Source organism: Streptococcus gallinaceus (genome assembly GCF_024170225.1).
GTDB lineage: Bacteria > Bacillota > Bacilli > Lactobacillales > Streptococcaceae > Streptococcus > Streptococcus gallinaceus.
On record NZ_JALJXU010000008.1, the window covers coordinates 1 to 57,671 of the forward strand.

Annotated in this window: 59 protein-coding genes, 2 tRNA genes, 1 rRNA gene and 2 pseudogenes (1 of these 64 running past the window's edge); 57 read left to right on the plus strand and 7 right to left on the minus strand. The window is 41.9% G+C overall.

Annotation, left to right across the window (positions count from 1 at the left end; translation table 11 throughout):
- From rrf to J2T50_RS08935, 3 genes are all read left to right on the plus strand, one after another.
- Positions 1–95, plus strand: a 5S ribosomal RNA gene (gene rrf, locus J2T50_RS08925); the annotation flags it as partial.
- 5 nt (positions 96–100) lie between these two features.
- Positions 101–173, plus strand: a tRNA-Asn gene (locus J2T50_RS08930).
- A gap of 6 nt (positions 174–179) precedes the next feature.
- Positions 180–251 (plus strand) — tRNA-Glu (locus tag J2T50_RS08935).
- 85 nt (positions 252–336) lie between these two features.
- Here the strand turns inward: J2T50_RS08935 and J2T50_RS08940 are convergent.
- The 3 genes from J2T50_RS08940 to recX all read right to left on the minus strand — a co-directional run bounded on the left by J2T50_RS08940 (position 337) and on the right by recX (position 2,097).
- Positions 337–654, minus strand: a complete 318-nt coding sequence (locus tag J2T50_RS08940) for a DUF960 domain-containing protein (RefSeq protein ID WP_253365851.1) — start codon at positions 652–654, stop codon at positions 337–339.
- Positions 655–717: 63 nt separating this feature from the next.
- Positions 718–1,251, minus strand: a complete 534-nt coding sequence (gene ntdP, locus J2T50_RS08945) for a nucleoside tri-diphosphate phosphatase (RefSeq protein WP_253365853.1) — start codon at positions 1,249–1,251, stop codon at positions 718–720.
- Positions 1,252–1,320: 69 nt separating this feature from the next.
- The gene (gene recX / locus J2T50_RS08950) at positions 1,321–2,097 is read right to left on the minus strand and encodes a recombination regulator RecX (RefSeq protein WP_253365855.1); all 777 of its coding nucleotides are present in this window, start codon (positions 2,095–2,097) and stop codon (positions 1,321–1,323) included.
- A 35-nt stretch (positions 2,098–2,132) separates the two neighbouring features.
- On the opposite strand from recX, the gene rlmD reads away from it, so the two are divergent.
- The 30 genes and pseudogenes from rlmD (at position 2,133) to asnA (ending at position 27,628) form a co-directional block, all read left to right on the plus strand.
- Complete coding sequence (gene rlmD / locus J2T50_RS08955; protein WP_253365857.1) at positions 2,133–3,488, plus strand: 23S rRNA (uracil(1939)-C(5))-methyltransferase RlmD; 1,356 nt, start codon at positions 2,133–2,135, stop codon at positions 3,486–3,488.
- A gap of 161 nt (positions 3,489–3,649) precedes the next feature.
- Entirely contained in the window at positions 3,650–3,835 is a 186-nt protein-coding gene (locus J2T50_RS10575; protein WP_354279924.1) for a CPBP family intramembrane glutamic endopeptidase, read from the plus strand.
- A 168-nt stretch (positions 3,836–4,003) separates the two neighbouring features.
- A complete protein-coding gene (locus J2T50_RS08960; RefSeq protein ID WP_253365859.1) occupies positions 4,004–5,008 on the plus strand; it encodes an aldose epimerase family protein in 1,005 nt (334 codons plus the stop codon).
- A 142-nt stretch (positions 5,009–5,150) separates the two neighbouring features.
- A complete protein-coding gene (locus J2T50_RS08965) occupies positions 5,151–5,375 on the plus strand; it encodes a DUF1858 domain-containing protein (protein ID WP_253366011.1) in 225 nt (74 codons plus the stop codon).
- 4 nt (positions 5,376–5,379) lie between these two features.
- Positions 5,380–6,699: a DUF438 domain-containing protein gene (locus J2T50_RS08970; protein ID WP_253365861.1), complete on the plus strand. Its 1,320-nt coding sequence runs from the start codon at positions 5,380–5,382 to the stop codon at positions 6,697–6,699.
- Positions 6,699–6,953 (plus strand): DUF1912 family protein, encoded by a 255-nt coding sequence (locus J2T50_RS08975; protein WP_253365863.1) that lies wholly within the window; start codon positions 6,699–6,701, stop codon positions 6,951–6,953. The genes J2T50_RS08970 and J2T50_RS08975 overlap by 1 nt, the downstream gene beginning before the upstream one ends.
- 41 nt (positions 6,954–6,994) lie before the next feature.
- Entirely contained in the window at positions 6,995–7,387 is a 393-nt protein-coding gene (locus J2T50_RS08980) for a helix-hairpin-helix domain-containing protein (protein ID WP_253365865.1), read from the plus strand.
- A gap of 223 nt (positions 7,388–7,610) precedes the next feature.
- Positions 7,611–8,003: a VOC family protein gene (locus tag J2T50_RS08985; protein ID WP_253365873.1), complete on the plus strand. Its 393-nt coding sequence runs from the start codon at positions 7,611–7,613 to the stop codon at positions 8,001–8,003.
- A complete protein-coding gene (locus tag J2T50_RS08990) occupies positions 8,000–8,563 on the plus strand; it encodes a GNAT family N-acetyltransferase (protein ID WP_253365875.1) in 564 nt (187 codons plus the stop codon). The genes J2T50_RS08985 and J2T50_RS08990 overlap by 4 nt, the downstream gene beginning before the upstream one ends.
- A pseudogene (locus tag J2T50_RS08995) lies at positions 8,547–9,144 on the plus strand (DUF1349 domain-containing protein). The gene J2T50_RS08990 and the pseudogene J2T50_RS08995 overlap by 17 nt, the downstream one beginning before the upstream one ends.
- Before the next feature lie 10 nt (positions 9,145–9,154).
- Positions 9,155–9,733: a flavin reductase family protein gene (locus J2T50_RS09000; RefSeq protein ID WP_253365877.1), complete on the plus strand. Its 579-nt coding sequence runs from the start codon at positions 9,155–9,157 to the stop codon at positions 9,731–9,733.
- 12 nt (positions 9,734–9,745) lie between these two features.
- On the plus strand, positions 9,746–12,394 hold the full coding sequence (locus J2T50_RS09005; RefSeq protein ID WP_253365885.1) for a valine--tRNA ligase: 2,649 nt from the start codon (positions 9,746–9,748) through the stop codon (positions 12,392–12,394).
- Between the two features lie 93 nt (positions 12,395–12,487).
- Positions 12,488–13,471 carry a hypothetical protein gene (locus J2T50_RS09010; RefSeq protein ID WP_253365887.1) on the plus strand — a complete coding sequence of 328 codons (984 nt, stop codon included), beginning with the start codon at positions 12,488–12,490 and terminating at the stop codon, positions 13,469–13,471.
- A gap of 7 nt (positions 13,472–13,478) precedes the next feature.
- Positions 13,479–14,009 carry a hypothetical protein gene (locus J2T50_RS09015; protein WP_253365889.1) on the plus strand — a complete coding sequence of 177 codons (531 nt, stop codon included), beginning with the start codon at positions 13,479–13,481 and terminating at the stop codon, positions 14,007–14,009.
- A gap of 10 nt (positions 14,010–14,019) precedes the next feature.
- Positions 14,020–14,430: pseudogene (locus J2T50_RS09020) on the plus strand (hypothetical protein); the annotation flags it as partial.
- 129 nt (positions 14,431–14,559) lie between these two features.
- Complete coding sequence (ccdA2, locus tag J2T50_RS09025) at positions 14,560–15,264, plus strand: thiol-disulfide oxidoreductase-associated membrane protein CcdA2 (RefSeq protein WP_253365892.1); 705 nt, start codon at positions 14,560–14,562, stop codon at positions 15,262–15,264.
- A 24-nt stretch (positions 15,265–15,288) separates the two neighbouring features.
- The gene (locus J2T50_RS09030) at positions 15,289–16,029 is read left to right on the plus strand and encodes a TlpA family protein disulfide reductase (protein ID WP_435533060.1); all 741 of its coding nucleotides are present in this window, start codon (positions 15,289–15,291) and stop codon (positions 16,027–16,029) included.
- Positions 16,030–16,179: 150 nt separating this feature from the next.
- Positions 16,180–17,163 (plus strand): peptide-methionine (R)-S-oxide reductase MsrB, encoded by a 984-nt coding sequence (msrB, locus tag J2T50_RS09035; protein WP_436300339.1) that lies wholly within the window; start codon positions 16,180–16,182, stop codon positions 17,161–17,163.
- A gap of 55 nt (positions 17,164–17,218) precedes the next feature.
- A complete protein-coding gene (locus tag J2T50_RS09040) occupies positions 17,219–17,950 on the plus strand; it encodes a response regulator transcription factor (RefSeq protein ID WP_253365896.1) in 732 nt (243 codons plus the stop codon).
- Positions 17,950–19,665, plus strand: coding sequence for a cache domain-containing sensor histidine kinase (locus tag J2T50_RS09045; protein ID WP_253365898.1), 1,716 nt, complete (start codon positions 17,950–17,952; stop codon positions 19,663–19,665). The genes J2T50_RS09040 and J2T50_RS09045 overlap by 1 nt, the downstream gene beginning before the upstream one ends.
- Positions 19,666–19,844: 179 nt before the next feature.
- Complete coding sequence (locus J2T50_RS09050; RefSeq protein WP_253365900.1) at positions 19,845–21,371, plus strand: LPXTG cell wall anchor domain-containing protein; 1,527 nt, start codon at positions 19,845–19,847, stop codon at positions 21,369–21,371.
- Positions 21,372–21,529: 158 nt separating this feature from the next.
- On the plus strand, positions 21,530–22,777 hold the full coding sequence (locus J2T50_RS09055; RefSeq protein ID WP_253365902.1) for a carbohydrate-binding domain-containing protein: 1,248 nt from the start codon (positions 21,530–21,532) through the stop codon (positions 22,775–22,777).
- A 38-nt stretch (positions 22,778–22,815) separates the two neighbouring features.
- Complete coding sequence (locus J2T50_RS09060; protein WP_253365904.1) at positions 22,816–23,880, plus strand: MmcQ/YjbR family DNA-binding protein; 1,065 nt, start codon at positions 22,816–22,818, stop codon at positions 23,878–23,880.
- 286 nt (positions 23,881–24,166) lie between these two features.
- Positions 24,167–24,760: a poly(ethylene terephthalate) hydrolase family protein gene (locus J2T50_RS09065; RefSeq protein ID WP_253365906.1), complete on the plus strand. Its 594-nt coding sequence runs from the start codon at positions 24,167–24,169 to the stop codon at positions 24,758–24,760.
- Complete coding sequence (locus tag J2T50_RS09070; RefSeq protein ID WP_253365908.1) at positions 24,757–24,993, plus strand: hypothetical protein; 237 nt, start codon at positions 24,757–24,759, stop codon at positions 24,991–24,993. The genes J2T50_RS09065 and J2T50_RS09070 overlap by 4 nt, the downstream gene beginning before the upstream one ends.
- A 287-nt stretch (positions 24,994–25,280) precedes the next feature.
- Entirely contained in the window at positions 25,281–25,520 is a 240-nt protein-coding gene (locus J2T50_RS09075) for a hypothetical protein (protein ID WP_253365910.1), read from the plus strand.
- Positions 25,521–25,528: 8 nt separating this feature from the next.
- Entirely contained in the window at positions 25,529–25,807 is a 279-nt protein-coding gene (locus J2T50_RS10580) for an iron-containing alcohol dehydrogenase (RefSeq protein WP_354279927.1), read from the plus strand.
- Complete coding sequence (locus J2T50_RS09080; RefSeq protein ID WP_366515785.1) at positions 25,690–26,022, plus strand: iron-containing alcohol dehydrogenase; 333 nt, start codon at positions 25,690–25,692, stop codon at positions 26,020–26,022. Before J2T50_RS10580 ends, J2T50_RS09080 begins: the two co-directional genes overlap by 118 nt.
- Before the next feature lie 13 nt (positions 26,023–26,035).
- Positions 26,036–26,458, plus strand: coding sequence for a dehydroquinate synthase/iron-containing alcohol dehydrogenase family protein (locus J2T50_RS09085; protein ID WP_253365914.1), 423 nt, complete (start codon positions 26,036–26,038; stop codon positions 26,456–26,458).
- Between the two features lie 177 nt (positions 26,459–26,635).
- Entirely contained in the window at positions 26,636–27,628 is a 993-nt protein-coding gene (asnA, locus tag J2T50_RS09090; protein WP_253365916.1) for an aspartate--ammonia ligase, read from the plus strand.
- A gap of 42 nt (positions 27,629–27,670) precedes the next feature.
- Here the strand turns inward: asnA and J2T50_RS09095 are convergent, their stop codons facing one another.
- On the minus strand, positions 27,671–28,360 hold the full coding sequence (locus J2T50_RS09095; RefSeq protein WP_253365918.1) for an excalibur calcium-binding domain-containing protein: 690 nt from the start codon (positions 28,358–28,360) through the stop codon (positions 27,671–27,673).
- 300 nt (positions 28,361–28,660) lie between these two features.
- Between J2T50_RS09095 and typA the strand changes: the two genes are divergently transcribed.
- The 19 genes from typA (at position 28,661) to J2T50_RS09190 (ending at position 49,397) form a co-directional block, all read left to right on the plus strand.
- Positions 28,661–30,511, plus strand: a complete 1,851-nt coding sequence (gene typA / locus J2T50_RS09100) for a translational GTPase TypA (protein WP_253365927.1) — start codon at positions 28,661–28,663, stop codon at positions 30,509–30,511.
- A gap of 51 nt (positions 30,512–30,562) precedes the next feature.
- The gene (locus J2T50_RS09105) at positions 30,563–30,817 is read left to right on the plus strand and encodes a DUF3165 family protein (RefSeq protein ID WP_253365929.1); all 255 of its coding nucleotides are present in this window, start codon (positions 30,563–30,565) and stop codon (positions 30,815–30,817) included.
- Positions 30,818–30,916: 99 nt separating this feature from the next.
- Positions 30,917–32,272 carry a UDP-N-acetylmuramoyl-L-alanine--D-glutamate ligase gene (gene murD, locus J2T50_RS09110; protein WP_253365932.1) on the plus strand — a complete coding sequence of 452 codons (1,356 nt, stop codon included), beginning with the start codon at positions 30,917–30,919 and terminating at the stop codon, positions 32,270–32,272.
- 1 nt (position 32,273) lies between these two features.
- Positions 32,274–33,350 carry a UDP-N-acetylglucosamine--N-acetylmuramyl-(pentapeptide) pyrophosphoryl-undecaprenol N-acetylglucosamine transferase gene (locus J2T50_RS09115; protein ID WP_253365934.1) on the plus strand — a complete coding sequence of 359 codons (1,077 nt, stop codon included), beginning with the start codon at positions 32,274–32,276 and terminating at the stop codon, positions 33,348–33,350.
- A complete protein-coding gene (locus J2T50_RS09120) occupies positions 33,347–34,351 on the plus strand; it encodes a cell division protein FtsQ/DivIB (protein ID WP_253365936.1) in 1,005 nt (334 codons plus the stop codon). The genes J2T50_RS09115 and J2T50_RS09120 overlap by 4 nt, the downstream gene beginning before the upstream one ends.
- Positions 34,352–34,488: 137 nt before the next feature.
- Positions 34,489–35,868: a cell division protein FtsA gene (gene ftsA / locus J2T50_RS09125; protein WP_253365938.1), complete on the plus strand. Its 1,380-nt coding sequence runs from the start codon at positions 34,489–34,491 to the stop codon at positions 35,866–35,868.
- Positions 35,869–35,890: 22 nt separating this feature from the next.
- The gene (gene ftsZ / locus J2T50_RS09130; protein WP_253365940.1) at positions 35,891–37,126 is read left to right on the plus strand and encodes a cell division protein FtsZ; all 1,236 of its coding nucleotides are present in this window, start codon (positions 35,891–35,893) and stop codon (positions 37,124–37,126) included.
- Position 37,127: 1 nt separating this feature from the next.
- Positions 37,128–37,796 carry a YggS family pyridoxal phosphate-dependent enzyme gene (locus J2T50_RS09135; protein ID WP_253365942.1) on the plus strand — a complete coding sequence of 223 codons (669 nt, stop codon included), beginning with the start codon at positions 37,128–37,130 and terminating at the stop codon, positions 37,794–37,796.
- Positions 37,797–37,810: 14 nt separating this feature from the next.
- Positions 37,811–38,383: a cell division protein SepF gene (locus tag J2T50_RS09140; RefSeq protein ID WP_253365944.1), complete on the plus strand. Its 573-nt coding sequence runs from the start codon at positions 37,811–37,813 to the stop codon at positions 38,381–38,383.
- Positions 38,384–38,386: 3 nt separating this feature from the next.
- Entirely contained in the window at positions 38,387–38,650 is a 264-nt protein-coding gene (locus tag J2T50_RS09145) for a YggT family protein (RefSeq protein WP_253365946.1), read from the plus strand.
- A gap of 2 nt (positions 38,651–38,652) precedes the next feature.
- Entirely contained in the window at positions 38,653–39,447 is a 795-nt protein-coding gene (locus J2T50_RS09150; RefSeq protein ID WP_253365948.1) for a YlmH family RNA-binding protein, read from the plus strand.
- A gap of 8 nt (positions 39,448–39,455) precedes the next feature.
- On the plus strand, positions 39,456–40,190 hold the full coding sequence (locus J2T50_RS09155; RefSeq protein WP_253365950.1) for a DivIVA domain-containing protein: 735 nt from the start codon (positions 39,456–39,458) through the stop codon (positions 40,188–40,190).
- A gap of 233 nt (positions 40,191–40,423) precedes the next feature.
- Complete coding sequence (locus tag J2T50_RS09160) at positions 40,424–40,861, plus strand: GNAT family N-acetyltransferase (RefSeq protein WP_253365952.1); 438 nt, start codon at positions 40,424–40,426, stop codon at positions 40,859–40,861.
- Positions 40,862–40,871: 10 nt separating this feature from the next.
- The gene (gene ileS, locus J2T50_RS09165; RefSeq protein ID WP_253365954.1) at positions 40,872–43,664 is read left to right on the plus strand and encodes an isoleucine--tRNA ligase; all 2,793 of its coding nucleotides are present in this window, start codon (positions 40,872–40,874) and stop codon (positions 43,662–43,664) included.
- Positions 43,665–43,767: 103 nt separating this feature from the next.
- Positions 43,768–44,754 (plus strand): LacI family DNA-binding transcriptional regulator, encoded by a 987-nt coding sequence (locus J2T50_RS09170; RefSeq protein WP_253365956.1) that lies wholly within the window; start codon positions 43,768–43,770, stop codon positions 44,752–44,754.
- A gap of 169 nt (positions 44,755–44,923) precedes the next feature.
- Positions 44,924–46,225, plus strand: a complete 1,302-nt coding sequence (locus J2T50_RS09175) for an ABC transporter substrate-binding protein (protein ID WP_253365964.1) — start codon at positions 44,924–44,926, stop codon at positions 46,223–46,225.
- An 84-nt stretch (positions 46,226–46,309) separates the two neighbouring features.
- Positions 46,310–47,191: a carbohydrate ABC transporter permease gene (locus J2T50_RS09180; protein WP_253365966.1), complete on the plus strand. Its 882-nt coding sequence runs from the start codon at positions 46,310–46,312 to the stop codon at positions 47,189–47,191.
- Positions 47,172–48,026 carry a carbohydrate ABC transporter permease gene (locus J2T50_RS09185; protein ID WP_436300329.1) on the plus strand — a complete coding sequence of 285 codons (855 nt, stop codon included), beginning with the start codon at positions 47,172–47,174 and terminating at the stop codon, positions 48,024–48,026. The genes J2T50_RS09180 and J2T50_RS09185 overlap by 20 nt, the downstream gene beginning before the upstream one ends.
- A gap of 3 nt (positions 48,027–48,029) precedes the next feature.
- Positions 48,030–49,397, plus strand: a complete 1,368-nt coding sequence (locus J2T50_RS09190; protein WP_253365968.1) for a glycoside hydrolase family 32 protein — start codon at positions 48,030–48,032, stop codon at positions 49,395–49,397.
- Positions 49,398–49,422: 25 nt separating this feature from the next.
- Here the strand turns inward: J2T50_RS09190 and J2T50_RS09195 are convergent, their stop codons facing one another.
- Positions 49,423–50,202, minus strand: a complete 780-nt coding sequence (locus J2T50_RS09195) for an ABC transporter ATP-binding protein (RefSeq protein WP_253365969.1) — start codon at positions 50,200–50,202, stop codon at positions 49,423–49,425.
- A gap of 126 nt (positions 50,203–50,328) precedes the next feature.
- On the opposite strand from J2T50_RS09195, the gene J2T50_RS09200 reads away from it, so the two are divergent.
- From J2T50_RS09200 to J2T50_RS09210, 3 genes are all read left to right on the plus strand, one after another.
- Complete coding sequence (locus tag J2T50_RS09200) at positions 50,329–51,669, plus strand: hemolysin family protein (protein WP_253365970.1); 1,341 nt, start codon at positions 50,329–50,331, stop codon at positions 51,667–51,669.
- Positions 51,670–51,756: 87 nt separating this feature from the next.
- Positions 51,757–52,548 (plus strand): pyruvate formate-lyase-activating protein, encoded by a 792-nt coding sequence (gene pflA / locus J2T50_RS09205; protein ID WP_253365971.1) that lies wholly within the window; start codon positions 51,757–51,759, stop codon positions 52,546–52,548.
- 98 nt (positions 52,549–52,646) lie between these two features.
- A complete protein-coding gene (locus tag J2T50_RS09210) occupies positions 52,647–53,651 on the plus strand; it encodes an NADP-dependent oxidoreductase (RefSeq protein ID WP_253365972.1) in 1,005 nt (334 codons plus the stop codon).
- A 27-nt stretch (positions 53,652–53,678) separates the two neighbouring features.
- Here the strand turns inward: J2T50_RS09210 and J2T50_RS09215 are convergent, their stop codons facing one another.
- Positions 53,679–55,376, minus strand: coding sequence for a M3 family oligoendopeptidase (locus tag J2T50_RS09215; RefSeq protein ID WP_253365974.1), 1,698 nt, complete (start codon positions 55,374–55,376; stop codon positions 53,679–53,681).
- A 130-nt stretch (positions 55,377–55,506) separates the two neighbouring features.
- Here J2T50_RS09215 and J2T50_RS09220 point away from each other — a divergent pair, with 130 nt between their 5' ends.
- A complete protein-coding gene (locus J2T50_RS09220) occupies positions 55,507–56,442 on the plus strand; it encodes a manganese-dependent inorganic pyrophosphatase (RefSeq protein ID WP_253365976.1) in 936 nt (311 codons plus the stop codon).
- Positions 56,443–56,514: 72 nt separating this feature from the next.
- Here J2T50_RS09220 and J2T50_RS09225 read toward each other — a convergent pair whose 3' ends face one another.
- Positions 56,515–57,156: a VTT domain-containing protein gene (locus J2T50_RS09225; protein ID WP_253365978.1), complete on the minus strand. Its 642-nt coding sequence runs from the start codon at positions 57,154–57,156 to the stop codon at positions 56,515–56,517.
- Positions 57,157–57,431: 275 nt separating this feature from the next.
- Between J2T50_RS09225 and J2T50_RS09230 the strand changes: the two genes are divergently transcribed.
- Positions 57,432–57,671 carry the 5' end (the start) of a DUF1803 domain-containing protein gene (locus J2T50_RS09230; protein ID WP_253365980.1) on the plus strand. 417 nt of this gene lie beyond the right edge of the window, so 240 of the gene's 657 nt are visible here — the first part of the coding sequence; the start codon lies at positions 57,432–57,434; its stop codon lies beyond the right edge, outside the window.

Here is a 57,671-nt window from a genome sequence, read left to right on the forward strand (position 1 = left end):
GATACACCTGTACCCATGCCGAACACAGCAGTTAAGCCCTAGAACGCCTGAAGTAGTTGGGGGTTGCCCCCTGTGAGATACGGTAGTCGCTTAGCTTTTATCCGCCATAGCTCAGTTGGTAGAGCGCATGACTGTTAATCATGATGTCACAGGTTCGAGCCCTGTTGGCGGAGTAACATGGTCCGTTGGTCAAGGGGTTAAGACACCGCCTTTTCACGGCGGTAACACGGGTTCGAATCCCGTACGGACTATAGTAGGAGGGTGCTCACTCTCTTTTTTTATTTTTCTTAATAAATATAAAAGACGAACAGGTAGACCTTGTTCGTCTTTTATATATTAGATGAGAGATAATTCATCTGGGAGAGTAATAGTTTCTTTTCCGTTTTTATCAATGATAAGTACTGTACGAGGATAAAATGGATCATAGGGAATATTAAGATCAACAGCTATAGAATTTTGGTAGGCTTCTTGGGAAAAGGTTACTTGAATGTTTCCTTTATTATTTTTTAGTGTGAAGCGAATAATTTTCTTGAGTGGGATAACTGTCTTTAGGTAGTTGTCAATAATATACCAGAAGCTATCAATAACGTTTCCTGGTAAAGAGGTAACGATGCCAAAACTGGCATATCGACCGCGTGTATTTGTAAAAGCCATAGCGACTCCTTTTATTTTTGTAAGAAAAAAGCCTGATATTCAGGTTTTTCTTTGTGAGCAACTTTAACGATTTCGTAGTTCTAAATAGCGCTTGTACCAAATATTAACATAGGCTTGAGAGAAGGGCCCTTTTTCTTGATTAATCCAATCAACTAGTATTTTGACATGTTCTTTTAGAATAAAATCAAGATCAGCTGAGTAGTTCATCATTTTTCGATGACGTTCATATTCATCAACATCTAAGAGTCTCTTTTCCCCGTCTGCAAATACTTTGACGTCTAAGTCGTAGTCAATGTATTTCAGTGCTTCATTATCTAATAAATAGGGACTGGCTAGGTTACAATAGTAAGAAACGCCGTTTTCGCGAATCATTGCGATGATGTTAAACCAGTATTTTTTATGAAAATAGACAATGGCAGGTTCGCGAGTAACCCAACGTCTGCCGTCATTTTCAGTGACAAGTGTGTGATTGTTGACACCGATAATGGCATTTTCTGTTGTTTTTAGTACCATGGTATCGCGCCAGGTGCGGTGCAATTCACCATTATGTTTATAACTTTGAATTGTAATAAAGTCGCCTTCTTTTGGTAATTTCACGTAGATACCAACTTTCTTAATTACAATTTATCTGAAATATTATACCATAGTTTTCTGTAAATTGGTAGACTAGAGGTAGTCTCGAAGGGCAGATTTTATGTCATCAAAGGAAAATCTTTTGCGAGCGAGCGCTTGGGTGAGTCGTTGTTTGAGCTCGTAACCTTCGTATTTTCGGGCATATTTTGGGAACTGCTTGTCTAATTCTTTGTAGATGAGTTGAGATTCTAATTCCTGGTCCTTTTCAATTTCAAGCGTTTGTAAAGCGAGTTTGGCGTCAGCGCTAGAAAATCCTTTGCTAGTTAATTGTTGAAGAACTTTTGTCTTGAGTGCTCGTAGGGGGAGCTTATTTTCGTATTTTCGGTTGATTTTTTCTGCGACTCTGCAAGCAATTTCAGTGAAATCTGCTTCGGATAAGGCAACGGCAACATGTTGTTTTTTAATTCCCTTTTGTGCTAGTTTTTGTGCAAGAACAAAAGGACCTTTATCGCCTGTGAATTGATTAGATTGGATAACGCGACGGGCGTATTCTTGGTCGTCAATCCACTTTTCTTCTTCGAGATGTCCTAGGATTTTTGGAATAGAATCAGCATCAATTTCATATTTTAGGAGATAGTCATGGACTTCTTTTCGCGTTCGTTGCTTGAAAGAAAGGTAGTAGAGAGCTAGATTTTTTCCATAGGAAAACTGGGCAAATTCTTTGATTTCTTGATAGTCTTGCTCGGAGATTTCCTTGTCCTTGCTGAGCATAAAGCGAACAGTGGTATCTTCTGTGATGTAACATATGTCAGATGAGTCGACTTCAAGGAGATAGAGCTGCTTTTTCTTTTCGATTTTAGTGATTTTCATATCTAACATTATAGCAAAAATGGTAGAATAGAGTTATGAATTTAGCAGTGAAACAACGAATTCCGTTAAAGATTAAGCGGATGGGTATCAATGGTGAAGGGATTGGCTTTTATAAAAAAACGCTGGTCTTTGTGCCTGGTGCTTTAAAAGGTGAGGAAGTTTTTTGTCAGGTAACAGCGGTAAAACGGAATTTTGTAGAGGCGCGATTGCTTTCGGTCAATAAAAAATCAAGATTTCGTGTGGAGCCGGCTTGTGCTATCTATGAAGCATGTGGTGGCTGTCAGCTCATGCATTTGCGTTATGATCAGCAGTTGGAGTACAAGGATGATGTCATTCGTCAGGCTTTGAAGAAATTTAAACCAGCGGGTTATGAGCAGTTTGAAATTCGGCATACTATGGGAATGGAGCAGCCGCAATATTATCGTGCAAAATTGCAATTTCAGACTCGTTCGTTTGGTGGTTCTGTCAAGGCTGGTTTGTTTGCAGCAGGGAGTCATCATTTGGTTGATATTCAGGATTGTTTGGTTCAAGATAGTCAGACGCAGAAAATTATCAATCGAGTTGTGAATTTGCTGGATAAGTACAAGGTTCCGATTTACAATGAGCGTAAGATTGCGGGTGTGCGGACGGTTATGGTGCGTAAGGCACAGGCAACTGAGGAAGTGCAGTTGATTTTTGTGACTAGCCGAGATTTGCGCTTAACGCCTCTTATTCAAGACTTGGTTGCTGAGTTTCCTCAGATTAAAACGGTAGCTGTCAACTACAATCGTAGTAAGTCGAGTGAGATTTATGGGGATGAGACTGAGATTTTGTGGGGAAGGGATGCCATTACTGAGGAAGTTCTAAATTACCAATTTTCACTTTCGCCACGTGCTTTTTACCAGCTCAATCCACAGCAGACTCAAGTGCTCTACAGTCAAGCGGTTGAGGCTTTGGATGTGGAAGAATCGGACCATTTGATTGATGCCTATTGTGGTGTCGGGACGATTGGATTTGCCTTTGCAGATAAGGTAGCCAGTGTGCGGGGGATGGATGTTGTTCCAGAAGCGATTGCGGACGCTAAGCGAAATGCAGCTGCTATGGGATTTGACAATACTCATTATGAGGCAGGAAAGGCAGAAGAAATCATTCCTAAGTGGTACAAGGAGGGGTATCGAGCGGATGCCTTGGTTGTGGACCCGCCACGGACGGGCTTAGACGATAAGTTGTTAGCGACGATTTTGCAATATCAACCAGCTAAAATGGTCTATGTGTCCTGTAACACGTCCACGCTTGCAAGAGACTTGGTGGCACTTGCTAAGGTCTATGATGTCAAGTACATCCAATCAGTTGACATGTTTCCACATACAGCAAGAACCGAGGCTGTCGTGAAACTACAACGGAAAAGATAGCAGGGCATTTAGAAATATGAAATGGAAAAGAAATTAAAATTAACGAGTCTGACAGGAATTATTTTTGGAATGGCATCAGTCGGGCTTTATTTCCTGTTTCTCAAAATCAACAAATCGTTGAAGATGTAGTAAGTCATGCAGATATAGCGCTTATTTCAACAATTTTGCTGGTGATTATTGCTCCTATGTACGAAGAGTTTGTATTGCGAGCCTTGATTATGGCTTGGCTGGAAAAATATCAGTCCTTGTATATGGATGTTCTTGTGTCCGCAAGTTTGTTCGCGTTACTGCATATATCGGAAAAACAAAACGAATCGGTTATCCAAATGTCTTGCATTTTCTACTGAATTTGCTTGATTGGTTTGTATTGACGTTTGTCATGAAATGATTTAATAGCCAGATAAGGAAAATTACACAGAAAAAGAAAACCCTTTCATTTTATTAAAAAATATGCTAGACTAGTCTAGACTGGAAGCTTGACTCAGGTCGGGCTTTTTGATTTCGGAGGAAATGTGATGATTACAGTTGCAGATTTTGGAAGCGAAGGGGCACAATTGTATCGTTTGACCAATAAAAATGGGATGGTGCTTACAGTCTCTAATTTTGGTGCGAGAATAGTTGATATTCTAGTTCCCCTTGATGGCGAGGGACTGCGCCCGGTCAGTTTGTCGGCGGGTTCGGTACAGGAATATCTGGAGCAGGATTTTTACGTGGGTTCCAGTGTGGTACCAGTAGCCGGTCGGATTTCAGGAGCCAAGACTTCTATCAAAGGTCAGGTTTATCATTTCACTGAAAATGAGCCGGGGCGAACCTTGCATAGCGGTGTGGATACGGCTAATCGGGATTATTGGCAGGTGCAGGTAGATGATGAAGCCAATCGGGTGATGTTTACCTATCTTCTGCCAGATGGGAAAAATGGTTTTCCGGGGAATGTGGAGGTTGAGGCCAGCTTTCAATTAACGGAAGAAAACGAAGTTACTGTTTCTTATCGTGCTCAGTCAGATAAGGACACGATTTTCAATCCGACAAGTCATGTGTATTTTAATTTATCCGGGGACTTTGAGCAAGATGTGTCTCAACATCATTTGACCATTGCTGCGGAGAAATACATTCCGCTGGCAGATAATTTGCCGACAGGAGAGATTGCAAGTGTCGAGGGGACGACTTTTGATTTCCGAAATGGAGCTTTATTGGGGCAAGGATTGTCAGGACAGTCTGAGCAAAATCGATTAGCAGGCGGTTATGACCATCCGTGGCTGTTATCGGAAACTGCCAAGGAGCCTGTGAAGGTAGTCAGTCCTGATGAGCGGGTACGTTTGACTATGAAAACCAATCAGCCGGCGGTTATTGTTTATACCTATAATCACGGTCCAACGGGGCTGTGTCGCCATCATGGTGCCTTTAGTTTGGAGTGTCAGGGCTTGCCAGATGCTTGCAATATTGAAGGATTTGGGTCTATTTTGTTAGAGAAGGGGGATAGTTTCTTGAGTGAGACTCGTTACCGCTTTGATTGGAAATAAATTTGAACCTGGGATAGCTTTCTCAGGTTCTTTCTTATTTGGGACCAAAATTGGAGAGATAGAAGTCCTCTTTTCTCATGAAGAATCCCCATTTTTAGCGGAAATATGCTATAATGTTAGAATGAAAAGCAATGCTAATGATATGAATACAATTGATTTCAGCATCCCTGTGGCCCAAGTGGTGGACAATCATCCAGAGGTTCTCGATATTTTAGTGGATCTTGGTTTTAAGCCGCTTGCAAATCCACTTATGCGTAACACGGTTGGAAAGAAAGTGTCGATCCGACAAGGTGCAGGTCTGCAAGGTATCGATCTAGAGAAAATTCGTCAGACGCTGGAATACAATGGTTATGAGGTAGTAGGTTAATAGTATGACAGACGAACGCATTCATATTTTACGAGATATTTTGCTAGAGCTGCACAATGGTGCTAGTCCTGAGTCCGTTCAAGAACGTTTCGACGCTACTTTTGCAGGAGTTTCGGCTATTGAGATTTCTCTCATGGAGCATGAATTGATGAATTCGGATGCAGGGGTTACCTTTGAGGATGTCATGGAGCTCTGCGATGTTCATGCCAATTTGTTCAAAAATGCGGTTCAGGGAGTGGAAGTGGCGGATACGGATCATTCTGGCCATCCTGTTCGTATTTTTAAGGATGAGAATCTAGCTTTGCGAGCTGCCTTAATTCGTGTCAGACGTTTGCTTGAGACCTATCAGACAGCAGATGAAGACATTCGGAATGACTTGATGAAAGGCTTGCAGCGTCAACTGGGCTTGGTTGGGCAGTTTGAGCGACATTATCAGCGGAAGGAAGAATTATTTTTCCCTATCATGGAAAGCTATGGTCACGATTCACCGCCCAAAGTCATGTGGGGAGTGGATGACCAGATTCGGGACTTGTTTACGGTTGCTTTGAAAAAGGCGGAGCAATTGCCGGATGATTCGATTGAGGAAGTGACGGCTGCTTTTGAGGCCTTTGCTGTTGAGTTTGAGAGCATGATTTTCAAGGAAGAATCGATTTTATTGATGATTCTTATGGAAGCTTTCACTCAGGATGATTGGTTGAAAATTGCTGCAGAAAGTGATGCTTTTGGCTATGCCATTATCCGTCCGTCTGAAAAATGGATTCCTAGTAGAGAGCAGTTTGAACAAGCTACCGAACCTCAGGCCGAGGAAGTGGCGGAACAAGCCAACCAGCAAATCATCGATACTCCCCAAGGGCAGTTTACCATTACCTTTACTCCAAAGGAATCAGAGGCGGTAGATCGAACAAGCCCGCAGTCTTTTGGAAATGGGTATTTGTCGGTTGAGCAGGCTAATCTCATTCTTAATCATCTGCCTATGGAAATCACTTTTGTCAATAAGGAAGATATTTTCCAGTATTACAGTGATAGTGTACCAAGCGATGAGATGATTTTCAAGCGCGTGCCGAGTCAAGTTGGGCGCAATGTAGAACTTTGTCATCCGCCAAAATTATTGCCTAAGGTCAAGAAGATTTTTGCAGCTTTGCGGTCGGGAGAAAAGGATCAGTTTGTCATGTGGTTCAAATCAGAATCGCGTGGTCAATTCGTTCACGTGACCTATGTGGCTGTACGGGACAAAGACGGGGAATTCCAAGGCGTACTTGAGTATGTTCAGGATATCGCTCCTTATCGCGAGATTGATACAGATTTTTATAGGGAGACAGATTAGTGAGTTACGAAGCAGAATTTTTAAAAGAATTTGAAGCGTGGATCAACACCCAGGTCATGATTAATGAAATGGCCATGGCTGAGAGTCGTCGTGTTTTAGAAGAGGACAAGGACGAGCGTGCAGCGGATGCTTATATCCGTTATGAAAGCAAGCTGGATGCCTATCAATTCATCCAAGGGAAATTCGAAAATTACAAGGCTGGAAAAGATTTCCATGCCCTGCCAGATGGTTTATTTGGACAAAAACATTATTAAGAAAATAGAGAAATAGTTAGGAAATAAGGAGATTTTTAAAAATGGCTAAGAAGAAAGTAGATCGTAAAAAACAATTGAAACGTGAACTTGCAGCTTTGCGTAAGGCTGGTCGTGCATTTGCAGATGCAGCAGTGGAAAAGGCTGTTGAAGTGAAAGATACAGTTGTTGAAAACGTTCAAGAAGCTGTAGAGACAGTCAAAGAGCAGGTTGCAGAAGTTGTTGAAGCTGGTAAAAAGTCAGCTGGTGACTTTGAAGAATTTGCTAAAGAGTTGGAAGGCGTAGCAGCAGCTCGTTTGGAAACTTTTTATGATGAAGGAATCCAATCCGTCAAAGATTTTTCAAAATGGACTGAAAAAGAGTTGTTGGCTCTTAAAGGTATCGGTCCTGCAACCATTAAACAGTTGAAAGAATTGGGCATTAAGTTTAAAGACTAACCTCGTTCTGGTTGCTTTGCTGGTGGAAATCTGTTAGAATAAATACATTCAGAGGTATTTTGAGCACAATCTCTCACAGAAAGCGGTGGGGCTGAGAAATCCGCAGAGGTTGCAAAAGAGTTGCTGATGGTTGATTTAGAAAATGAAGTTGCGGGTGTAAGCCCGAAATTGGGTGGTACCGCGGAGCAATTCGTCCCTATCGTTGTGATGGGGGCTTTTTTGTATGTTGCATCATGTGGAATATTACGTCTCTTCTTTGGCTAAAAGCAGGGCTTTTTATGAAACGTTTTTGCTAGAGTTGGGCTATGAGGTTTATCAAGAGTGGGAACAAGGGGTTAGCTATCGGTATGATGATTATTACCTGGTGCTGGTCCAAGTAAGAGAGAAATATGCTCAGGAACTCTATCATCGCTGTCATGTCGGTTTAAATCATCTGGCATTTCGTATAGCGACGTCTGATAAATGGGAGGAGCTACGGAACAAACTATCCAATCAAGATGTGACTTTTCTCTATGAAGACCGTTTCCCCTATGCAGCCGGTAGTGCTTATCAAGCCTACTTTGTGGAAGCCCCAGATCGGTTGAAGATAGAATTCGTTTTAGGAGGTAGTCTATGAGGGAATTTAAAAGACTAGAAACCAGACATTTGACCTTGCGTCCAGTGGTCTTATCGGATGCAGAAGCCATGTATGACTATGGGCATCGTCCTGAAGTGGCCCGCCTAGCAGGTTTTCCGGTCAATCAGTCTATCGATGAGTGCCGAGAGTTCATCCAGATGGATTTGGCTAAAAAAGGAGAGGTGACCAGACAGCGCATCTATGCCATTTGCCTCAAAGGGCAGGACCGCTTGATGGGGACTGTGAACTTTGCTAAGGAAATCAAATCTGACATTCTGGAAATTGGCTACGTCCTTCATCCTGACTTGTGGGGGCAAGGTCTGATGCCAGAGGCGGTGGCAGCCTTGGTTGACTTCGGTTTTCAAGAATTGGGCTTGCGCAAGATTGAGATTGCAGTCTATGACCATAATGCGCAGAGCCGGCGCGTGGCAGAAAAGCTGGGTTTTCAATTGGAAGCAAGCCTGCGTAAGCGTAAGAAAATTGATGATATCTATTGTGACAAATTGATTTTTGGACTCTTGAAGGAAGAATGGGAGAAAAACGATGAAAGCAAGATTTGACCTTGATCAGCTGACTTGGACACGTGAGCCAAAAGCATTCACTATCGCAGAGGACAAGATTACAATCACAACAGCTCCTCAGACGGACCTTTGGCAACGGACCTATTACCATTTTCAAAATGACAATGCGCCAGTTTTGCAGCTGACGACAGGTGAGGAATGAGGTCAAGACCAGTTTTGCTAGCCAGCACCGCTTTGACCAGTGCGGTGTGGTCATGTACTTGGATAGTGAGAATTGGCTCAAGGCGTCTATTGAATATGAAACGGAAGACTTCCAACACCTAGGCTCTGTGGCGACCAATCGCGGCTACTCTGACTGGGTAACGACTGAAATTCCAGCGGACATCAAAGAAATGTGGTATAGGCTCAGCCGTCGTGGCAAGGATTTTCGTCTTGATTGCTCCATTGACGGTGTGACCTTTAAGCAGATGCGCATCTGTCATATGGACAAGGCTGACAAGGAAATATCCTTTGGCATCTATGCTTGTAGCCCCGAAGAATCTAGTTTTGTTGCAACCTTTACGGATTTTGAACTGACCGACTGCCAGTGGCAGGCACATGATGGGCAACAGCCGGAATGAAGGAGATTAGATGAAACAAGATTTTGAAACAGCAAAATTATACTATGGTTTTCCAGTGATCGTTTTAGGTTATAAGGACGAGACGTTAGGTTATAATATTACGACCAGCTCATCTTCCTATACACTTGGAGATATGATGGTGATTGGTCTTTACACACCTAATAATACAACAGCTCAAATCAAAATATTCAAAGAGTTTACGGTTCATGTTCCACATATAGAGGTCATGGCGGAGGTTGAACAAGCTGGATTTGTCAGTCATCGAGATAAATTGAACATGACTGAATTGCCTTACCAAATAAGTCCTAGAATTGATGCGCCAATTCTAGAGAATTGCTCGCTGGTCATGGAATGCATGGTAGACTCTATTTCTGAATTTGATAACTATACCAATTTTACTGCCCGTATCGTTGGACGTCAAATCGATGAGCAGTTACTAGATGAAAAAGGTTATCTAAAACATGAAGCACTTAATCCCTTGCTTTATATGGGAGATGGTAAGGCGCGTGTTTATCGTTACCTAGATAATCAGACGACACCACTGGGACAATTTATGAAGGACAAAAAAAGAAGATCAAGAAAAATATAAAGGAGTAAACACATGAAAGAACTTTCACCAAAATACAATCCAGCCGAGGTTGAGGCTGGACATTACCAATCCTGGCTTGACCAAGATGTTTTCAAACCATCAGGCGACAAGAAGGCTAAGCCGTATTCCATCGTGATTCCACCGCCAAACGTAACTGGTAAACTTCACCTTGGCCACGCTTGGGACACGACTTTGCAGGATATTATCATCCGTCAAAAACGCATGCAGGGCTTTGATACCCTTTGGCTTCCAGGGATGGACCATGCAGGGATTGCGACACAGGCTAAGGTTGAGGAGCGTCTGCGTGAGCAAGGCATTTCTCGCTATGACCTTGGTCGTGAGAAATTCCTCGATAAGGTTTGGGAGTGGAAAGATGAGTACGCGACTACTATCAAGGAGCAGTGGGGCAAGATGGGACTTTCTCTTGACTACTCACGTGAGCGTTTCACGCTAGATGAGGGCTTGTCTAAGGCTGTTCGCAAGGTATTTGTTGACCTTTACAAAAAAGGATGGATTTACCGCGGTGAGTTTATCATCAACTGGGACCCAGCGGCTCGTACGGCTTTGTCTGATATCGAGGTTATCCACAAGGACGTGGAAGGTGCCTTTTACCATATGAATTACATGTTGGAAGATGGCTCGCGCGCTCTGGAAGTCGCTACCACTCGTCCAGAGACCATGTTTGGGGATGTGGCTGTCGCTGTCAATCCAGAAGACCCTCGCTACAAGGACTTGATTGGTCAAAACGTTATCTTGCCAATCATCAACAAGGCTATTCCAATCGTGGCTGACGAGCATGCGGATCCTGAATTTGGGACAGGTGTGGTAAAAATTACCCCAGCTCACGACCCGAATGACTTTGCCGTAGGTCAACGCCACAATCTGCCACAAGTCAATGTTATGCACGATGATGGTACCATGAATGAGCTTGCTGGTGACTTTTCAGGCATGGACCGCTTTGACGCTCGTAAGGCTGTCGTGGCTAAACTTGAAGAGTTAGGTGCATTGGTCAAAATTGAAGAACGTGTCCACTCAGTTGGTCACTCAGAGCGTACAGGTGTTGTGGTTGAGCCGCGCTTGTCAACTCAATGGTTCGTTAAGATGGACCAGTTGGCCAAGAACGCCATTGCCAACCAAGACACGGAAGACAAGGTTGAGTTCTACCCGCCACGTTTCAACGATACCTTCCTTTCATGGATGGAAAACGTACACGACTGGGTGATCTCACGTCAGCTTTGGTGGGGCCACCAAATCCCAGCTTGGTACAATGAAGCGGGCGACATGTATGTTGGCGAGGAAGCACCAGAAGGTGACGGATGGACTCAGGACGCTGACGTGCTTGACACATGGTTTAGCTCTGCCCTTTGGCCATTCTCAACCATGGGCTGGCCTGACACGGATGCTGAAGACTTTAAGCGTTACTTCCCAACATCAACTTTGGTTACGGGTTATGACATCATCTTCTTCTGGGTGTCACGCATGATCTTCCAATCCCTTGAATTTACAGGGCGCAAGCCATTTTCAAACGTTCTGATCCACGGACTCATTCGTGACGAAGAAGGTCGTAAGATGTCGAAATCCCTTGGAAACGGGATTGACCCGATGGATGTCATTGAAAAATATGGTGCAGACAGTTTGCGTTGGTTCTTGTCTAACGGCTCTGCCCCAGGACAGGATGTCCGTTTCTCATATGAAAAAATGGATGCGTCGTGGAACTTTATTAACAAAATCTGGAACATTTCTCGCTATATCCTCATGAACAATGAAGGCCTCAGCCTTGATCAAGCGACAACGACGGTTGAAGCTGTCGCGGCGGGTACTGCTGGTAATGTGACGGATAAATGGATTCTCCACAACCTCAACGAAACTATTGCCAAGGTTACTGAAAACTTTGACAAGTTCGAGTTTGGTGTGGCAGGTCATATCCTCTACAACTTCATCTGGGAAGAATTTGCCAACTGGTATGTGGAGCTGACTAAGGAAGTCCTCTACAGCGACAACGAGGAAGAAAAAGTCATCACGCGCTCTGTCCTCCTCTACACCTTGGACCAGATTCTCCGCCTTCTCCATCCGATCATGCCTTTCGTGACGGAGAAAATTTACGGCCAGTACAGCCAAGGCTCTATCGTGACAGCTGCCTATCCTATGGTTAATAAGGCTTTTGAAAATGAAGCTGCGCACCGCGGTGTGGAAAGCCTTAAAGACCTGATTCGCTCTGTCCGCAACGCCCGTGTCGAGGTTAACGTCGCACCAAGCAAGCCAATTACTATCCTCATCAAGACAGCTGACCAAGCGCTTGAAGACTTCTTCAAAGCCAACAGCAACTACATCAATCGCTTCACTAACCCAGAACACCTTGAGATTTCAAGTGACTTGGCAACACCAGAACTGGCCATGTCAAGCGTCATCACAGGAGCCGAAATCTTCTTGCCGCTGGCAGACCTCTTGAATGTCGAAGAAGAACTTGCTCGACTCAACAAAGAACTTGCTAAATGGCAGAAAGAACTGGACATGGTAGGCAAAAAACTCAGCAACGAACGCTTCGTAGCCAATGCCAAACCAGAAGTCGTTGAAAAAGAACGCGACAAACAAACCGACTACCAAATTAAGTATGAGGCTACTGTTGAGCGTATCAAAGAGATGGAGAAGTTGGGTAAGTAATAATATAAAATATTATGAAAACGTTAGCAAAAGCTAACGTTTTTTTGATATAATAACATCAAAATAATCTATTAAAAAGGGAACAATTTGATTATGTATAAACGAGAAAATTATCAATTTAAATTAAATGTTCAACCTCATATTTTAAATAAATATCGTGATAAAGTTGGAGAATTGAAATCACAAATTATTCCTAATGCTATTTTTAATGCCTACAATGACTTGTTTTCAAATCCAGTGATGGAAAAAAACAAATTAAGCCTTGTTATTTTCCAAGACTATAAAGAAATTGAGGATTCTGAAGAATATATAAAGCTTAAAAAAATCACTGATGAAATTACTGTAGAATATAAAGAAATTACTGCAGAATATAAGAAAGGCAATGGTATACATTATAGTCCAGAGTTTTTAGTGAAATTGGAGGAAGCAATAAACGATAGAAAAATACTCTTATCAAAATTTCTTGTTTTAAACCAAGCTAATTCCAGATATACTAGTAGTCAAGCTTACGAAGAAATTGAGCGATTGTATGATTTTAATATAGATTCGGAAATTGGGAAAGGATTAGATCATATAAGGAGAGTTAGAAAAATTATATTGTACCTAGAAGAGCAAATTGAAAATGGTACAGAGGAAATTAGGGTAGACTATTCATTCGAAGACGAAATACTTACTATAAAAAATGTAACAATTGATGAGGCACTAGCTTCATTTAAAAAAGTGGAAACTCAAGTAAATGATTCAAAGAGTGATTTAGGGTATATAAAAATTAATCCAGTTTATGAAAAAGTTGCACTAAATACTACCGAGAGTATGAGATCTATTGAAATAATCACAACTTATCCTAATGGAGATACTGATGATGAACTAGATTTATTACTTGAGTTACCTAGAGTTACTGACTCAAAAGAATCTAGAACAACTTTTATAGCTTCGGATTCAGTGGATAATAAAACCTTTTTAGAAAATACACAGAGACTTTCTGTTAAACCAAGTCAAAAAGGGTATTTAGTAGATATAAGAAGTAACGGAAGTACAATTATTAATTTTTCAAATTCAATTATAAAACGTGAGTGAGAGTGAAATGAATCAAATTGAAAAAAATCCAATCAAAATTATTTATCTGGCAAGGAATAAATTACTTCCATTCAGTGTATGGATTTTATATTTTGTTTTGATAATATTAATGCTGATATTAACATTTGTTGTTCCTAACAAGATACTAATGGTTAATTATCAAATTCTTGATACACACCAGTTTATTGTAGTTTCAATTTCTGCACTGGCTTTTATATTATCTATGTACATGTTTGGTAGAGAAGTGTATACTATTGAAGATTTTGCAAGATTATACGTTGGTAATCCTAATGTATACTATGGCTATTTAGCTGATTATTTGTTTCCAGCGTTACTTTGGTGCTTAGTTATAACGCTTTCTATAACCAAAATCGTTATTATAGTGTCTATTTCTCAGTGGTTACTAGAATTATTGAGGGTATGCTTTTTATCAATTGTAATTTTAGCTTTTCTATCTACTATAACATTGGTCATTCATAATATGAATAGGGTATCAAATAAAGTAGTGGTTGAAAGTAAAAAGTCAGAAATTCAATGAGTAGCAAGTTATACCAGACGCTAAGCATTTTCATGACACGCATACAGATTTCTTCGGTAAGGCCATTGATACTTTTGATGAAAAGAATAAGCGAAAATCGGCTTTGGACAAAGACAATCGAGTATTTACTTTGAAGTTCCTTGCATCCGGTGATGAGATTGAAGCGTATATTAATCAAGAAAATGGAAAAGCGATACAATCAACTCATAAATAAGGTATTTTAGGTGAGTGGCTTTTAAGAGGAGTTTTTCAACTCCGAGAAAGAAAAGCGCTAACCTATGAAAAGTTAGTTGACCTAAATACTAACGCTATTCGTTTAACCAAGTTTAAGAATTCATCAATCATTGGAATTGAATTCATCTGGATTGATATCAATAATCCTCCCAAAGACGCTATTGGTTGGATAGCTAAAGGCTCTTAACTCAGAACACACAGTCCTAACTGTGTGTTTTTTCTTATCAAATTCAAGTTTTTGCATGTGGGTGTCTATGTTTTTGTGGCGAGGGATGGCGTAAAATGGAGGTATCTTAAGAGAGGAGTTGATGAGGAGATGGATTTTGTGTTTGTTGGGTCAGTGTTTCTGGCTGGCTTGGTGTCGTTTTTCTCGCCTTGTATTTTTCCGGTCTTGCCGGTTTATCTGGGCTTGTTGTTAGATGTGGGTGAGAGGCGAGTGTTTCGGATAGGGAGGTGGACGTTTAATTGGTATGGTGTCGCAAAGACCTTGGTCTTTATTCTAGGTCTGTCGACGATATTTGTCCTCTTGGGCTATGGTGCAGGTGCGCTGGGTCAGGTTCTCTATGCAGACTGGTTTAGAATTCTGCTGGGGCTAATCGTGATTGCGCTGGGGCTTCATCAGATGGGTGTCCTAACCTTTAGGCGCTTGGAGTTGCAAAAGTCGCTAATTTATCAGCATAAGAAAGAGCGCAATGCCTTTCTCAGTGCTTACTTATTGGGCTTGACCTTTAGCTTTGGCTGGACGCCTTGTGTGGGACCGGTTCTGAGCTCGGTTCTAGCTATTGCGGCGACAGGATCAAAAGGAGCACTACAAGGTGGGCTCTTGATGCTGGTTTACACGCTAGGTTTGGGAATTCCTTTTATTCTCTTATCTCTGGCACAGGATATGGTCTTGAAGCAGTTTAATCGCTTGAAGCCACATATTGGATTATTGAAAAAAGTGGGCGGAGCCTTGATTATCGTGATGGGACTGATTTTGATGTTTGGTCAATTAAACAGTCTCGCTAGTTTATTGCATTAGGAAATGACAAATGGAGGTCTTAAAATGAAAAAAATGATTCGCTTGACAACAGGATTGGTCTGCGCAGCCATGCTTTGCGCCTGCTCAAATGGAGCTGGAAATAACATGAAAGAAGACAAGATGTCAGACAAAACGTCGATGTCATCTAGCATGTCAAAGGATAAGATGTCCGATAAGATGGACAAATCGGATAAGAAAATGTCATCTGATAAGATGAAAAAATCAGATAACATGAAGCAGTCTGATAAGATGATGAACTCATCTGACAAGATAGACTCAGATATGAAATCTTCAGATAAGATGTCAGATGACAAGATGACTAAAGAATCCGATATGATGTCTCATCAAGCCGCGCCTGATTTCACCTTGAAGGACTTGGATGGTAAAACGCACCGTTTGTCTGACTACAAGGGCAAGAAGGTTTACTTGAAATTCTGGGCATCATGGTGTTCTATCTGCTTGTCAACCTTGTCTGATACCAAGGAATTAGCTCAGCAAAAAGATACAGATTTTGTGGTATTGACCGTCGTGTCTCCAACTAAAAATGGTGAAAAAAGCGAAGCTGATTTCAAAAAATGGTTTAAGGGAACGGACTTTAAAGGTTTGCCAGTCTTGGTGGACAATAGCGGTAAATTGCTAGAAGATTATGGCGTACGCTCTTATCCAACAGCTGCCTTTATTGACAGCGAGGGCAATCTTGCCAAAACTCAGGTTGGTTTTATGGAAAAAGAGGCGATTGAGCAAACCTTGAAAGAGCTCAAGTAAGGAGGAGAAATCATGGAAGGACGCTTTAAACTAGTAGGTATCTTGCTTCTGGGTATGGTCTTGCTTGGTGGTGTCTTTTATCTAGTGGCAGGAAAAAGTGCGATGACTTCAGCCCAGCGCACTCCTAAGGAGCAGATGAGCAAGCCTTTTATGAAGGACAATGACCGGAAAATGGAGAAGAAAATGGGCAAGGTAAACAAGAAAGACATCTATCTAGCAGGCGGCTGCTTTTGGGGTGTGGAAGCTTATTTTGAGAAAGTCCCCGGTGTCTTAAATGCTGAATCCGGCTATGCCAACGGCAAGGATGAGACGACCAATTATCACTTGATTTCGCAGACGGGACACGCCGAAACGGTTCATGTGACCTACGATGCCAATCAAGTTAGCTTGAAAGAGATTTTGCTGCATTACTTTAGAATCATTGACCCTACCAGCGTCAACAAGCAGGGCAATGACCGCGGTAGTCAATACCGTACCGGCGTCTATTACACCGATGCGTCAGACAAGGAGACCATTGAGCAGGTCTTTAAGGAAAAATCCGCTGACTTTGAAAAGCCTATCGTGGTAGAAAAAGCCAAGCTTGCCAACTGGGTGTTGGCAGAAGATTACCATCAAGATTACTTGAAAAAGAATCCGAACGGCTACTGCCATATCAATCTCAGTCAGGCTACTTACCCTGTTATCGATAAGGGCAAGTACCCAAAACCGTCTCAGGAAGAGATTACAAAGATGCTTTCAGCAGATGAGTACAAGGTCACTCAAGAAAATCAAACAGAAAAAGCCTTCTCAAATCGTTACTGGGATCAATTTAAACCAGGGATTTACGTCGATGTCGTCACAGGTGAGCCGCTCTTTTCTTCCAAAGATAAATTTGAGTCGGGCTGTGGTTGGCCAAGTTTTAGTCGCCCGATTAGTCCTGATGTCGTGTCTTACAAGAAAGATACCAGCTTTAATATGGAACGAACAGAAGTCAGAAGTCGTAGCGGCAACTCTCATCTTGGGCATGTCTTTACAGATGGCTCAGCTGACAAAGGAGGCTTGCGCTACTGTATCAATAGCCTGTCTATCCGTTTCATTCCAAAGGATCAGATGGCTGAAAAAGGCTATGATTATCTCTTAAATGAAGTGGACTAAGCAGAAGTGGTGATTGTTTGCTATAATAAGAGAAGGAATCACCAAGGAGAATCGTGTGTATCGTTTACTAATCGTTGAAGACGAGTACCTTGTGAGACAAGGTATTCGTTCTTTGGTCTCTTTTGAGCAATTCGGTATTGGTCAGATTGACGAGGCTGAAAACGGCCAAGAGGCTTGGCACTTATATCAAAAAGAGGATTATGATATTGTCCTAACGGACATCAATATGCCCAAGTTAAACGGCATTCAACTGGCGCAGCTCATCAAAGAAAAAGCTCCTGCCACACGCTTGATTTTTTTGACGGGCTATGACGACTTTAACTACGCCCTGTCTGCCTTGAAATTGGGGGCAGATGACTACCTTTTGAAGCCTTTTTCCGTTGAGGATGTAGAAGGCATTCTGGCTAAGGTTAAAAAGCAGCTAGATGAGCTGAAAAAGCAAAAAAAGCTGCAAGTCTTGACACAAAACAAGGAAGTGACGGCTATTGAGGCACGGATTCAAGAAAGTCTGGGGGATCCTGGCTTGTCTTTGAAAGGCCTCGCACATGAATTTGGTTTTAGCAGCAATTATTTAAGTGTGCTCTTGAAAAAAGAATTGGGACTGCCCTTTCAAGATTATTTGATTCAGGAGCGGATGAAAAAGGCGAAGATTTTACTGTTAACGACGGATCTGAAGATTTATGAAATAGCAGAGCAGGTTGGCTTTGAAGACATGAATTACTTTTCGTCACGCTTTAAGCAGATTGTGGGGAAGACCCCGAGACAGTTTAAAAAGGAGGAGAGTTGATGAAAAAAATGCCCTTGTTGGTTCAATTGATGCTTTCCTTTAGCCTGGTTGTGCTATGCTTGGTGACGAGTTTAGGGATGGCTTATTATCAGTCGAGCGAAAAGACCATTCGGCAGCTGATTGAAGATGAGACTCGTCAGAGTATTCAGCAGAGTGCCAAGTCCATTGATCGCTACATGGAGCAGTTAAAGGTTACCAGCTCTGCCCTTTCCCAAAATCCAATAGTCCTATCCTTTGCCTCTGATAGCAAGAAGCAAGCTGACGCTGATGTCACGAAGCTACTGGAGACCGTTTTGGCTACCAATAAGGACTTGCTCCAAGCTGTACTCGTGACCAAAGATGGACGGCTCCTCAGCACCAATCCGTCGCTCAGCATGAAAACATCGTCTGATATGATGGCAGAAAGTTGGTACCAAAAAGCCATTGACCAAAAGGCCATGCCGGTCCTCACACCGGCACGCCAACTGTCCAATCAAAAAGACAAGTGGGTGGTGTCTGTAACTCAGGAAGTCGTGGACAGCAATGGGAGCAATCTAGGTGTTTTGCGCCTGGACTTGGGCTATGATACCATCACGAGTTCCCTAAATGGGGTCAAGCTAGGACAAAAAGGCTTTGCATTTATCGTCAATAATCAGCATGAATTTGTCTACCATCCCATGAGCTCAGTCTATTCTTCTAAGGAAGAAATGGCTGCGCTGACGCCTTATTTGGCACAGAAAAACGGCTATGTGGCCTCTAAAAATCGTTTTGTCTATCAAAAGCTTCTGCCAACAAGCCAGTGGACGATTGTGGGAGTGGCTTCTCTTGAGCGCTTGCATCAGTTGCAATCACAGACGTTTTGGTCACTTTTTGGCTTTGGCGCTGCGGTGACGGTCATTTGCGTGTTGGGAATTATGCTGATGTTGCGTTTGTGGATTCGGCCTATTCGTGAGTTGCAGATGGTAATAGAAGATATCAAACAAGGCAATTACCAGCTTCGTGCCCGGGAAGTGGGCTCCAAGGAACTGGTGGACTTGGCCCAGCAATTTAATGCCATGTTGGACGAGAATGACCGCTTGATGCAAGCTGTTGCGGAAAATGAACAGGCAATCGGTCGCTATCGCCTAGAAGCGCTAGCTAGTCAAATCAATCCGCATTTTCTCTACAATACCTTGGATACGATTGTCTGGATGGCGTCATTTAACGATAGCAAGCGCGTGGTGAGTTTGACCAAATCGCTAGCCCAGTATTTTAGACTGGCTCTGAATCAAGGCAATGAATGGATTTCCTTTGCGAATGAATTAGAACATGTCAGACACTATCTCTTTATCCAGAAGGAACGTTACGGCGACAAGCTCAGTTATGAGATTCAGCCCTTGGCTAGCTATCAGGACCTGTTGATTCCCAAACTTATCTTGCAGCCCCTTGTTGAGAATGCTATTTACCACGGCATCAAGGAAGTGGATAGACCTGGTAAAATCAAGGTATCTGTCTTGGAAAATGATGAGGAACTCATCCTATCTGTCTGGGATAATGGCTCAGGATATAAAGAGCAAAAGCAAAGTCAGGCGCAATTAGAACGCGGCGGTGTAGGCCTAGCCAATATCGACCAGCGTCTACAGTTGCAATACGGAGAGGCCTATCAGATGACCATTGATAGTCAAGCTGATGCCTACACGGATATTTGCTTGCATATTCGTAAAAATGCTCTAGTAGCGGCTGCTTCGGAAAACTAAACTCTAAGACACAGCAAACCACCCCTATCATAGAATAGGAGTGGTTTTATCGTGTTCTTCTCTTGACAAGTCATAGTAGGTCTGATAAGATTACAGGGTAAAATAATTAACTGGTTAACGATATAAAAAACATTTTGTTTGGTTGTATAGTTAACCAGTTAAGTAGAAAGGTATATTTTATGAATCATGTATCCTATCGCAAGCTCAGTCTCCTCACTGTAGCAACTCTTTCTGGATTAGCAGTATCTATGGCTGGTCCCAATGCTGCATTGGCGGAGGAAGCAGCACCACGCGTGGCATCGGTTGGCCAAGGGTTTAATTTTGTGGCAACCATTTTGGACAAGGATGACCATGCCTTGGCAGGTAAAGAAGTCGTCGTGAGTGATGTGACTGATGGTGTAGCAAAAGTTGTGGCCAGTGCAAAAACAGGAGCAAATGGTCAAGCAACGTTTAGCAATCTCCCTCTATCTCGTAGTCTCAGTGTCTCTGTTGATGGTGTTGTCAAAGGTTACACTGTTCGGACAGATGTAGCCGGCTCCACTCAGACAGGAAGTTTTAAGGCTGATGGTGTCGGTACAGCAGCACCGTCTTACAGCAAACAGTCTATCATTCTGACCATCCGTGACCAAGAGGGTGAAGCCTATTCAGGTCAGTCGGTTAGTCTCAAAACCAAAGAAGGCAAAGAAGTTGGAAAAGGGATTTCAGACGCTTCTGGTAAGGTTGTTTTTGCTGATAAGTTGGTGGATGGAACATTCTATGATGTATTTGTCGATGGTGTGCAGAAAGACCCTATTTTACCAGGGCAAAGCCGGTCTCTATTGATTGAAAGACCTGCTTCCGCAATTCCATCCCCAGCGCCAAAAGAAGCAGACGCCACACCTGTCAAAGGAAGTTTTAGCTTTACAGCAACGGTGTTAGACAAGGACCAACGTGTCATTCCAGGGAAAGAAGTTCGGTTGTATGACATCACTGACGGAAAGTCAGTTGAACTGGCTGTTCAAAAAACGGATGACAAGGGCCAAGCTCGTTTTGACAATTTGCCATTATCTCGCAATATCAGTGTAAATGTAGATGGCAAACCGCAGGGCTACACTGTTCGTACTGACCAAGATAAGAGTCAAAAAGCGGCTGCCTTTTATGTGGAAGGAAAAGGAACACAAAAAGTTACATTTTCAGCTGGAAAGGCCATTATCAAAGTGGTCAATGAAGAATCAGAAGCCTTGGCTGGTCAAGAAGTCGTCTTGAAAAACAAGTTAGGCCTAGAAGTGGCAAAGGGTGTGACCGATAAAACAGGTCATGTAACCTTTGAAAATAGCCTGCTTGACGGAACCATCTATACTGCAGTGGTGAATGGTGTCGAGATGACAAAACCTGTCACAACAGGCTCTTCAACTACTTTCTTCCTAGCGGGTGACCAAATTAAGAAGGAAGAACCAAAAGCGAAACAAGACAAAACTGACTCGGCTTACAAGGAAGACAAACCATCCAAAGAGTCAAAATCTGCAGAAACTTCATCGATGGCAGCCGACAAAAAAGTGAGCACGACTACAGTAACGTCTCCAAAAGCAGTTACTGGAAAAGGGAAAGCAGCTAAAGCCTTGCCACATACAGGTGAACGCTCAACAGTATTCCTCAGCTTTATCGGACTCATCCTATCTACTACTCTCATCTTGTTTGGTCTCGGTAAAAAGATGAAAAAAGATTAGTGCTATATTTGTAATAAAAGGGTAATTGTGTGAAAAAGACTGGATCAACTCATCCAGTCTTTTCTCCTGCCCCAACTTTTCAGATTTTGGTCGTCGTCGGTTTTTTATCTGAGAATCTGTGTTATACTTATATATAAGTATAACAAGGTGGATATGTGATGGAAAAAAGGCTGTATTTACTAGCAGCGGTTGTTCTTCTATTGACGGGAGCGACCATGGCGAGTATTTCGTATCTCGAGGAGCACGAAGTGGCTTTAGTACCCAAGTCGGTTTCTAAGAAAGAGGATAATCGGCAGAAAATTCTTGTGAAAAATGATGAAAGTAGCAGTAACAGTGAGGCGGTTACGGTAGACGGAAAAAACATCCAGATTACTGCGGGTGGGGAATTTTATATTTCTGGAAAAGGAAAGGGAGTGACTATTCAAGTCGGAGATCAGGTGACGGAGGATGTCACTCTGGTCTTGGATAGTCTTGAAATAGCTTCGATTTCCATGAAGTCTAAAGGGACAAATATCATTCATCTGGCAAAAGGTTCGAAGAATACCTTGTCTGAAGCAGAGACAGGGATTTCTGCAACCAATGTGACCATCACAGGTGCGGGTAGTCTCACCATGACAGCTATTTCTAAGTACGGGATTTTTGCCACAGAAGATTTAGTGGTGGAAGACGGGAAAATAGCGATTGAGTCACAAGGTTCTGGACTGGCAACCCTACACGATAAGGACCCTGAGCAAGCCAATCTCACCATCAACGGTGGCGAAATGAACCTTTCGACTAATTCTGACAAGGGAAATGCAGGTCTCGTGGCAGGAAATCAGCTCATTATCAATCACGGGAATCTTTCGGTGACTAACTCCTATGAAGGCTATGTTGGCAAACATGTGACAATCAATGGTGGAGTGAGTAAAATCGTTTCTGCAGATGATGGAATTGTTTCCAAAGATCCTTTTTATGAAGAAGGTACTGTGTCGGATGTTGATATCGTTATGAATGGTGGCGAAGTAAGCATTCTAGCTGCGGGTGACGCCTTGGATTCCAATGGTTCTTTGACAGTGAATGGAGGTCAATTTGCTCTTGAAACGAGTTCTCAACTGGATGGAAGTTTGGATGTCGAAGGACAGAGTCAATTAGCAGGTGGCACTCTTTGGGGGCTGGGCTCTTTGATTGGTGCAGAAGTCTTTCATCTGGCTAGTCACCCCTTTTTAGCAGATGAGTTTTATGTGGCTAAGGGAGACCGTCTAGAGGTGAAAGATGCAGCTGGTAATGTAGTAGGAACCTACACTAGTAACGTTGGAGCCTCTCACATTCTCTTCAGTTCAGCTGACCTGAAGTTGGGAGAAATGTACACTGTGACAACATCAGCAGGTCAAAGTGTCCAATTAACGGCTATGACACAAGCATATTAGAGGCGACGCGAGTCGCTTTTTCCGTAGGAGGAGAAAGAATGACGATAGAAGAAGAGATGTTTAAAGGAAAAGAAATCAATCGGGGCAGTCTGCTGGCTTTTGGTTTCGTCAGAGATGGGGCGGATTATTTCTATAAAGAAGAGATGTTAGACGGTGCCTTTCAAGCTCAGGTCTGGCTGCGTGCGGATGGTTCTGTCCATAGCCGTGTGTGGGACCTAGACTTGGAGGAAGAGTATACGGCCTTTCGTGTGAGCCAGGTCCGAGGTGCATTCGTTGGACAAGTACGGCAGGCCTATACGGCTGTTTTGGAAAAGATTGTGGCGGCTTGTAGTCATGAAAAATTGGCAATCTCCCAGCAGGGGATAAGGTTAGTGGAGTATATTGCCAAGGAGTGGGGCGATGTGTCGGACCGTCCTTTTGAAAAGCATCCCCAGTATTTTTCCTATCGAGTAGCAGGCAAATGGTATGCGCTTGTATTTCCCTTACAAATGGAGAAATTAGACTCAACAGTAGTCGACAGAGAAGTTGAAGTGGTAAATATAAAGGTTCCAGCTGAGAAAATGGAGCAAGTGCTTGCGTTACCATCGGTCTATCCATCCTATCACATGTCCAAAAAGTCCTGGGTTTCTGTTGTTTTAGACGATGGATTGTCGGATGCGGAGTTGTTCTCCCTCCTTGCTGCCAGCAGAAGTCTGACAGCACCAAAGGGCTATTATCCAAGTAGTGGGCCGGATTATTGGCTGATTCCGGCCAATCCAAAAGTCTTTGATTTGGATGCCGAATTTGCGGAACACAAGATAGTCTACTGGACGCAGAAAGCTACTATTCAAAAAGGGGACTTGGTTGCCATGTATGTGACAGCCCCCGCGCAAGAACTGCGCTATCTTTGTAAAGTATTGGCTAGTCAGGTGCCCAACACCCTCTATCCCGAGGAAGGGAAAAAGTCCCTCATGCAGGTGGAGTTGATTCATACTTTTTTATCGCAAGAATTTCCTCTGGAACGCATGAAAGAGCTGGGAGTCAAGTCGGTCCGCGGACCACGCCGCATGACCAAAGGATTGGCAGAAGCGGTGGAAGAGAGTTTGAAACATAACAAGCCATAAACTATTCTGTTAGCAACATGAGGCAGTCTCTACTCGTAAATGACGTCATGCTGTCAACATGACAAGATTTCTGGTTGTAGATTGAGCCATGAAGCCAACATGACAAGATTTCCGGTTGTAGATTGAGCTATGCAGCTAACATGACAAGATTTTCATCTGCACATTAGGACATGCTACCAACATGAAGTCATTTACTAGGAGGAGAGGTAGGAGTGTGGTAATATGGTAGCTATATAGTGAAAAGGAAGAAATCATGGGAATGATTTGAAAGATAGGAAAAATTTTATTGGTTATTATTGTTATTTTACTGATTGCACTTGCGGCATTGCTCTTTGTTGGGAAGCAAAAAGAGGGCAATTATACTAAGTACACCAAGACAGCTGGAAAGATTGAGAAAATCTATACAGCCACGGGAGAGGATAAGGTCTCTTATACGGAATACAAGACGGATGACGAGGTCATCAAAAAATATGCTCTTTGGTATCCTGAGAAAATGAAAAACTCGGATAAAAAGTATCCGATTGTCATTTTTGCCAATGGAACAGGCAGCAAATCCAGCACCTATAAAGCATTTTTGACCCATTTAGCTTCTTGGAGATTTATTGCCGTTGGAAATGATGATGAGAATACTCGGACAGGTGAGTCGCTCAATAAGATAATTGATTTTCTGATTGAGGCAAACAGTCGAAAAGAGAGTCCTTTTTATCAAAAATTAGACCCGGAGCGGATTGGGATTGGAGGTCACTCGCAGGGCGGTCCAGCAGTTTTTAATATGGCTGGAAAATGGAGCAACAAAGATCGGATCAAAGCTGTCTACGCGGTCAGCCCAACTTCGTCTTATCATACCAATGTTTTTCAGGTGGTTGGATTTACGACATGAGCTTAATTGCAGCACCGACCTTCATGACAGCGGGAACGGGAGCGTTTGACGCGGGGACGGCTGAGGCCAAAGACATTGAGTCAAACGAGAAGAAGGGCATCATGCAAGGGATTGCGCCCCTGTGGAGTCTGGAGGAGAATTATCAGAAGTTGCCAAGCACAGTTGCCAAACTCTATGCTCGAAAAAAAGTGTTGACCATGGAAATTCTCATCTGCAAATGGATGGCTATATGACAGCTTGGTTTAGATATTACTTGACCGATGATGCAGAAGCAGGGAAAGCCTTTTGGGGAGCTGATGCGGAAATCAAGCAAAACTCCAATTATAAAGATGTAGTCGCAAGTAAATAAAATTAAGAGACGGTAGAAAGTCTACTGTCTTTTGTCATGAACAAGCATTTTCCTATTTTATGAGAGAATGTGCTATAATGCTAAACAGTTTAAGGAGAAGATAGATGACACGTTATTTCGTATTTTATGAGAGAATGTGCTATAATGCTAAACAGTTTAAGGAGAAGATAGATGACACGTTATTTCGTACGAACCAGACAATTGATTACTGCTAAGGTGATGGGGATGATTCCCTATAAGCAAGAGTTGGTCGTCGGTACTGGGAAGCTAGATAACTTAGCGGATTTATTGGAGAAAGAGGAGATTACGTCCGTCTTTGTCATAACCACTCCTGGTATGGTGAAGCGGGGAAGTTTGGCAGGTTTGACCAAGCTGGTATCAGCTATAGTATTTTTACAGAGATACAGCTAGACCCAACGATTGAGAATGTCCTAGCGGCCAAATCGGCCTATCTGTCTCAAGGTCACCAAGCTATTGTTGCCATTGGTGGCGGTTCTGTACTTAATTGTGCCAAGATTACAGGTGCTTGTGTCTCAAATCCAAAATTTGACCCGTCACATCCAAGCCTCTTAACACGGTCATTGCGCCTTTTTATGCGATGCCAACAACTGCAGGTTCTGGATCAGAGGTTACAGCAGATGCTGTTATTACTCAGGAAATCGATGGCAAACACGTCAAAAAACCAATCAACGACTTGAAGTTAGTCCCAAAGGGTGTCATTTTAGACGCTCAACTAACAGCGACATTGCCGGCTTCTTTAACCATCTCATCTGGGATGGATGCGATTAGTCATGTCATCGAAATACTGACCAATCGCTATGCCAGCCGCAAGACCAAGGAGGTTGGTCAAAAAGCTCTGCCCCTTCTCATGACAAACTTGCCCCCTAGCTGTCGAAGATGGGAGCAATCTTGAGGCGCGTGAGCACTTGCTGGTAGGTTCTTACTATGCAGGTCTTGCTATTACGACCAATTTTGTCGGCTACATCCACGCCATTTCACATGCCATCGGAGCTTGCTACGGCTTGGTCCATGGGGAAATCAACAGCAGACTCATGCCTCTTGTTTTAGAGCAATTTGATAAAGCTGTGCATCCGCAATTAGCAGATTTTTCAGATTGGATTGGCTTAGAAGGACGGACTCAAGAAGAAAAAGCGCAAGTATTTATTGCTAAATTAAAGGAATTCCGAGACCAATTTGGTATTTCAGCTACCATTCCAGAATTGCAAAAAGAAGATTTTCCTCAACTCATCCAACAAGCCATAGCAGAAGCCAACGCCATCTACCCCGTACCTGTCATCTGGACAGAAAAGGGTTTTGAAGCGGTCTTGGAACAGCTATTGGAGAATTAAAAATAGCCGAAGTATATTCAACTGATATATAATTTTAGGATGATTTGCTAGAAGTGTCGCTTGCTAAAATGATAAAGCAACAAAATTATCAGAAAATTTTAGAAAAGTCTGGAAAAGGGCTTTTCTTTTTGTTGAAAAGTAGTAAAATAGTACTAACTTATTTTGAGAGGTTTCTATATGAAAAAAAGTTTCATTCATCAGCAGGAAGAGATTTCCTTTGTAAAAAACACCTTCACTCAGTATCTAAAAGATAAGTTAGAAGTGGTGGAAGTGCAAGGACCTATTTTGAGTCGTGTTGGCGACGGGATGCAGGATAATTTGTCCGGTGTGGAAAATGCGGTTAAGGTAAATGTCAAGCTGATTCCAGACGCAAGCTATGAAGTCGTTCATTCCTTGGCCAAGTGGAAACGCCATACCTTGGCTCGCTTTGGTTTCAATGAAGGCGAAGGGCTCTTTGTTCATATGAAAGCTTTGCGCCCAGATGAGGATTCCTTGGACCAAACTCACTCTGTCTATGTGGACCAGTGGGACTGGGAAAAAGTGATTCCAGATGGTCGCCGGAATTTGGCCTATTTGAAAGAAACAGTTGAGCAGATCTATAAAGCCATTCGTCTGACCGAGTTGGCAGTTGAAGCGCGTTATGACATCGACTCGATTTTGCCAAAGCAAATTACCTTTGTGCATTCGGAAGAATTGGTTGAGCGCTACCCAGATTTGACACCGAAAGAACGTGAAAATGAGATTGCCAAAGAATACGGTGCTGTTTTCCTCATTGGTATTGGTGGCGAATTAGCAGATGGAAAACCACATGACGGCCGTGCACCGGACTATGATGACTGGACAAGCCCATCTGAAAATGGCTACAAGGGTCTCAATGGTGACATTTTGGTCTGGAACGAGCAACTAGGTTCCGCCTTTGAAATTTCGTCTATGGGAATCCGTGTTGACGAAGATGCGCTCAAACGCCAATGTGCCATTACAGGAGACGAGAATCGCTTGGAATATGACTGGCACAAGACCCTTCTACGAGGTCTTTTCCCATTAACAATTGGTGGCGGTATCGGCCAATCTCGCTTGGCTATGTTCTTGCTTCGCAAAAAACATATCGGAGAAGTACAATCCAGCGTCTGGCCTGAAGCTGTTCGTGAAGAATTTGAAAATATTTTGTAAGAAAAAGCATAAAAAAGTCCTGAGAAACATCTCAGGACTTTTTTATCTAATTTCGCAAGCAATACCATCTCGATCACGATCTAGATCATAACTATAACCAGGGTCTCCTCTGCGAATCGGTGCCTTACCTGCAGCTCTTACAGCGGCACAGTTTGGATAGTATGGTTGTGCAGGCTGTGGGCTAGGAGCGGGTTGGGGTGCAGGTTGAGGGTTAGCATACTGGGTGCGAATAGGATTTCCTAATTGATTTGCATAGAATTTAATCCCTTCTTGAGACCAGCCATGTCTTGGCAATACATTGTATTCATTGCGGTCAGTTGTCCAATGATGGAGTCCGCGCAAACGTGGATTGTAGACACGGTAAATAGGTGTTCCACCTCCTGAATAGAAAACAGGCTGGCCATTGTTGTCTTTTGTCCAACCATGGTAGGAAGTAAGAACGCGAACTTCGTTTAAGTCTGAAGTGTAGAGGTGATTTTGCAATCCTGCATTGTAGAGACGATAAACGGGAGTTCCGCCATCTGGTGCATACCAAGCCACTCCCTCATATCCCCAACCATGTTGACTATAGAGAACATTTTTTTCATTTTGAGAAGTTGTGTAGAGATGCTCACCGTTTGAACGATTGTAGAGTCGGTAAATTGGCGAGTCGGCGTAGACAGATTCGCTTGCAAAGACTAGACTGGATAGACCTAGTAGTAAGCAGGTAATGAGCCATAATTTCTTTTTCATATGGATAACTCCTTTATATTATTCTATTTATTATTATACTACTTTGAAATAGTTTTGAAAACGCTTTTTTAATAAAAACTCAATAGTATTTAGCACAAAATCATTTGGCCAGATGAAACCAACAAACTTAGTTTTAAGCAATTTATAGAATTGGAATTTGTAGGTGAAAGAAGCAGGAATGTCTCTTTTTTCTTTCATGTTTCCTTAGGAAAACATTTACAATTGACTCAGCTCTGCCATTTTCCTTAAAGTGTGGTATAATGCTAGGGTTGAAATAAAATAAATATTATAGAGGAAAACATGACAAACTTAAGAAATGATATCCGTAACGTTGCCATCATTGCCCACGTTGACCACGGTAAAACGACTCTTGTTGATGAGTTGCTCAAGCAATCTCAAACTTTGGATGCACGTAAGGAATTAGCTGAACGCGCAATGGACTCAAACGATATCGAAAAAGAACGCGGTATCACCATTCTTGCTAAAAATACAGCCGTAGCCTATAACGATACTCGTATCAACATCATGGATACCCCAGGACACGCGGACTTCGGTGGTGAAGTTGAACGTATCATGAAAATGGTTGACGGTGTTGTCTTGGTTGTTGATGCCTACGAAGGTACAATGCCACAAACCCGTTTCGTATTGAAAAAAGCTTTGGAACAAGACTTGATTCCAATCGTGGTTGTGAATAAAATCGACAAACCATCAGCTCGCCCAGCAGAAGTTGTAGACGAAGTCTTGGAACTCTTCATCGAGCTCGGTGCAGATGATGACCAATTGGACTTCCCAGTTGTTTATGCATCAGCTATCAACGGAACATCTTCACTTTCTGATGATCCAGCTGACCAAGAACAAACAATGGCACCAATCTTCGATACCATCATCGACCACATTCCAGCGCCAGTTGACAACTCAGATGAGCCTCTTCAATTCCAAGTATCTCTTCTTGACTACAATGACTTCGTTGGACGTATCGGTATCGGACGTGTCTTCCGTGGTACAGTTAAAGTTGGTGACCAAGTTACCCTTTCAAAACTTGACGGAACTACGAAAAACTTCCGCGTTACAAAACTCTTTGGTTTCTTTGGTCTTGAACGCCGTGAAATCCAAGAAGCTAAAGCAGGTGATTTGATTGCCGTTTCAGGTATGGAAGATATCTTTGTTGGGGAAACTATCACACCAACTGACTGTGTTGAGCCACTTCCAGTTCTTCGTATCGACGAGCCAACTCTTCAAATGACTTTCTTGGTAAACAATTCACCATTTGCAGGTCGTGAAGGAAAATGGATTACATCGCGTAAAGTTGAAGAACGTCTCTTGGCTGAACTTCAAACAGACGTATCTCTTCGTGTTGACCCAACTGACTCACCAGATAAATGGACTGTTTCAGGTCGTGGTGAATTGCACTTGTCAATCCTTATCGAAACAATGCGTCGCGAAGGATATGAGCTCCAAGTATCACGTCCAGAAGTTATCATCAAAGAAATCGACGGCGTTAAATGCGAACCATTTGAGCGCGTACAAATCGACACACCAGAAGAATACCAAGGAGCCATCATCCAATCCCTTTCAGAGCGTAAAGGTGACATGTTGGATATGCAAATGGTTGGTAACGGCCAAACGCGTTTGATTTTCTTGATTCCTGCGCGTGGTTTGATCGGATACTCAACTGAGTTCTTGTCAATGACACGTGGTTACGGTATCATGAACCACACCTTTGATCAATACTTGCCGGTTGTTCCAGGTGAAATTGGTGGTCGTCATCGTGGTGCCCTTGTTTCGATTGACCAAGGTAAAGCGACTACTTACTCTATCATGCGTATTGAAGAGCGCGGAACAATCTTTGTAAACCCCGGTACAGAAGTTTACGAAGGAATGATTATCGGTGAAAACTCACGTGAAAATGACCTCGGTGTCAACATCACAACTGCAAAACAAATGACAAACGTTCGTTCTGCAACCAAAGACCAAACTGCTGTTATCAAGACGCCACGTATTTTGACACTTGAAGAATCACTGGAATTCTTGAACGACGATGAGTACATGGAAGTAACACCTGAGTCAGTTCGTTTGCGTAAGCAAATCCTCAACAAGGCTGAACGTGACAAAGCCAACAAAAAGAAAAAAGTAGCTCTCGACGAAGCCTAATCTAGCTTCTGAAATACTCTTGTCTACTATCAACAGAGGGAAGGAAATGCCATGTTTTATTTGATTTTAGCCATGATGCTGGTTTTGTTTTACGTTTTTATGGCTCCTCGCAATGTCAAAGGAACCATGAACCTAGTGGCATCCGTCTTTCTGATGGTTGGTTTGGTTATCGCTGTTGTCCTAGGCTTTTTACAAGTTCTTCAATCTCCTCCTGAACTATGGATTGTGATTGGTATGTGCTTGATTGGCTATTGGGGGTTGCGGGACATCTATTTTATGGATAAGAAAAACAAACAACTAAAATAAAAGAGTCTGGATTTATTTCCAGGCTCTTTTCTCTCGCTTGATAAACTTCCGCTAGAAGTGGTACAATAATAGTATTGTCAATCTTAGAATGGAATTATTATGAAATCAATCAAAAATTTTGAAAATAAAAAAGTTTTAGTGTTAGGATTAGCCAAATCTGGTGAGTCAGCGGCACGTTTGTTGGACAAGTTAGGGGCTATCGTTACCGTCAATGACGGAAAGCCATTTGACGAAAATCCAACCGCACAAAATTTATTAGAAGCAGGTATTCGAGTGATCTGTGGCAGCCATCCCTTGGATTTACTAGATGAAGAATTTTCACTTGTGGTGAAAAATCCCGGAATTCCCTATACCAATCCAATGGTGGAAAAAGCGCTGAAAAAAGGAATCCCTGTGTGGACAGAAGTTGAGTTGGCCTATCTCATCTCGGAAGCTCCGATTGTGGGGATTACAGGTTCAAATGGAAAAACAACCACAACGACTATGATTGCAGAAGTCTTGAATGCTGGTGGGCAATCCGTAAAACTCTGTGGGAATATTGGCTTCCCAGCATCTTCGGTTGCCCAAGAGGCAGGTGAAAAGGACACGCTTGTGATGGAATTATCTTCTTTCCAACTCATGGGTGTGGAACATTTCCATCCTCATATTGCAGTCATCACCAACCTCATGCCGACCCATTTGGATTATCATGGGGACTTTGAAGGCTACGTGGCGGCTAAGTGGAATATTCAAGAACAGATGACAGCAGATGATGTCATTGTGTTGAATTTCAACCAGGACTTGGCCAAGGATTTGGCAAATAAAACCCAAGCTACCGTGGTGCCTTTTTCAACGACTGAAAAGGTAGACGGGGCTTATTTAGAAGAGGGTGTATTGTATTTTAAAGGTGAAGCCATTATGGCAGCTGAGGAGATTGGCGTTCCAGGTTCTCACAATGTGGAAAATGCCCTCGCAACCATTGCGGTTGCCAAGTTATCAGGTATTGACAACCAAGCCATCAAGGAGACCTTGGCTCATTTTGGCGGTGTCAAACACCGTCTTCAGTCACTTGGTGAAGTCTCAGGTGTCAAATTCTATAACGACAGCAAGTCAACTAATACTTTAGCAACACAAAAAGCTTTGTCAGGATTTGATAACAGCAAGGTCATTTTGATTGCAGGCGGTCTAGATCGTGGCAATGAATTTGATGAACTGGTGCCAGATATTACAGGGGTAAAACAGATGGTCATTCTTGGCGAATCTGCCCCTCGTGTTAAACGTGCAGCTGAAAAAGCCCAAGTGCCCTATGTGGATGCTACAGATGTCAAGGATGCGACGAAAAAAGCCTTTGAATTAGCTAGTCAAGGGGACGTCGTTCTCCTTAGTCCAGCCAATGCATCTTGGGATATGTACAAGAATTTCGAAGTACGTGGTGATGAATTCATCGCGGCATTTGAAGCGCTCAAGGGAGAATAAAATGGCCAAGAAAATTGTGTTTACAGGCGGTGGAACGGTTGGTCATGTCACCCTCAATTTATTATTGATTCCGCAGTTTTTAAAAGATGGTTGGGAGGTTCATTACATTGGTGACGTCAAGGGTGTCGAGCATGAACAGGTGACCAAGTCTGGATTAAAAATTCAATTCCACTCGATTGCAACAGGGAAATTGCGTCGCTATTTTTCATGGCAAAATATGTTAGATGTTTTTAAAGTTGGCTGGGGCGTGCTACAATCAGTAGCGATTATTGCCAAAATTCGCCCGCAAGCCCTCTTTTCAAAAGGTGGATTTGTGTCCGTGCCGCCAGTAGTGGCTGCGCGCCTTTTGGGTGTCCCTGTTTATGTACACGAGTCCGATTTATCGATGGGCTTGGCTAATAAAATTGCTTATAAATTCGCGACTACTATGTACAGCACTTTTGAGCAAAACCACACCTTGGAAAAAATCAAGCATGTGGGTGCAGTTACAAAGGTTCAGCAAGCAACCAATGTTGTCAATCTGAAAATGCCAGAAATTTTGTCGTATTTTGATAGTCAGTTGCCAACATTATTGTTTATCGGAGGTTCAGCGGGAGCCAAGGTTTTCAATGACTTTATCACAGAAAACAAGACTGCTCTGACCGAGAAATACAACATTATCAACCTGACTGGTGACCCGGCGCTTAATGAACTATCACAAAACCTCTATCGTGTGGATTATGCGACGGATTTGTATCTGCCTTTGATGGAAGAAGCGGATTTGGTCGTAACACGAGGTGGTTCCAATACCATTTTTGAATTGGTTGCCATGGCGAAGTTGCACTTGATTGTGCCCCTTGGTCGTCAAGCCAGTCGTGGAGATCAGCTGGAAAATGCCCAATATTTTGAGAAAAAAGGCTATGCGGAGCAGATGGATGAGAGCCAATTGAATTTGGATAATCTGATAAAAAATGTAACTGCCCTATTGGACGAAAAAGATTTTTACCTCTCAAATATGGAAAATTCAACAGAAATCCAATCTGTAGATTCTTTCTACGAATTGCTCCTGACAGATATGGAAAGAAAGATGGATAAATGACAGAACGAGATCTAAAAGACCAAGAGACTGTACAAGAACCTGTGGAAGAATTGGAAGAAACAGCTTCGAATTCGGTTGAAGAAAGTGATACCGAGCTAGCAGAAAAAGAAGTGGACACTGCGGATAATAGTGAGTTTTTTCAACAATGGAAGGCTCGTCATCAGGCCTATTTATCTAGTAAAATGCAGGACGACGAGCAAGAAGAGACTCAAGAGGAAAAAGAGAGCCATCCCTCACTCCAACACTTGAAAAAAGTTGAGGAGAAGGAGGAAAAGCAGGAAACTCAAGCTCCAAGAGTCAAAAGGAAACCTATTCCGAGCGCGATTATTTGGAAAAGTGTCCCCGTCTTTTTGGTTAGTTTCTTCCTCGTTATCAGTTCGATTTATTTTATCAGTCCTTACAGCAAGCAAAAGAATTTTACAGTTACTGGCAATAATCGATTATCAGCGGATAAAGTCTTGGCTTATAGCCAAATTTCAAGTAGAGATTACGCCTTGACTACCTTGCTTCACAAGGATGATTATGCTAAAAATATTGAAAAAACAAGTGCTTGGGTGAAGTCCGCCAAAATAAGTTATCAATTTCCACAAAACTTTACCATTCAGGTGGAAGAATATACAGAGATTGGTTTCATAAAAAAAGGGGACAAATACCACTCCGTCTTGTCTAACGGAGCTATCTCTGAAACGGCTATCCAATCAGACCAGCTCCCTAAGCAATATACCAGTATCAATTTAAAAGATGCAGATCTAGTGAAGGAGTTGGTCTTGCAATTGGTCAAGGTTAAGTCAGATATCGTGAAAAATATCGAAACAGTAGATTTGACTCCAACCAGGGCGACATCGGATTTGTTAACGCTTACGATGTATGATGGAAATAAGGTTTTAGTCCCATTGTCTGAAGTTGAGCGCAAATTGCCATACTATGAAAAAATTACTCCGCAATTAACGGCTGCAAGCGTCGTAGATATGGAAGTTGGTATTTTTTCTTATGCTCAATAGAATGAGGAGTTTTTTTGAGAAATAATAGAAAAAATCCCCATTTCTCCACATTGTATGGTATAATGAAGGATGAATAATTCTATTTTTATGAAATGGGATAAATATTTGAAAGTCGAAAGTAAGAGGGGACCGATAGGATGGCTAGAGATGGCTTTTTTACAGGATTAGATATTGGAACAAGCTCCATCAAAGTATTGGTGGCAGAATATATAAATGATGAAATGAATGTCATTGGCGTGAGCAACGTAAAAAGTGCTGGTGTCAAGGATGGAATTATTGTAAATATTGATGTAGCAGCAGGTGCAATCAAAACTGCCCTTGCTCAAGCAGAAGAAAAAGCAGGAATCCGTATTGATAAGGTGAACGTGGGACTACCTGCTAATCTTCTTCAAATCGAGCCAACACAAGGTATGATTCCTGTTACAACGGATTCACAAGAAATTACTGATTTGGATGTGCAAAATGTTGTGAAGTCAGCTCTTACAAAGAGCATGACGCCAGAACGTGAAGTGATTTCCTTTGTACCTGAAGAATTTGTCGTGGATGGCTTCCAAGGAATTAAAGATCCACGTGGCATGATGGGGATCCGTCTTGAAATGCGTGGTCTCCTTTACACAGGACCAAGAACGATTCTTCACAACCTTCGTAAAACTGTTGAGCGTGCTGGTGTTCAAGTTGAAAACATTGTGATTTCTCCACTTGCTATCACACGTTCTGTCTTGAACGAAGGTGAAAAAGAATTTGGTGCAACAGTGATTGACCTTGGTGGTGGCCAAACAACAGTTGCAGTGATGCGTAACCAAGAATTGCAATACACAAATGTCTATCAAGAAGGTGGCGATTATGTCACAAAAGACATTTCAAAAGTATTGACAACATCACAAAGCATCGCTGAAAACTTGAAATTCAACTACGGTATTGCTTACCCGCAGGAAGCGACTGAGAAAGAAAAATTCACAGTTGAAGTGATTGGCGAAAATGCCCCTGTCGAAGTAACAGAACGCTACTTGTCAGAAGTAATCTCTGCACGTCTCCGTCAAATTTTCACAAAAGTGAAACAAGACTTGGAACGCACTCGCGCTTTGGATTTACCGGGCGGTGTCGTTCTGGTTGGTGGCGGCGCCATCTTGCCAGGTATCGCCGAATTGGCTCAAGAAGTATTTGGCGTTCACACTAAACTCTTTGTTCCAAATCAAATTGGTATCCGTAACCCAGCATTTGCACACGTGATTAGTGTTGTTGAATATGTGGGTGGCTTGGATGATGTGGAGCGTATCGCACAGGTTGCAGTTACAGGTGAAGCGACACTTCGTCAAAAACCTGTTGAGGTGCCATTTGATACACCACGTGTACGTCCAGCAGTACAGCCAGTTCAGAAAGATTTGACAACTGAATTGCAGGCTGAGCCTGAAGTGGCACCAGTTAGTCCATCTTATACAGATGACTATGAAGCAAGTGAACCAAAAGTTCCATTTGCGGATAAGGTGCGTGGTTTCTTTGGTAGTATGTTTGAATAGTGAAAGAGAAGGAAAATAAAGTATGTCATTTTCATTTGAAGCAGCAGCTAATCTTGGTGCTGTAATTAAAGTTATTGGTGTCGGCGGTGGCGGTGGAAACGCCATTAACCGTATGATTGAAGAAGGTGTTTCTGGTGTTGAATTTATCGCAGCTAACACAGATGTTCAAGCTTTGAGCAGTTCAAAAGCAGAGACAGTTATTCAATTAGGTCCAAAATTGACTCGTGGTCTTGGTGCCGGAGGTCAACCTGAAGTTGGTCGTAAGGCTGCTGAGGAAAGCGAAGAAGCATTGACAAATGTTTTGACTGGCGCTGATATGGTCTTTATCACTGCTGGTATGGGTGGTGGTTCTGGTACAGGTGCTGCACCAGTTATCGCTCGTATCGCAAAAGGATTGGGAGCACTAACAGTTGCTGTCGTGACTCGTCCATTTGGTTTCGAAGGAAACAAGCGCGGCGGTTATGCAATCGAAGGAATTGAAGCCCTTCGGGAGCAAGTTGATACACTCTTGATCATTTCAAACAACAACTTGCTTGAAGTCGTTGATAAGAAAACACCTCTTCTTGAAGCGCTTAGCGAAGCGGATAACGTTCTTCGTCAAGGTGTTCAAGGTATTACAGACTTGATTACTAATCCTGGTTTGATTAACTTGGACTTCGCCGATGTGAAGACAGTTATGGAAAACAAAGGAAACGCCTTGATGGGTATCGGTATCGGTACTGGAGAAGACCGTGTAGTAGAAGCAGCACGTCGTGCTATTTACTCACCACTTCTTGAAACAACAATTGATGGCGCTGACGATGTGATTGTCAACGTAACAGGTGGTTACGATATGACCTTGACAGAAGCAGAAGAAGCTTCAGAAATTGTGCATCAAGCTGCTGGCCAAGGTGTCAATATCTGGTTGGGTACTTCAATTGATGATACAATGAAAGATGAAATCCGTGTAACAGTTGTTGCAACAGGTGTTCGTCAAGAAACAGCTGAAAAAGCAATTCGTCACCGCGCAGATGTTGCTCCAACAGGAAGCGTACGTCCAGTTCGCTATGACATGTCTGCAACAACAGCACCGGTTGTTACAAACCGTAACTATGAAGATACACCAAAAACTTCAGCTTTTGGCGAATGGGATCTTCGTCGTGAAAGTATTGTGCGTCCGGTAGACACAGAAAGCAAACCAGCTGTTTCAGTAGAAAAGTTTGCAATCGAAGATACTGAAGATGAGTTGGATACACCACCATTCTTCAGAAATCACTAAGATGACAATTCAAAAAAATAGAGATGCTGTTTTTGCAGCGGTAGAATTAGCTACTAAACAGGCCAATCGCCCTCAAAATTCAGTAAGAGTAATAGCTGTCACCAAGTATGTTGACAGCTCTCTTGCTAAAGAACTGGTAAATGGTATTCAGCATATTGGTGAGAATCGTGTTGATAAGTTTCTTGATAAATATCATGCACTTTCTTCTGAAAATCTCACTTGGCATTTGATTGGAAGTTTACAAAGACGGAAAGTAAAAGCTGTAATCAATTATGTTGATTATTTTCATGCTTTGGACTCAGTAAAACTTGCTGAGGAAATCAACAAACGTGCGACAAAGCCAGTTAAGTGTTTTCTTCAGGTTAATATCTCTGGAGAAGAAAGCAAGCACGGCTTTTCGATTGAAGAGATAGATCAGGCCGTCGATGTCATGAAGGATTTTGAGCAGGTGGAACTTGTTGGACTGATGACCATGGCTCCATTTGAAGCCAGCCATGAGGAATTAAATGCGATTTTCTCAAAGGCAGAGTCACTCAGAAAAGAATTGGCAGAAAAGCATCTTCCTCATATGCCCTTTACTGAATTGAGTATGGGAATGAGTGGTGATTTTACTGAAGCAATAGATAACGGTTCGACTTTCGTTCGGATTGGTACAGCATTTTTTAAATAAGAAGGAAGAGAACTGTGGCATTTAAAGATAGATTAAAAAGCATGATTAGCTATTTTGAAATTGATGACTCAGCTGAATATGAAGATCAGCGCGCGGAACGTTTTGCAGCTGACGAATCTGCTAAGATGCGTATTGCACCTGCCCCGCAACCAGTGGAGAGACGGGAGACAGAAGAGGTCCCTATGAGACGTCGGAGTCAACCTGTTCACACAGAAAAATCAAATTTGCAACGCTTAAACGAACGTCAACAAGAGCTTCGTACGCAAGGAGGATTCGGTTCGGAATCACGTACAACCATTGATATCAAATTCCCTAAAAAATATGAAGAAGCACCTGAGATTGTCAATCTTCTATTGGACAATATTAGCGTTTTGATTGATTTTCAGTACATGTCAGAGACACAAGCTCGTCGCTGTTTAGATTATTTAGATGGTGCGCGTTCAGTTCTTTCTGGTAATTTGAAAAAAGTGTCAAATACGATGTGGTTGCTGACACCGGTCAATGTAACGGTGAATATTGAGGATTTGCGTTCTGTTCAATCTGGTTCGGATGCAGATGGTCAATTTGATTTTGATATGAGAAGGTAGTAGATGCAAATTTTTATTGTTATACTATTAAAAGCGATTGAGATTTATTCCTATGTTTTATTGGCCTACGTTCTGATGTCTTGGATACCAGGACTATACGAAACTTGGTTTGGTAAACTGGTTATCTGGTTGGTAAAACCTGTTCTCCAACCCTTTTATAAATTGAACCTTCAATTTGTGGGAATGGATTGGACAGTCTTTGTGGTGATGATTGCAATGAACTTGCTATCTCGCTTTCTGATTCATCTGTTCTATCTTGCATCTTAAAGATGAAGAAGGATGAGAAGAAACTTCTTCAGCATTTTGCTTCAGGAGAAGAAGGATTCGTTGAAAAAATAATCGACCTTTGTTATCAGGTTGAAGAAACTTATTCTTATCGTTTAACCAGCTTTTGCAATCCAAAACAAGAAGAAATTGTTCATTCAATTGCAGCCTATTTTCAGCTACAAGCATTTTCTAGCAGAGATTTTGTGGAGACAGAATTCTCACGAATTATCCTTGCGCCCACTTATTATGAGTTAGATAGCCAAGATTATGATATAATGGCATTAGAAATTCTTTATCCAAAGAAATTTCATTCCATTAGTCATTCTCAAGTATTGGGCACTTTGCTCAACCAACTAGGGATAAAACGCCAATTTCTAGGTGATATTTTGATTGATGATACGCAAGCGCTTGTCTTTATCGATCGAAAATTTGGTCTACTAGCTCAGAGTCAGATTGCTAAGATAGGAAAGGCTCCTATCAAGTGGCAGGAGTTGGACTGGATGGAGCTTCGTTTAGCTAGTCCTGAAGAAGGAAAGCGACAGGAAGTACTCTTGTCTAGTCTTCGCTTGGATAAGTTTGTGGCGCTAGCTTTTAGGTTATCCAGAGGAAATGCGGTTAAGCTGATTTCTAATAACCAAGTAAAGGTAGACTATGTGGAAACCAATCAAGTTGCAAAATCTATCGAATTAGGGCAACTGATTAGCGTTAGAGGATTTGGCAGAGTGCGTTTTAAGGAAATGCTGGGTTTCTCTAAACAAGGAAAATATAAAATCGCAATTGAAGTTTTTAAGAAATAGGAGGGCCTATGGCACTTACAGTACAAGAACTAAAAGATAAAACATTTGGAAATAAATTATTTAATGGCTATGATGTAGATGAAGTTGAAGATTTCTTAGACATTGTGACAAGTGATTATGAAGATTTAGTTCGTAAAAATCATGAACAAGAGTTGGAAATCAAGTCGTTGAAAGAACGCTTGGATTATTTCGATGAAATGAAAGAATCATTGAGCAAATCAGTTCTTTTGGCACAAGATACGGCTGCTAAGGTTAAGGTTGCTGCAGACGAACAAGCAGCAAATATTTTGAAACAAGCAGACTACGATGCTCAAAACTTGTTGAATGAAGCAAAAGATAAGGCACATGAGTTGCTCAGATCAGCAACAGATAATGCGAAGAAAGTAGCTGTTGAAACAGAAGAACTTAAAAACAAGACACGTATCTTCCATCAACGCTTGAAATCCACAGTTGAAAGCCAATTGTCTATTGTGAATTCATCTGAATGGGAAGAAATTCTTCGCCCGACAGCATCTTACTTGCAGACAAGTGATGAAGCATTCCGCGAAGTGTTGGAAACAGCTTTGGCTGAAAAAGTTGAACCTGTTGAAGATGAGTTGGATGTGACACGTCAATTGACAGCTGAAGAGCTTGCAGAAATCACTCGTCAAGCAGAAGCCTTTGAGCAAGAACAAGCTCAACTTGATGCTTCAGAACATTCTTTAGAAACTAGCGAGCCTGTTGAAGAGCTTGTAGAAGAGTAAAATAATATAAGAACAATCCATATTGGAGATAATTTTAGCGAGTAGGCGATGGTGAAAGGTCTGCATTCCCTCTTCAATATGGAATCATCTTATGGAATCTCCTTTGAACACATTTAGTAGGGGGAGACGGTTGACCATCGTTATCAGTCAGATAAGGGATAGGGGAAACTCTATCTAAACTAAGGTGGTACCACGATCTTTCGTCCTTTTTGGCGGAAGTTTTTTTATTTGTTATGATTAAATTAAAAATTGTTGATGAAGCAAGTTTTGAAGAAGTCGTGGACTTAAGTTTATCCTCACAGGATGAACGTCGTGTGGCTTCCAATACTTATTCTTTGGCTCAAGCTTGGCTCTATGGTGAACAAGTCAGACCTTATGCAGTATATAATTTGGACCAAGTAGTGGGATTTTTACTGCTATGGATGCATCCAGAAGAGCAGAAATGGCTGATTTGGCGCTTGATGATTGACCAAAAGCATCAAAATAATGGCTATGGCAAGGAAGTTCTACGCCAAGTGATTAAGATGGCGCAGAAAGATGCATCCTGTCATCGCTTAGTTGCTGATTATGTCATTGGCAACCATCGAATGCGTGGGATGTTAGAAAGTCTAGGCTTTTCGAGCAAGGGACCATCTGGCAATGAAGTTGTAATGGAATTATTTGTAAAATAAAGGAGAAGAAATGAAATTAAAAGAAACCTTAAATTTGGGGAAAACGGATTTCCCGATGCGTGCTGGTTTGCCAAATAAAGAACCAGAATGGCAAAAAGTTTGGGAACAGGCTGACCTTTATCGCAAACGTCAAGAGCTCAATGAAGGCAAACCTGCCTTTCATTTGCATGATGGACCTCCCTACGCTAACGGGAATATCCACGTTGGTCACGCTCTGAATAAGATTTCAAAAGATATCATTGTCCGTTCAAAATCAATGTCCGGTTTCCGTGCACCTTACGTTCCTGGTTGGGACACACATGGACTTCCAATCGAGCAAGTTCTTGCAAAACAAGGTGTGAAGCGTAAAGAAATGGACTTGGCAGCCTACCTTGAAATGTGCCGTGACTATGCACTTAGTCAAGTGGACAAGCAACGCGATGACTTTAAACGCTTGGGTGTTTCAGCGGATTGGGAAAATCCATATATCACCCTAAAACCACAATATGAAGCTGATCAAATCCGTGTATTTGGTGCCATGGCAGATAAAGGCTATATCTACCGTGGTGCAAAACCTGTCTATTGGTCTTGGTCATCAGAGTCAGCCCTTGCTGAAGCTGAGATTGAATACCATGACATTGACTCAACATCACTTTACTACGCCAACAAAGTCAAAGATGGGAAGGGTGTTCTTGACACCGATACCTATATCGTTGTTTGGACGACAACACCATTTACAGTGACGGCTTCACGTGCCTTAACAGTGGGCGCAGACCTTGATTACCTTGTGGTAAAACCGGAAGGTTCAGAGCGTAAGTATGTGGTTGCAGAAGCCTTGGTTGATGTACTAGCAGGTAAATTTGGTTGGGCGTCATTTGAGATTGTGGCGCGTCATAAAGGTGCAGAGCTTGAATTGATTGTGACCGAACACCCATGGGACACAGAAGTTGATGAATTGGTGATCTTAGGTGATCACGTCACAACTGAGTCTGGTACAGGGATTGTCCATACTGCACCAGGTTTTGGTGAGGATGACTACAATGTCGGTGTCAAATATGGTATCGAGGTTGCAGTTACTGTTGATGAGCGTGGTCTTATGATGGAAAATGCTGGTCCAGACTTTGTAGGTCAATTTTACGATAAGGTTGTACCAACCGTTAAGGAAAAATTGGGAGACCTTCTCTTGGCTTCAGAAGTCATCAACCACTCATACCCATTTGACTGGCGCACCAAAAAACCAATTATCTGGCGTGCAGTGCCACAATGGTTTGCATCCGTATCAAAATTCCGTCAAGACATTCTGGATGAAATTGAAAAAACAACTTTCAATCCAGCTTGGGGACAAAAACGTCTTTACAATATGATTCGTGACCGTGGCGACTGGGTTATCTCACGTCAACGTGCTTGGGGTGTTCCGCTCCCAATCTTCTATGCCGAAGATGGCACACCAATCATGACCAAAGAAGTAACAGACCATGTGGCCAATCTCTTTGAAGAAAATGGGTCCATCATCTGGTGGAAACGTGAAGCTAAAGATCTTCTTCCAGCAGGATTCACACACCCAGGTTCACCAAATGGCGAATTTACCAAAGAAACTGACATCATGGACGTTTGGTTTGACTCAGGTTCTTCTTGGAACGGTGTCATGAATGCTCGCGAAAATCTATCCTATCCAGCTGATCTTTATCTTGAAGGTTCGGACCAGTACCGTGGTTGGTTCAATTCATCCCTTATCACGTCAGTAGCTGTTAATGGTCATGCACCATACAAGTCAATCTTGTCACAAGGCTTTGTCCTTGATGGTAAGGGGGAGAAGATGTCTAAATCAAAGGGCAATATCATCTCGCCAAATGATGTGGCTAAGCAATACGGTGCAGAAATTCTCCGTCTTTGGGTGACATCTGTTGATACGGATAACGATGTACGTGTGTCTATGGAAATCCTTGGTCAAGTGTCAGAAACTTACCGTAAAATCCGTAACACACTTCGTTTCTTGATTGCCAATACATCTGACTTCAATCCAACTCAAAACGCAGTTGCTTTTGAAGACTTGCGTTCGGTTGACAAATACATGACCATTAAGTTTAATCAATTGGTGACAACAATCAAGGAAGCCTACAATCAGTATGACTTTATGGCCATTTACAAGTCGGTGGTTAACTTTATCACAGTTGACTTGTCAGCCTTCTACCTTGATTTTGCTAAGGATGTGGTTTACATTGAAGCAGCAGATAGTCTTGTTCGTCGTCAAATGCAGACTGTTTTCTACGATATCTTGGTTAAGATCACTAAATTGTTGACACCAATCTTGCCTCATACGGCTGAAGAAATCTGGTCATACCTTGAGCACGAAGCAGAAGAGTTTGTTCAGTTGTCAGAAATGCCAGAAGTCGCAACATTTGCCGGTCAAGAAGCTATTCTTGAGGAATGGGAAGCCTTCATGACCCTTCGTACACAAGCGCAAAAAGCTTTGGAAGAAGCGCGTAACGCTAAGGTGATTGGTAAATCATTGGAAGCACACTTGACTATTTATGCTAGCCAAGAAGTGAAAACATTGTTGGCTGCTCTTGATAGCGATATTGCTCAGCTCTTGATTGTATCAGGATTGATCATAACAGAAGACTCCGCACCATCAGATGCAATTGTATTTGAAGATATTGCCTTTACAGTAGCACGAGCTGCAGGTGAAGTTTGTGATCGTTGTCGCCGTGTCGATGAAACGACAAAAGAACGTTCATACCAAGCTCATATCTGTGACCACTGTGCGGAAATTGTAGAAGCTAACTTTGCAGAAGCAGTAGCTCAAGGATTTGAAAGTAAATAAATTTGAATTATAACCAGTTCTACGGGACTGGTTTTTTTGTTGTAAAAAATAGAAAAGGTTTTCTGAACGTGTTATAATGTAGAAAATATGTGGAGTAAAAGTTATGAAAAAAAAATCTATTACTATGAAAGACGTAGCTAGATTGGCTGGGGTTAGTGTTGGTACGGTATCGCGTGTTATTAATGGGAAAAGTGACTTAAAGCCAACTACCTTGAATAAGGTAAATTTGGCTATTGAAGAGCTGAATTACATTCCAGATATATATGCTCGGGGAATGAAAACAAGTAAAACGGACACAGTAGCGCTCATTCTTCCGAGTATTTGGCATCCATTTTTTAGTGAGTTTGCTTTTTTTGTTGAAACTGCTCTTAGTGAGGTCAATTATAAACTGCTACTTTGTAACACAAATGGAGCTAAAAAAGATTTGGAATACCTTACCATGTTGCAGCAAAATAAGGTGGATGGTATTATTGCGATAACTTATAATCCAATCGAGGATTATTTAGCGTCAGATATTCCGTTTGTAAGTATTGATAGGAGTTATACGGAAAAATCAATTGCTTGGATTGCTTCTGACAATAAAAAGGGAGGGCAATTAGCAGCAGAAAAACTAATGGAGAAAGGTTGTCAGTATCTAGCTTTTGTAGGAAGCCACAATAGCACCTCCAATGATACGAAAAATCGAAGAATTTATTTTGAAAAGACAGTGAGACAGGCTGGGGAAAATTGTTTTATTTTTGATTTAGAGGAGCCTTATGGAGATTTTCAAGTTGAACTAGAAAAATTTTTACGAGATAATCCCAAAATTGATGGTATCTTTGCCGTAAATGACTTTAAGGCTTTAGATACTATAGCTGTGTTAGAGAAAATTGGGAAGAATGTTCCAGATGATGTTCAAATTATTGGATATGATGGTATTCGATACGGAGAAGATAGAGATTATCCCTTATCAACAATCAAGCAACCCTTGGAAGAAATGGCACAAACAGCAGTCAAAGTTTTGTTAGCGATTATTGAAGGAAAACCACATGAAAGTCAAGTTATTTTACCTATTTCATATATTGAAGGAAAAACAACAAAAAATAGCTAAAAACTACTTGACAGAAAGCGCTACCAATGTTAGAATAATCTTGTCATTAAGTTGATTAATATTTTACCAAAAAAATGAAACGTTTCATTTATATTTTATTTGAGGGGTGAAATCACCTTTCTTATAACCTATATTTTTGAAACGTTTTAAAAATATAGGAGGGTTAAAGATGAAATTCTTTAAACAAACAACCGTTGCCGTTACTTTATTGTCTGCTTTGGCTTTGGCCGGCTGTGGAAATAATGGCTCAAATAAAGCCTCTGAAAAAGGAGACAATAAGACAGTTACCCTCTGGGTACAGTACTCTGAAGAGTCTGCCGAAGGACAGGTTATGAGCCAATCAATTAAGGACTTCAATAAGAACAATGGAAAAGGCTACACTGCTAAGGTTGAATATATTCCTCGGAGTGGTTCCGGTGGTGGTTACGAAGATAAAGTGAATGCTGCCTTAACGACAAATACTCTGCCAGATGTTCTCACGATGGATGGACCGAATACAGCCGCCTATGCAAAATCAGGTATTATCGCTCCAATTGATGACTATGTAACAAATAAAGATGACTTACTACCAAGTATTGTAGATGAAGGTACCTATGATGGAAAGCTATATTCACTAGGTTATTCTGAATCAGGTGTGGGAATTTTCTACAACAAAAAAATGCTAGAAGATGCAGGTGTTGATATAGCTAGCCTACCAACTGTAGAGAATCCTTGGACATATGATCAATACAATGAATTGTTTGCTACACTGACTAAAAAATATAATAAACCAGCTATTGATGTCGGCTTTGATGATCACTCAGAGTGGTTGATGTATGCCTTTACACCATTTGTTTGGTCATCTGGTGGTGATGTTGTCAATAAATCAGGTGAAAAATCAACAGGAGCACTTGATAATGAAGGGTCAATTGAAGCATTTACCTTCATTCAAGGTTTGATTAAAAATGGTTACTCAACCATTACTCCAGAAAAGAATGGTTTCCAAACAGGTGTTTATCCACTGAAGATGACAGGTTCTTGGACGATGCAAGAAATGGACTCTAAATATACTGATATTGAGTATGGTGTTCTTCCATTGCCTATGTCTCCTAAAACGAAAAAATTGGTTTCACCAACTGGTAGTTGGGCTTACGGTATGAGTGCTACAACTGAGAAGAAAGATGCTGCGGGAGCATTGATTGATTTCTTAGGATCAGAACAAGAAGTTTACGATATGAGTGTGGGCAATTCTGTACTTCCTTCTCGTAAATCCACATCTGATCGCCTTGCAACAGAAGTCTCCGATCAAATGAAAGTATTGTTGGAGCAAAATGCGAAAACTGGGCATGCTCGTCCTGTTCTTGTAAAATATCCACAAATTAGCCGCATTGTACAAGATACTGTGACAGAATCAACCTATGTTGATCAAAATTCAGATATTAAAGCACTTTTGGAACAAAAAGCAAAAGAAATTGATCCATTGTTACCATAGGATTTATCGTGAAAGAAAGGGTCGTCTATAGCAGGTTAACTGAGTAGGCGACCCCTATTGTTTATTAGAAGGAGTTTATGATCAATGACAGCTAAACACAAAGAATCCTTTATGGGGTATCTGTTTCTATCCCCTTCTCTCTTGATCTTAGGGACATTCCTATTTTTACCAACTTTACTATCTATTTACTATGCTTTTACAAATTACTATTTGTTAACTCCGGACGCCACCACTTTTGTAGGATTTGATAATTTTATCAAGCTCTTTTCAGATCCTTTGTTCATGCAAAGTCTAAAAAATATTGGTCAATTTGTTATTTTTATTATTCCAATTCAGCTTGGATTAGCCTTAGGTTTGGCCTTGCTAGTCAATAATAAGCGGAAATCAACCATATTTTTCAAAGTGGCATTCTTTGCCCCAGTCGTTATGTCTTTAGTTGTTGTATCTGTTTTGTGGCTAGTCCTATTGAATCCCTCGAGTGGTTTGATTAATGCATTTTTGAATACAATTGGTATTGATTCACAGCCATTTTTAACGAGTCCTAAACAAGCTATGTTTGTGATTATAGGAGTTTCTGCTTGGCAAGGAGCCGGCTACCAAATGCTTATTTTCCTTGCAGGTCTACAAAATATCCCGTCTTCTTTGTATGAGGCAGCCAGCATTGACGGAGCTAGTAAATGGAAACAATTCTTCCATATTACCTTACCAATGCTTAAGCCAACTTCTATTTTAATTTTAACTACGACGTTAATTGATGCCTTTAAACTGGTTATTCAACCAATGGTCATGACACAAGGTGGGCCGTTGAATTCAACCTTAACACCAGTATACTATATTTATAGGACAGGTTTCACGGATCGTATGGTTGGATATGCAAGTTCTATTACGGTCATTTTTGGTTTGATTATTATCTTATTTACAGTTTTACAACGAAAAGTAACAGGAGATGAAGGATATCATGAATAAAAGAAAAACAAATTTATTGTACTTTAGCTTGACCTTCCTACTAGCTGTTTTATTTGTATTTCCATTAGTGTGGATGGTCGTCTCTTCTATGAAGACTGAAAAGGCTGTCTTTGACCAATTGGGAACTTGGCGTTCATTTTTGCCGTCTGCCAATCCAAGTGAATGGCTTCAACCCTATAAAGAAATATCAGCACGATTTAATCTTTTTCAATATATTGCAAATAGTATTTTTTATGCCTCTTGTGTGACTATTGGCTCTATTTTGGTGAATTCTATGGCGGGATATGCCTTTGCGAAATTTGATTTTAAGGGAAAGAGATTTCTTTTTGGTTTAATGTTAGCACTTTTGGTTATTCCTGGTGAGACAATCATAATCACTAAGTTTTCTATTGTGCAAAAATTAGGTTTATTAAATACACGCTTAGCAGTTATATTGCCAGCTCTTTCCGCACCACTATTTATTTATATGTTCAGACAATTCTTCAGAGCGGTTTCGAATGAAATTTTGGAAGCGGCTAAGATTGAGGGGGCATCTCATTTTAGAATTTTTTGGAATATCATGTTACCATTGTCGAAACCAGCTATTGCGACGGTAGGAACTCTATCTTTTATTGGTAGCTGGAATGACTATATTTGGCCATTGATGGTGTTAACCAATACAAGTGATTTTCCATTGCAAGTAGCTATTACCAATATCAATAATACCCAACCAACCTATACAAACCAAATAATGGCGATGTTGACAATTTCAACAATTCCACTCATTATTATTTACATATTCTTCCAAAAATATTTGGTTCAAGGATTGGGAAGTACTGGAACAGGAGTAAAATAATACATGAGTCAATTTAGTATTGAAAGAGCAGAAAAATACATTTTAGAAAATATTTCTAAAGTGAATCAGATCTATAAACCAGAATTGCACTTTTCGGCCCAGACTGGTTGGATCAATGATCCCAATGGGTGCGTGTTCTTCCGAGGCGAGTATCACTTATTTTATCAGTTTAATCCATACGACAGTGTCTGGGGGCCGATGCATTGGGGACATGCAAAGAGCAAGGACTTATTACACTGGGAGCATTTACCTGTGGCTTTAGTGCCAGACCAAGACTATGATAAGGATGGCTGCTTTTCGGGAAGTGCTATTGTTAAGGATGATATTCTTTGGTTAATGTACACGGGTCATATTGTTGATGAGGATGGAAGTGTCCGACAAATTCAAAATATGGCTTACTCTGAAGATGGCATTTCTTTTCATAAAATCAAGGAAAATCCAGTTGCAACAGGAGAGGTTTTGCCTGAGGAAATTGTTAAGAGTGATTTTCGTGATCCAAAATTATTTGAAAAGGACGAACGATATTATTCTGTTGTTGCAGCTAAACATCAAGATGGAGTAGGATGTATTATCTTGCTAGGGTCTGATGATTTGGTATCTTGGCAATTTGAATCGATATTTTTGAAAGGGGAGCCCCATCAAGGCTTTATGTGGGAATGTCCAGATTATTTTGAGATGGATGGAAAATCCTATCTTATGATGTCACCGATGCGCTATCAACGTGTTGGAAATGATTTTGTCAATCTAAATTCCTCTGTTTTAGTTTCAGGATTTGTTGATTGGGATAAAAAGCAATTTTATCAGGAGACGGTAAAAGAAATTGATCACGGGCATAATTACTATGCTCCCCAATCTTTTGAAGACAATAAGGGAAATAGAATTGTCATTGCTTGGATGCAAAACTGGGGTCGTACAGCAGTCACCCATAATCTTCAACATGGTTGGGCTGGAGCTATGACCACGCCAAGAATTTTAAAATATAAAGGTGAAAAAATACTTCAAACATTGCCGGATGGCATCTTGGAACAACTTCCTATTTTATTTATGTCGGAAAATTCTCAGGTTGGCTATCTACAAAGTGATTGGACAGATGGAAAAGTATACCGACTGGGTACTTCAGAGGATTACTTAGAATTTGGCTATGATGCAGTGGCTAAAGAAGTCTATGTAGATCGTAGTCACTTAAAAATCCAGATTAAAGGTGAAGAAGAGTGGCCAATTAATCGACGTGCAGTGTCTGTTGAAGCTCACGAAGTTTTATTCATTTTGGATAAAAGTTTGTTGGAAATTTTTATAAACAATGGTGAAGAAAGTCTATCGAGTTCATATTATTTAACGGATGGTGGCATTTTACAGGAATTAACAAATTAAAAAGAGAAGAAATTTCTTCTCTTTTTTATAATAATGGCTTGATAAAGATTCGTTGGTCGCCTAGCGGGATGAGTTCGACCTGGTTGCCGTAAAAATCGCCTAGGAGTTCTGGAGTAAGGATTTCTTCCTTGGGCCCTTGCGCTAGAACTTTTCCTTCTTTGAGGAGGAGGACGTGGCTAAATGAAGCCGTGATTTCTTCAGCGTGGTAGGTCACATAGATAATAGCTGGTGCATTTTTCAGCTGGCAAATGCGGTCGATGTGCTTGAGAAGACGTTCCCGTGCCAGTAGATCTAATCCGACAGTTGCTTCATCTAGGATGAGAATTTGAGGTTCTTCCATGAGACTACGCGCGATGAGTAGTAGCTGCCGTTCACCCTGTGATAAGCTATTGTAGCGGCGACCAATCAAGTGCCCTGCTTGGATAGTTAAGAGCATTTGTCGGGATTGGTCCAGTTCGGCTTGTCCATATTCGCGGTAGAGGATGGAGGATTTGTACTTGCCTGTTAGCACGATTTGTTCGGCGTAGAGGTCAGTTGGGAAGCGTTCGGCTAGGAAGGAACCGACGATGCCAATTTTCTTGCGGAGGCTGGGAATATCTCCCTTACCGAAGGTAACGCCCAAGACCTGCAATTCACCAGAACTTTTCCAAAATTCAGCCATGAGAATCCGTAAGAGAGTGGATTTTCCAGCACCATTTAGCCCAAGAACGGCCCAAGTTTCTCCTTTTCTAACTTGCCAGTTAATGTCTTCTAAAATCGTCTTTCCTTGGCGACGATAGGATAAATCTTGCATGGATAGAATCATGGAGCACCTCACAAATGTTTTTCCTATTTTATCATAGAAATGCTAGAAAATGAATAATTTCCCTCCAAATCTAAAAATATGATATAATAGGACTGTTATCTAAAATTATAGACATAGGAGACCGACATGGAAGACCCTGGTAGTCAGACCATTTATTTGCAAATTTTGATCCTTTTTATTCTAACCCTGCTCAATGCCTTTTTCTCAGCTTCTGAGATGGCATTAGTGTCGCTCAATCGTTCTCGTGTGGAGCAAAAGGCGGTTGAAGGGGAGAAAAAGTATATTCGTCTGGTCAAGGTGCTAGACAATCCTAACAACTTTTTGTCAACCATTCAAGTTGGCATTACCTTTATTTCAATCTTATCAGGGGCGAGCTTAGCTAGTGACTTGGGCAAGGTATTTGCGGGCTGGTTGGGAAATTCTTCAACGGCACAGACGGCAGGTTATTGGTTTGCTTTGGCATTGTTGACCTTCGTATCGATCGTCTTGGGGGAATTGTATCCGAAGCGGATTGCCATGAATATGAAAGAAAATCTAGCCGTTGTGACTGCGCCAGTAATTATTTTCTTAGGGAAGATTGTGAGTCCCTTTGTCTGGCTCTTGTCTGCATCCACAAATCTCTTGTCTCGGATTACACCCATGACTTTTGATGATGCGGATGAGCAGATGACCCGAGATGAGATTGAGTACATGCTGACCAAGAGTGAAGCGACAAGCCTGGATGCGGACGAGATTGAGATGTTGCAGGGGATTTTCTCCTTGGACGAAATGGTGGCGCGTGAGGTTATGGTGCCTCGGACGGATGCTTTCATGGTCGATATCGAGGATGATGTTAACAGTATTATCCAAGAAATTCTCAAGCAAAATTTCTCCCGAATTCCTGTCTATGAAGACGACAAGGACAAGGTGATTGGTCTCATTCATACCAAGCGCCTCTTGTCAGAAGGTTTTACAAATGGTTTTGAAAATATCAATCTACGTAAGATTTTACAGGAACCACTCTTTGTTCCAGAAACGATTTTCGTGGATGATCTCTTGACGGAACTCCGTAATACGCAAAATCAAATGGCTATTCTTCTTGATGAATACGGTGGAGTGGCTGGTTTGGTCACTCTGGAAGATTTGTTGGAAGAAATTGTTGGAGAAATTGATGATGAAACGGATAAGACAGAGATTTTTGTCCGTGAAATTGCAGACCAGACTTATATTGTTCAGGGGAATATGACCCTCAATGACTTCAATGAGCACTTTGGCACAGAGTTGGAAAGCGATGATGTGGATACCATTGCTGGCTTCTACTTAACAGGTGTTGGGACGATCCCAAGTCAGGATGAAAAGATGAGCTATGAAGTGGACAGCAATGATTACCACTTGGTGCTGATCAATGACAAGGTCAAAAATGGTCGTGTGACTAAAATCAAACTTTTATTAACAAAGATTGAAACAGAAGAAGATGGAAAAGAGTAGGAAATTCCCACTCTTTTTTCAGTGTTTTTGAACCCGCTTTCCTAAAAATAGTGTTATAATGGAGGGAGTGAAAGATAGGAAGTAAAAATGGAAGAAATCGATTACAGAAATGTTACTGGTTTGGTACATTCGACAGAGAGCTTTGGTGCTGTAGATGGCCCGGGTATCCGCTTTGTGGTCTTCATGCAGGGCTGTCATATGCGGTGTCAATATTGCCATAATCCAGATACCTGGGATTTGGTAAATCCTATGGCGACAGAAAGAACAGCAGAAGACGTCCTCAATGAAGCCTTGCGTTACAAAGGTTTTTGGGGGAAGGAGGGAGGCATCACCGTATCAGGTGGTGAAGCCACTATCCAGATTGACTTTTTGATTGCCCTCTTTACCTTGGCCAAGGAGAAAGGCATCCACACTACTTTGGATACCTGTGCCCTGACTTTCCGTAATACTCCTCGCTATCTGGAAAAATATGAGAAGCTCATGGCTGTGACGGATTTGGTGCTCTTGGATATCAAGGAAATCAATCCTGACCAACACAAGATTGTCACTGGTCACAGCAATAAGACTATTTTGGCTTGTGCACGTTATCTGTCAGATATTGGCAAGCCCGTTTGGATTCGCCATGTCTTGGTGCCAGATTTGACAGACCGTGATGAGGATTTGGTGCATTTGGGTGAGTTTGTCAAAACATTGACTAATGTGGAGCGTTTTGAAGTTCTTCCTTATCATAATTTGGGTGAATTCAAGTGGCGTGAATTGGGGAAACCGTATCCGCTAGAAGGAACCAAGCCACCAACCAAAGCCCGTGTTGAAAACGCGAAAGAACTCATGCAGACAGAATCCTATCAGGAATACCTCAATCGGATTAAAGCACAATAAAATCAGAGAACATCTCAAAAGTGAGGTGTTCTTTTTCTAGTTTTATTCAAAATGTGGTATACTAAACTATCGCTAAATAGTAATAAAAGAGAAGAAAATTGAAAGCTATTCAACAAATAAAGTACGCTAAAGAGCCATTTGACTTGGAGATTGTCGACATTCCTAAACCGACAATTTCTTCACAAGATGTATTGATTAAGGTGGTGGCAGCAGGTTTGAACTCTGTGGATTACAAGCTCATGACGGGGTCAATTCGAGCGATTTTTCCTTTTAAAACGCCATTCACAGCGGGAAATGAATTTGCAGGGGGCATCGAGGAAGTGGGAAGTGATGTGGTTGATTTTAAGGTAGGAGACCGGATTTATGGTCGAATGACCTTGAAAGAACCAGGTGCATTTGCGGCGTATGTAGGAATTGCAGCGTCAGAAATTGCCTTGATTCCAGACTACCTCAGTTTTGAAGAGGCGGCCGGAATTCCTTTGACAGCCTTAACAGCCTACCAAGCCTTGGATTTGTTGAAGGTAGAGGCTGGGAAGACGATTTTTATCTCCGGTGGAACAGGTGGTTTTGGTGCCATAGCCATTCCCCTAGCCAAAGCTCGTGGTTTGCGGGTCGTGACAAATGGTCGTGCGATTCATAAAGAGCGGATGCTGAGCTTGGGAGTGGACCAATTTATCGATTACCAGACAGAGGACTACACAGCGATTCTATCGGATGTGGACTACGTCATTGATACCTTGGGAGGAGAAGAGCTGGAGAAGCAGTTTGGGATTTTGAAAACAGGGGGTCATCTAGTCAGTCTGAGTAGTCTGCCTAACCGTGCCTTTGCCAAAGAAATGGGTCTGTCTTGGTTCAAGCAATTCTTATTTGGTCTGGTTGGACGAAAATATGACAAACTAGCAGCTGAAAATGGGCAAACCTATCATTTCATTTTTATGCATTCGGATGGTCCGCAATTGCGTGAGATTTCTCGTATTTTTGCTGAAAAACAAGTTCCCATTTCCAGTGACCAAGTATTTGCGTTTACTGACATCAACAAGGCGCTGGATAAGTTGCGAAAAGGTGGTTCAAAAGGGAAATCCATTTTACGAGTAGAGGAGTAAAAAAAGAAGCCGATGGCTTCTTTTCGTTTATAATTTGCTGTCGTCAATAGCGTTGAGCCAGTCAGCGGCAGCAGTCAGAGTTGCTTCCAAGGCTCCTTCTTGGAATGGAGATTGGATACCAGCAGCTTCCACGATTTGGAGGAAGGTTGCTGTTCCACCCATTTTACAGATGCGCATGTAGTCTTCCCAAGCTGTTTCGTCGTGATCTACTTGTGTTCGTTTCCAGAACTGGAGGGCGCAGACTTGAGCGAGGGTGTAGTCGATATAGTAGAACGGGCTTGCAAAAATGTGTCCTTGGCGGTACCAGAAGATACCACGGTCAAGGGCTTCTGATTCAGAGTAATCTTTTGAAGGAAGGTACATTTTTTCAAGACGACGCCAAGTGGCTTTGCGCTCGGCAGGTGTCATCTCTGGATGTTCGTAAACTTCGTGTTGGAAGTGGTCGACGAGTACACCGTATGGCAAGAAGAAGAGAGCGGCTGACAAATGGCTGAATTTGTATTTGTTTACTTGTTCTTTGAAGTACAGATCCATCCAAGGCCAGGTCATAAATTCCATAGACATAGAATGAATTTCACAAGATTCGTAGGTTGGCCAGATAGCTTCAGGTGCTGCAATCCAACGTGAATTGTAAACTTGGAAGGCATGTCCAGCTTCGTGCGTCAAGACGTCGATGTCTGCACTTGTTCCATTGAAATTAGCAAAGATAAATGGGCTCTTGTAGTCGTAAATGTAGGTACAGTAGCCACCTGTGTCTTTACCATCTTTGGCAATGAGGTCTAGCAAATCGTTTTCTACCATGTAGTCGAAGAATTCGCCTGTTTCTGGGGACAACTCGTGGTACATTTTTTGTGCTTCTTTGACTAGGTGTTCAGGCCTACCCTGCGGTGTCGCGTTTCCGTTTAAGTACTCGAGAACTAGATCGTAGTGTTTGAGCTCAGGGACTTGAATCCGTTTGGCTTGGCGGTCGCGCAATCCGTTGACAATTGGAACAACCAATTTTAAGATTTCTTCGCGGTAGGTCTTGACCATGTCACGGTTGTAGTCAAAACGGTTCATCATCTTGTAACCGTATTCAACATAGTCTTTGAAGCCGAGTGTTGTCGCGATTTCATGACGAACTTTGACAAGCTGGTCGTAGACGTCGTCAAATGCAGCTTCGTGTTCTACAAAGTAACCTGTGACAGTGTCGGAAGCTTCTTTACGCGTGTCGCGGTCAGTTGATTGGTTGAAAGGTCCCATTTGAGAGAGGTTGTAAGTTTCTCCTCGGAAGTCCAAGCGGGCAGTTGCCATCAGGTTATTGTAGTGGTCGACCAATTGATTTTCTTTTTGGAAAAGTGGAATCGCTTCGGATGAGAAAGTTTTGAGCTTGTTTTCTGCCAACATAAAGAATGTTTCTGGCAAGAAGTCACCGAGTTCTTTGCGGAATGGGCTATCCACCACCACGCGGTAGTAGTTGGTCATGAGCTCGTCAAAGAGGGGAGAATACTCGTTCCAGAATTTTGTTTCTTCATTGTAGAAGTCGTCATTCATGTCAATGGAGTGACGGATGCTCCAGAGATTGGCCTGGGTGTCGATATTTCCGTTGATGGCTGTGATTTGCTTGACGATAGCAAGAGCTGCATCGGCACTTGTTGCAGCAGCCAAGTCAGCAGTTAAAGCTGCCATTTCTTGTTTGAGCGCTTCATAGTCAGGGCGCACATAAGTGTAATCTGAGAATTTCATAAAAACTCCTTTATAATAATCTACTACTATCTTACCTTTTTTTAGGTGCGGATGCAAATGCAGTTCCCCTCATTCCATTATGATTGAAAATGTGGTAAAATAAGTTGAATCTATTTAATGAGGTAACAACATGTCTAAATTTTTAGTTTTTGGTCACCAAAATCCAGATACGGATGCAACAGCTTCAGCTTATGGTTGGGCTTACTTGGAGCGCGAAGCTTGGGGACGCGATGCAGAAGCCGTTCTCTTGGGAGAGCCAAATGAAGAAACACAATTTGCCTTGGACTACTTTGGTGTAACAGCCCCTCGCGTGGTCACTTCTGCTAAAGAAGAAGGCGTGAGCCAAGTTATCTTGACAGACCACAATGAATTCCAACAATCTATCGCAGATATTCGTGAGGTTGAAGTGGCAGCAGTCATTGACCACCACCGTGTAGCGAATTTTGAAACGGCTAATCCACTTTATATGCGTGTTGAGCCAGTTGGTTCAGCCTCTTCTATCGTTTACCGTGCTTCAAAAGAAGCAGGTATCACCCTTCCAAAAGAAGTAGCTGGTCTTCTCTTGTCGGGTTTGATTTCTGACACGCTTTTGCTCAAATCTCCTACAACTCACGTCTCTGATCCAGCAGTTGCAGAAGAATTGGCAGCCATCGCAGGCGTTAACTTGGAAGAATATGGCTTGGCATTGTTGAAAGCTGGAACAAACTTGGCAAGCAAATCAGCTGAAGAGTTGATTGACATCGACGCCAAAACATTCGAATTGAATGGCAACGCAGTGCGCGTGGCACAAGTCAATACGGTGGATATCGCAGAAGTCTTGGAACGCCAAGCAGAAATCGAAGCAGCCATGATAGCTGCATCAGCAGCCAACGGCTACTCAGACTTTGTCCTTATGATTACAGACATCGTCAACTCAAACTCAGAAATCTTGGCTTTGGGAAGCAACATGGACAAGGTAGAAGCAGCCTTCAACTTTACCCTTGAAAACAACCATGCATTCCTTGCAGGTGCTGTTTCACGTAAGAAACAAGTTGTTCCTCAATTGACAGACAGCTTTAACGCATAATAAACTGAAAACACGCTAGAAAGCTCTAGCGTGTTTTTTTAGATGCTACATGAAGTAGAATTTTAGTGTAGCTTAGTGATGTTTCTGAACGATTTTTTTAATCGTTGGAATAATCATTGGGAGCAAGGTCACGAGGACAATCGTAATGATAATCAGAGAAAAGTGACTTTTGACAAATGGAATATTGCCAAAGAGGTAGCCAGCGCCAGTCGCAATGATAGACCAGGAAACTGCTGCGATGAATGCCCGTATGAAGAAATCTTTAAAAGGAAATTGGCTGACACCGGCAACAAATGGGACAAATGTACGGACAATCGGGATATAGCGCCCGAGAATGATAGCGGCAGATCCTTTTTCTTCGAAATACTCTTCTGCATCTTGAATGTACTGCTCTTTGATAAAGCGAGAGAAGAAGGGATGTCTTACCATCTGGTAGCCAAAGGTATGTCCGATAAAGAAGTTTAAGGTATCCCCTAGGATAGATGCAAGGAAGAAGAGGATGCCAAAAATCCATACATTAAAGGACATATTTGGATTAGCAGCGAGAGCTCCAGCCGCAAACAGTAGGCTATCACCTGGGAGGAATGGAAGGATAACCGCTCCTGTTTCCACGAAAATCACGAGGAAAAGTAGGAGATAAGTCCAAGGGCCAACCGCATTAGCCATCGCATAGATATGCTGGTCGATATGTAAAATAAAATCAATGATAAACATAGTTACCTCATTTTTGTTTTTTTAGGGGAATTTCAGACTGATAAAGCGTCCAAAATAACATCTATCACAGTTAACTGAGTAGAGTTTACATGATATCATTAGTATACCATCTCGTAGCTACTAGTAGTCAAGTTTTTCATCTCCATTTTCAAAAAATTTCAAAAAAAACTGTCTGAGCTGGTAAATGATTTCAAGTTTATCTGCGTGAGCTCATATGAGCTGAAAATTGCTCTCTGTTTTTCCGCAAGAGTCTATTTTTTTGTTATACTGTTTTTATGATTATCACAGTGAACCCTACAAAATTAACCAAGCAGTCTTTTTTTCAAGACTTAATCAATTACCTAGCCCTGCATGATGAGGTTATCTTGCGGGACATTAAAAAAACGTTTTCCGAAGTGAAAAACGTGGATAAGCTGTTGGATAGCTACATTGACGCGGGTTATATTGCGCGTGAAAATCGTCGCTACCGCAATCAATTTTCTTTGCTGGTGTCCTGTGACCAGCTGGAATTTGGT

Excerpts from the sequence above, each read along its gene's own strand:
- recX (WP_253365855.1), bottom strand. The coding sequence starts at position 2,097 with ATGAAAATCACTAAAATCGAAAAGAAAAAGCAGCTCTATCTCCTTGAA.
- J2T50_RS09200 (WP_253365970.1), top strand. The coding sequence starts at position 50,329 with ATGGAAGACCCTGGTAGTCAGACCATTTATTTGCAAATTTTGATCCTT.
- J2T50_RS08960 (WP_253365859.1), top strand. The coding sequence starts at position 4,004 with ATGATTACAGTTGCAGATTTTGGAAGCGAAGGGGCACAATTGTATCGT.
- J2T50_RS09010 (WP_253365887.1), top strand. The coding sequence starts at position 12,488 with ATGTATAAACGAGAAAATTATCAATTTAAATTAAATGTTCAACCTCAT.
- pflA (WP_253365971.1), top strand. The coding sequence starts at position 51,757 with ATGGAAGAAATCGATTACAGAAATGTTACTGGTTTGGTACATTCGACA.
- J2T50_RS09105 (WP_253365929.1), top strand. The coding sequence starts at position 30,563 with ATGTTTTATTTGATTTTAGCCATGATGCTGGTTTTGTTTTACGTTTTT.
- J2T50_RS09175 (WP_253365964.1), top strand. The coding sequence starts at position 44,924 with ATGAAATTCTTTAAACAAACAACCGTTGCCGTTACTTTATTGTCTGCT.
- J2T50_RS09150 (WP_253365948.1), top strand. The coding sequence starts at position 38,653 with ATGAAGAAGGATGAGAAGAAACTTCTTCAGCATTTTGCTTCAGGAGAA.
- J2T50_RS09155 (WP_253365950.1), top strand. The coding sequence starts at position 39,456 with ATGGCACTTACAGTACAAGAACTAAAAGATAAAACATTTGGAAATAAA.
- J2T50_RS08970 (WP_253365861.1), top strand. The coding sequence starts at position 5,380 with ATGACAGACGAACGCATTCATATTTTACGAGATATTTTGCTAGAGCTG.
- ileS (WP_253365954.1), top strand. The coding sequence starts at position 40,872 with ATGAAATTAAAAGAAACCTTAAATTTGGGGAAAACGGATTTCCCGATG.
- J2T50_RS09050 (WP_253365900.1), top strand. The coding sequence starts at position 19,845 with ATGAATCATGTATCCTATCGCAAGCTCAGTCTCCTCACTGTAGCAACT.
- J2T50_RS09135 (WP_253365942.1), top strand. The coding sequence starts at position 37,128 with ATGACAATTCAAAAAAATAGAGATGCTGTTTTTGCAGCGGTAGAATTA.
- J2T50_RS09030 (WP_435533060.1), top strand. The coding sequence starts at position 15,289 with ATGAAAAAAATGATTCGCTTGACAACAGGATTGGTCTGCGCAGCCATG.
- J2T50_RS09160 (WP_253365952.1), top strand. The coding sequence starts at position 40,424 with ATGATTAAATTAAAAATTGTTGATGAAGCAAGTTTTGAAGAAGTCGTG.
- ftsZ (WP_253365940.1), top strand. The coding sequence starts at position 35,891 with ATGTCATTTTCATTTGAAGCAGCAGCTAATCTTGGTGCTGTAATTAAA.
- msrB (WP_436300339.1), top strand. The coding sequence starts at position 16,180 with ATGAAGGACAATGACCGGAAAATGGAGAAGAAAATGGGCAAGGTAAAC.
- ccdA2 (WP_253365892.1), top strand. The coding sequence starts at position 14,560 with ATGGATTTTGTGTTTGTTGGGTCAGTGTTTCTGGCTGGCTTGGTGTCG.
- J2T50_RS09180 (WP_253365966.1), top strand. The coding sequence starts at position 46,310 with ATGACAGCTAAACACAAAGAATCCTTTATGGGGTATCTGTTTCTATCC.
- J2T50_RS08940 (WP_253365851.1), bottom strand. The coding sequence starts at position 654 with ATGGCTTTTACAAATACACGCGGTCGATATGCCAGTTTTGGCATCGTT.
- J2T50_RS09000 (WP_253365877.1), top strand. The coding sequence starts at position 9,155 with ATGAAACAAGATTTTGAAACAGCAAAATTATACTATGGTTTTCCAGTG.
- J2T50_RS09170 (WP_253365956.1), top strand. The coding sequence starts at position 43,768 with ATGAAAAAAAAATCTATTACTATGAAAGACGTAGCTAGATTGGCTGGG.
- murD (WP_253365932.1), top strand. The coding sequence starts at position 30,917 with ATGAAATCAATCAAAAATTTTGAAAATAAAAAAGTTTTAGTGTTAGGA.
- J2T50_RS09075 (WP_253365910.1), top strand. The coding sequence starts at position 25,281 with ATGACACGTTATTTCGTACGAACCAGACAATTGATTACTGCTAAGGTG.
- J2T50_RS09195 (WP_253365969.1), bottom strand. The coding sequence starts at position 50,202 with ATGATTCTATCCATGCAAGATTTATCCTATCGTCGCCAAGGAAAGACG.
- rlmD (WP_253365857.1), top strand. The coding sequence starts at position 2,133 with ATGAATTTAGCAGTGAAACAACGAATTCCGTTAAAGATTAAGCGGATG.
- J2T50_RS09060 (WP_253365904.1), top strand. The coding sequence starts at position 22,816 with ATGACGATAGAAGAAGAGATGTTTAAAGGAAAAGAAATCAATCGGGGC.
- J2T50_RS09185 (WP_436300329.1), top strand. The coding sequence starts at position 47,172 with ATGAAGGATATCATGAATAAAAGAAAAACAAATTTATTGTACTTTAGC.
- ftsA (WP_253365938.1), top strand. The coding sequence starts at position 34,489 with ATGGCTAGAGATGGCTTTTTTACAGGATTAGATATTGGAACAAGCTCC.
- J2T50_RS09215 (WP_253365974.1), bottom strand. The coding sequence starts at position 55,376 with ATGAAATTCTCAGATTACACTTATGTGCGCCCTGACTATGAAGCGCTC.
- J2T50_RS08980 (WP_253365865.1), top strand. The coding sequence starts at position 6,995 with ATGGCTAAGAAGAAAGTAGATCGTAAAAAACAATTGAAACGTGAACTT.
- J2T50_RS09005 (WP_253365885.1), top strand. The coding sequence starts at position 9,746 with ATGAAAGAACTTTCACCAAAATACAATCCAGCCGAGGTTGAGGCTGGA.
- J2T50_RS09045 (WP_253365898.1), top strand. The coding sequence starts at position 17,950 with ATGAAAAAAATGCCCTTGTTGGTTCAATTGATGCTTTCCTTTAGCCTG.
- J2T50_RS09190 (WP_253365968.1), top strand. The coding sequence starts at position 48,030 with ATGAGTCAATTTAGTATTGAAAGAGCAGAAAAATACATTTTAGAAAAT.
- J2T50_RS09015 (WP_253365889.1), top strand. The coding sequence starts at position 13,479 with ATGAATCAAATTGAAAAAAATCCAATCAAAATTATTTATCTGGCAAGG.
- J2T50_RS09070 (WP_253365908.1), top strand. The coding sequence starts at position 24,757 with ATGAGCTTAATTGCAGCACCGACCTTCATGACAGCGGGAACGGGAGCG.
- J2T50_RS08990 (WP_253365875.1), top strand. The coding sequence starts at position 8,000 with ATGAGGGAATTTAAAAGACTAGAAACCAGACATTTGACCTTGCGTCCA.
- J2T50_RS09225 (WP_253365978.1), bottom strand. The coding sequence starts at position 57,156 with ATGTTTATCATTGATTTTATTTTACATATCGACCAGCATATCTATGCG.
- J2T50_RS09095 (WP_253365918.1), bottom strand. The coding sequence starts at position 28,360 with ATGAAAAAGAAATTATGGCTCATTACCTGCTTACTACTAGGTCTATCC.
- J2T50_RS09145 (WP_253365946.1), top strand. The coding sequence starts at position 38,387 with ATGCAAATTTTTATTGTTATACTATTAAAAGCGATTGAGATTTATTCC.
- J2T50_RS09055 (WP_253365902.1), top strand. The coding sequence starts at position 21,530 with ATGGAAAAAAGGCTGTATTTACTAGCAGCGGTTGTTCTTCTATTGACG.
- J2T50_RS08985 (WP_253365873.1), top strand. The coding sequence starts at position 7,611 with ATGTTGCATCATGTGGAATATTACGTCTCTTCTTTGGCTAAAAGCAGG.
- J2T50_RS09115 (WP_253365934.1), top strand. The coding sequence starts at position 32,274 with ATGGCCAAGAAAATTGTGTTTACAGGCGGTGGAACGGTTGGTCATGTC.
- asnA (WP_253365916.1), top strand. The coding sequence starts at position 26,636 with ATGAAAAAAAGTTTCATTCATCAGCAGGAAGAGATTTCCTTTGTAAAA.
- typA (WP_253365927.1), top strand. The coding sequence starts at position 28,661 with ATGACAAACTTAAGAAATGATATCCGTAACGTTGCCATCATTGCCCAC.
- J2T50_RS09120 (WP_253365936.1), top strand. The coding sequence starts at position 33,347 with ATGACAGAACGAGATCTAAAAGACCAAGAGACTGTACAAGAACCTGTG.
- J2T50_RS09220 (WP_253365976.1), top strand. The coding sequence starts at position 55,507 with ATGTCTAAATTTTTAGTTTTTGGTCACCAAAATCCAGATACGGATGCA.
- J2T50_RS08965 (WP_253366011.1), top strand. The coding sequence starts at position 5,151 with ATGAATACAATTGATTTCAGCATCCCTGTGGCCCAAGTGGTGGACAAT.